At 66.6% G+C, this 50,672-nt stretch carries 43 protein-coding genes, 1 tRNA gene and 1 riboswitch; of the genes, 24 read left to right on the top strand and 20 right to left on the bottom strand.

Annotation, left to right across the window (positions count from 1 at the left end):
• Positions 1–144 precede the first annotated feature (144 nt).
• The 12 genes from ACR9ZJ_RS06975 to ACR9ZJ_RS06920 form a co-directional block, all read right to left on the bottom strand.
• The gene (locus ACR9ZJ_RS06975; RefSeq protein ID WP_481287302.1) at positions 145–1,272 is read right to left on the bottom strand and encodes a glycosyltransferase family 4 protein; all 1,128 of its coding nucleotides are present in this window, start codon (positions 1,270–1,272) and stop codon (positions 145–147) included.
• Positions 1,269–2,402: a glycosyltransferase family 4 protein gene (locus ACR9ZJ_RS06970; protein WP_481287301.1), complete on the bottom strand. Its 1,134-nt coding sequence runs from the start codon at positions 2,400–2,402 to the stop codon at positions 1,269–1,271. The genes ACR9ZJ_RS06975 and ACR9ZJ_RS06970 overlap by 4 nt, the downstream gene beginning before the upstream one ends.
• 14 nt (positions 2,403–2,416) lie before the next feature.
• Entirely contained in the window at positions 2,417–3,928 is a 1,512-nt protein-coding gene (locus ACR9ZJ_RS06965) for a B12-binding domain-containing radical SAM protein (protein WP_481281519.1), read from the bottom strand.
• Positions 3,929–3,946: 18 nt separating this feature from the next.
• Positions 3,947–4,645 (bottom strand): class I SAM-dependent methyltransferase, encoded by a 699-nt coding sequence (locus ACR9ZJ_RS06960; RefSeq protein ID WP_481287300.1) that lies wholly within the window; start codon positions 4,643–4,645, stop codon positions 3,947–3,949.
• A complete protein-coding gene (locus ACR9ZJ_RS06955) occupies positions 4,642–5,844 on the bottom strand; it encodes an amidohydrolase family protein (protein WP_481287299.1) in 1,203 nt (400 codons plus the stop codon). The genes ACR9ZJ_RS06960 and ACR9ZJ_RS06955 overlap by 4 nt, the downstream gene beginning before the upstream one ends.
• A gap of 2 nt (positions 5,845–5,846) precedes the next feature.
• Positions 5,847–6,677: a class I SAM-dependent methyltransferase gene (locus ACR9ZJ_RS06950; RefSeq protein ID WP_481287305.1), complete on the bottom strand. Its 831-nt coding sequence runs from the start codon at positions 6,675–6,677 to the stop codon at positions 5,847–5,849.
• A gap of 79 nt (positions 6,678–6,756) precedes the next feature.
• Positions 6,757–7,590: a Wzz/FepE/Etk N-terminal domain-containing protein gene (locus tag ACR9ZJ_RS06945; RefSeq protein ID WP_481287298.1), complete on the bottom strand. Its 834-nt coding sequence runs from the start codon at positions 7,588–7,590 to the stop codon at positions 6,757–6,759.
• Positions 7,563–8,732: a hypothetical protein gene (locus ACR9ZJ_RS06940; RefSeq protein ID WP_481287297.1), complete on the bottom strand. Its 1,170-nt coding sequence runs from the start codon at positions 8,730–8,732 to the stop codon at positions 7,563–7,565. Before ACR9ZJ_RS06940 ends, ACR9ZJ_RS06945 begins: the two co-directional genes overlap by 28 nt.
• Positions 8,729–9,676, bottom strand: coding sequence for a glycosyltransferase family 2 protein (locus ACR9ZJ_RS06935; RefSeq protein WP_481287296.1), 948 nt, complete (start codon positions 9,674–9,676; stop codon positions 8,729–8,731). Before ACR9ZJ_RS06935 ends, ACR9ZJ_RS06940 begins: the two co-directional genes overlap by 4 nt.
• Before the next feature lie 2 nt (positions 9,677–9,678).
• Positions 9,679–10,932, bottom strand: a complete 1,254-nt coding sequence (locus tag ACR9ZJ_RS06930; RefSeq protein ID WP_481287295.1) for an O-antigen translocase — start codon at positions 10,930–10,932, stop codon at positions 9,679–9,681.
• Positions 10,929–12,059, bottom strand: a complete 1,131-nt coding sequence (locus ACR9ZJ_RS06925; protein ID WP_481287294.1) for a DegT/DnrJ/EryC1/StrS family aminotransferase — start codon at positions 12,057–12,059, stop codon at positions 10,929–10,931. Before ACR9ZJ_RS06925 ends, ACR9ZJ_RS06930 begins: the two co-directional genes overlap by 4 nt.
• Positions 12,053–12,481 carry a sugar 3,4-ketoisomerase gene (locus tag ACR9ZJ_RS06920; RefSeq protein WP_481281527.1) on the bottom strand — a complete coding sequence of 143 codons (429 nt, stop codon included), beginning with the start codon at positions 12,479–12,481 and terminating at the stop codon, positions 12,053–12,055. The genes ACR9ZJ_RS06925 and ACR9ZJ_RS06920 overlap by 7 nt, the downstream gene beginning before the upstream one ends.
• Before the next feature lie 142 nt (positions 12,482–12,623).
• On the opposite strand from ACR9ZJ_RS06920, the gene ACR9ZJ_RS06915 reads away from it, so the two are divergent.
• The 12 genes from ACR9ZJ_RS06915 (at position 12,624) to fdhE (ending at position 24,975) form a co-directional block, all read left to right on the top strand.
• Positions 12,624–13,172 (top strand): cytochrome b, encoded by a 549-nt coding sequence (locus ACR9ZJ_RS06915; protein WP_481281528.1) that lies wholly within the window; start codon positions 12,624–12,626, stop codon positions 13,170–13,172.
• A 25-nt stretch (positions 13,173–13,197) separates the two neighbouring features.
• Positions 13,198–14,520 (top strand): cytochrome C, encoded by a 1,323-nt coding sequence (locus ACR9ZJ_RS06910; RefSeq protein WP_481281529.1) that lies wholly within the window; start codon positions 13,198–13,200, stop codon positions 14,518–14,520.
• Between the two features lie 23 nt (positions 14,521–14,543).
• Positions 14,544–14,942, top strand: coding sequence for a c-type cytochrome (locus tag ACR9ZJ_RS06905; RefSeq protein ID WP_481287304.1), 399 nt, complete (start codon positions 14,544–14,546; stop codon positions 14,940–14,942).
• A 15-nt stretch (positions 14,943–14,957) separates the two neighbouring features.
• Positions 14,958–15,695 (top strand): TorF family putative porin, encoded by a 738-nt coding sequence (locus ACR9ZJ_RS06900; RefSeq protein ID WP_481281530.1) that lies wholly within the window; start codon positions 14,958–14,960, stop codon positions 15,693–15,695.
• Positions 15,696–15,750: 55 nt separating this feature from the next.
• A complete protein-coding gene (locus ACR9ZJ_RS06895; RefSeq protein WP_481287293.1) occupies positions 15,751–16,350 on the top strand; it encodes an RNA polymerase sigma factor in 600 nt (199 codons plus the stop codon).
• Positions 16,347–17,000: an anti-sigma factor family protein gene (locus ACR9ZJ_RS06890; protein WP_481287292.1), complete on the top strand. Its 654-nt coding sequence runs from the start codon at positions 16,347–16,349 to the stop codon at positions 16,998–17,000. The genes ACR9ZJ_RS06895 and ACR9ZJ_RS06890 overlap by 4 nt, the downstream gene beginning before the upstream one ends.
• Positions 16,997–18,292: a S8 family serine peptidase gene (locus tag ACR9ZJ_RS06885; protein WP_481287291.1), complete on the top strand. Its 1,296-nt coding sequence runs from the start codon at positions 16,997–16,999 to the stop codon at positions 18,290–18,292. Before ACR9ZJ_RS06890 ends, ACR9ZJ_RS06885 begins: the two co-directional genes overlap by 4 nt.
• Positions 18,289–19,206, top strand: a complete 918-nt coding sequence (folE2, locus tag ACR9ZJ_RS06880; protein ID WP_481287290.1) for a GTP cyclohydrolase FolE2 — start codon at positions 18,289–18,291, stop codon at positions 19,204–19,206. The genes ACR9ZJ_RS06885 and folE2 overlap by 4 nt, the downstream gene beginning before the upstream one ends.
• A gap of 160 nt (positions 19,207–19,366) precedes the next feature.
• Positions 19,367–22,441 (top strand): formate dehydrogenase-N subunit alpha, encoded by a 3,075-nt coding sequence (gene fdnG / locus ACR9ZJ_RS06875; protein WP_481287303.1) that lies wholly within the window; start codon positions 19,367–19,369, stop codon positions 22,439–22,441.
• Between the two features lie 10 nt (positions 22,442–22,451).
• Positions 22,452–23,378 carry a formate dehydrogenase subunit beta gene (gene fdxH / locus ACR9ZJ_RS06870; RefSeq protein ID WP_371022663.1) on the top strand — a complete coding sequence of 309 codons (927 nt, stop codon included), beginning with the start codon at positions 22,452–22,454 and terminating at the stop codon, positions 23,376–23,378.
• Positions 23,375–24,034 (top strand): formate dehydrogenase subunit gamma, encoded by a 660-nt coding sequence (locus ACR9ZJ_RS06865; protein WP_481287289.1) that lies wholly within the window; start codon positions 23,375–23,377, stop codon positions 24,032–24,034. Before fdxH ends, ACR9ZJ_RS06865 begins: the two co-directional genes overlap by 4 nt.
• Positions 24,031–24,975: a formate dehydrogenase accessory protein FdhE gene (gene fdhE / locus ACR9ZJ_RS06860; protein WP_481287288.1), complete on the top strand. Its 945-nt coding sequence runs from the start codon at positions 24,031–24,033 to the stop codon at positions 24,973–24,975. The genes ACR9ZJ_RS06865 and fdhE overlap by 4 nt, the downstream gene beginning before the upstream one ends.
• A 21-nt stretch (positions 24,976–24,996) precedes the next feature.
• Here the strand turns inward: fdhE and ACR9ZJ_RS06855 are convergent, their stop codons facing one another.
• Genes ACR9ZJ_RS06855 through ACR9ZJ_RS06845 form a run of 3 tightly spaced genes read right to left on the bottom strand, consistent with a single transcriptional unit; the run spans position 24,997 to position 27,861 of the window.
• Entirely contained in the window at positions 24,997–25,464 is a 468-nt protein-coding gene (locus ACR9ZJ_RS06855; protein WP_481287287.1) for a hypothetical protein, read from the bottom strand.
• A 53-nt stretch (positions 25,465–25,517) separates the two neighbouring features.
• A complete protein-coding gene (locus ACR9ZJ_RS06850) occupies positions 25,518–27,191 on the bottom strand; it encodes a phospholipase effector Tle1 domain-containing protein (RefSeq protein WP_481287286.1) in 1,674 nt (557 codons plus the stop codon).
• Between the two features lie 19 nt (positions 27,192–27,210).
• Positions 27,211–27,861: a hypothetical protein gene (locus ACR9ZJ_RS06845; protein WP_481287285.1), complete on the bottom strand. Its 651-nt coding sequence runs from the start codon at positions 27,859–27,861 to the stop codon at positions 27,211–27,213.
• 396 nt (positions 27,862–28,257) lie between these two features.
• Here ACR9ZJ_RS06845 and ACR9ZJ_RS06840 point away from each other — a divergent pair, with 396 nt between their 5' ends.
• The 4 genes from ACR9ZJ_RS06840 to ACR9ZJ_RS06825 all read left to right on the top strand — a co-directional run bounded on the left by ACR9ZJ_RS06840 (position 28,258) and on the right by ACR9ZJ_RS06825 (position 33,002).
• Complete coding sequence (locus ACR9ZJ_RS06840) at positions 28,258–29,478, top strand: M35 family metallo-endopeptidase (RefSeq protein ID WP_481287284.1); 1,221 nt, start codon at positions 28,258–28,260, stop codon at positions 29,476–29,478.
• A gap of 79 nt (positions 29,479–29,557) precedes the next feature.
• Positions 29,558–30,964: an L-seryl-tRNA(Sec) selenium transferase gene (selA, locus tag ACR9ZJ_RS06835; protein ID WP_481287283.1), complete on the top strand. Its 1,407-nt coding sequence runs from the start codon at positions 29,558–29,560 to the stop codon at positions 30,962–30,964.
• Entirely contained in the window at positions 30,961–32,895 is a 1,935-nt protein-coding gene (gene selB / locus ACR9ZJ_RS06830; protein WP_481287282.1) for a selenocysteine-specific translation elongation factor, read from the top strand. Before selA ends, selB begins: the two co-directional genes overlap by 4 nt.
• 11 nt (positions 32,896–32,906) lie before the next feature.
• Positions 32,907–33,002, top strand: a tRNA-Sec gene (locus ACR9ZJ_RS06825).
• Between the two features lie 13 nt (positions 33,003–33,015).
• On the opposite strand, the gene selD is transcribed toward ACR9ZJ_RS06825, so the two are convergent.
• Positions 33,016–34,056: a selenide, water dikinase SelD gene (selD, locus tag ACR9ZJ_RS06820; RefSeq protein WP_481281543.1), complete on the bottom strand. Its 1,041-nt coding sequence runs from the start codon at positions 34,054–34,056 to the stop codon at positions 33,016–33,018.
• 185 nt (positions 34,057–34,241) lie between these two features.
• Between selD and ACR9ZJ_RS06815 the strand changes: the two genes are divergently transcribed.
• The 4 genes from ACR9ZJ_RS06815 to fdhD all read left to right on the top strand — a co-directional run bounded on the left by ACR9ZJ_RS06815 (position 34,242) and on the right by fdhD (position 39,603).
• The gene (locus ACR9ZJ_RS06815; protein ID WP_481287281.1) at positions 34,242–35,294 is read left to right on the top strand and encodes a permease; all 1,053 of its coding nucleotides are present in this window, start codon (positions 34,242–34,244) and stop codon (positions 35,292–35,294) included.
• Between the two features lie 23 nt (positions 35,295–35,317).
• Positions 35,318–36,304 (top strand): tRNA dihydrouridine synthase DusB, encoded by a 987-nt coding sequence (gene dusB, locus ACR9ZJ_RS06810; RefSeq protein ID WP_481287280.1) that lies wholly within the window; start codon positions 35,318–35,320, stop codon positions 36,302–36,304.
• A 70-nt stretch (positions 36,305–36,374) separates the two neighbouring features.
• On the top strand, positions 36,375–38,711 hold the full coding sequence (locus ACR9ZJ_RS06805) for an FdhF/YdeP family oxidoreductase (protein WP_481287279.1): 2,337 nt from the start codon (positions 36,375–36,377) through the stop codon (positions 38,709–38,711).
• Positions 38,701–39,603, top strand: coding sequence for a formate dehydrogenase accessory sulfurtransferase FdhD (gene fdhD, locus ACR9ZJ_RS06800; protein WP_481287278.1), 903 nt, complete (start codon positions 38,701–38,703; stop codon positions 39,601–39,603). The genes ACR9ZJ_RS06805 and fdhD overlap by 11 nt, the downstream gene beginning before the upstream one ends.
• Before the next feature lie 3 nt (positions 39,604–39,606).
• Here the strand turns inward: fdhD and ACR9ZJ_RS06795 are convergent, their stop codons facing one another.
• From ACR9ZJ_RS06795 to fusA, 4 genes are all read right to left on the bottom strand, one after another.
• On the bottom strand, positions 39,607–39,945 hold the full coding sequence (locus tag ACR9ZJ_RS06795; RefSeq protein WP_481287277.1) for a hypothetical protein: 339 nt from the start codon (positions 39,943–39,945) through the stop codon (positions 39,607–39,609).
• Positions 39,942–40,502 (bottom strand): molybdenum cofactor guanylyltransferase, encoded by a 561-nt coding sequence (mobA, locus tag ACR9ZJ_RS06790; RefSeq protein WP_481287276.1) that lies wholly within the window; start codon positions 40,500–40,502, stop codon positions 39,942–39,944. The genes ACR9ZJ_RS06795 and mobA overlap by 4 nt, the downstream gene beginning before the upstream one ends.
• Positions 40,472–41,662 carry a molybdopterin molybdotransferase MoeA gene (locus ACR9ZJ_RS06785; RefSeq protein WP_481287275.1) on the bottom strand — a complete coding sequence of 397 codons (1,191 nt, stop codon included), beginning with the start codon at positions 41,660–41,662 and terminating at the stop codon, positions 40,472–40,474. The genes mobA and ACR9ZJ_RS06785 overlap by 31 nt, the downstream gene beginning before the upstream one ends.
• Positions 41,663–41,735: 73 nt before the next feature.
• Complete coding sequence (gene fusA, locus ACR9ZJ_RS06780; protein ID WP_481287274.1) at positions 41,736–43,808, bottom strand: elongation factor G; 2,073 nt, start codon at positions 43,806–43,808, stop codon at positions 41,736–41,738.
• Positions 43,809–44,395: 587 nt separating this feature from the next.
• Here fusA and ACR9ZJ_RS06775 point away from each other — a divergent pair.
• The 4 genes from ACR9ZJ_RS06775 to ACR9ZJ_RS06760 all read left to right on the top strand — a co-directional run bounded on the left by ACR9ZJ_RS06775 (position 44,396) and on the right by ACR9ZJ_RS06760 (position 50,493).
• Positions 44,396–45,376, top strand: coding sequence for an aldo/keto reductase (locus ACR9ZJ_RS06775; RefSeq protein WP_481287273.1), 981 nt, complete (start codon positions 44,396–44,398; stop codon positions 45,374–45,376).
• A gap of 87 nt (positions 45,377–45,463) precedes the next feature.
• A riboswitch (cobalamin riboswitch) is annotated at positions 45,464–45,679 on the top strand.
• 194 nt (positions 45,680–45,873) lie between these two features.
• Complete coding sequence (gene metE, locus ACR9ZJ_RS06770) at positions 45,874–48,165, top strand: 5-methyltetrahydropteroyltriglutamate--homocysteine S-methyltransferase (protein WP_481287272.1); 2,292 nt, start codon at positions 45,874–45,876, stop codon at positions 48,163–48,165.
• A gap of 148 nt (positions 48,166–48,313) precedes the next feature.
• Entirely contained in the window at positions 48,314–49,534 is a 1,221-nt protein-coding gene (gene metK / locus ACR9ZJ_RS06765; protein ID WP_306850936.1) for a methionine adenosyltransferase, read from the top strand.
• A 440-nt stretch (positions 49,535–49,974) separates the two neighbouring features.
• Positions 49,975–50,493: a DUF4142 domain-containing protein gene (locus ACR9ZJ_RS06760; protein ID WP_481287271.1), complete on the top strand. Its 519-nt coding sequence runs from the start codon at positions 49,975–49,977 to the stop codon at positions 50,491–50,493.
• The last annotated feature ends 179 nt before the right edge of the window (positions 50,494–50,672 follow it).

The raw sequence follows: 50,672 nt of genomic DNA, 5'->3' as shown, positions 1-50,672 counted from the left end.
CGACTACCGTCGCGCCGAGGGTGGCGCCCGGCAGCTCCCCTCGCCGCACACGACCAACGCGAGGGCGAAGCCGAGCCCGCACCAGGCGAACCCCAGAAATACGCGAAGAACCTAAATAAAGCGCTGCCTTGCGCACGGCCTCGCTTAAAGGCCGCTGCCTGCCTTGGCGGGACTGATGGCCGTGACGACGCGGTACATGTTCTCGAAGACTCCCGCCGTGTGATCGGCATCTTCCGCCAGTGCGCGGCGCTGCGCTTCCCTGGCCAGGCGCATGCGCAAGGCTTCGTCGTCGAGCATGCGCGCCATCGCGTCGGCGAGCGCATCGGCGTCGCCCGGAGGGACCGCCAACGCCGCCATGTTCGCCCATTCGGCGATATGGCCGACGGCCGTACCCACCGTCGGTACGCCTGCCACGGCGGCCTCCAGCAGGACCAGGGGTCCGGCCTCGTGCAACGACGACATCACCAGCAGGTCGGACGCCGCCATCAGCGGTCGCAGTTCCGCCTGCGTGCGGAAGCCGAGGAAAGTGACGCGACGCTCGATGCCCAGGCAACATGCGAGTTCCTGCATCTCGCCGTCCAGTGTGTCCACACCGACGATGCGCATCTCGAAGTCCACGCCCGCGTTGGCCAGGATCGCCAGCGCGCGCAACAAGGTCGCCTGATCCTTCACCCGGTTGAGGCTGGCCACATGGATCAGTTTCGGCGGCGCGTCGTCACGCGACCGTGGCTCCAACGGCTTCCACGCGTCCGTGTCGACACCTAGCGGCACGCGTTTCGCCGGAATGCCCAACGCGTCCAGGGCATGGACGATCGGGGTACTTGCAGCGGTCACGACGTTCGCCATGCGCAGGACCACCGCCTCACGCAGCCGGCTCCGCCACTTGCGCCTTCCGCCATAGCGGATGGCATCCAGCGCGACCAATTCGCCACCCGCGATGTGCACGAGGGCTGGAAGACCGAGCGATTTCGCCGCCACGACGCCGATCAGGCCGCAGTGCCCAGAGAAGATCGACTGGACCACGTCGAAGGGCGCGCATCGATGTTCGGCACGGATCGCGGCGATGGCCCGCCATACCGTGCGGCCTTCGCCGATGTTGTGTATCGTCGCGCCGCGCAGCGGCCACGTCCCCGGCCTGGGCTCCTGGTGCAGCACGAATACATGCACGTCATGCGTTCTTGCGAGGCGTTCGATCAGGGCGAGGAACACGGGGATCACCCGCTGTTCGCCACCCCGGTCCACGCCACCGGGAAGCACCATCGCGATCTTCACGCGGCGTCCTCTCCACCGGCGACCTGGCGGTACGCCTCGGCCCACCGCCGGCCCAGGGCCTCGAACGACAGGGCCACCTCGAAATGATCGCGCACCGCCTCCCTCGACGTGTCCGATGCCGCTGTGTCCGAGGACGCCGCCACGAGCGCGTCGGCCAGTGCGGTGGCGTCGCCGCGAGGCCACAACCTGCCGATGCGCCCATCGCCGGTGATGGCGCGGAACGAAGGGATGTCCGTCACAACAGGACGAAGCCCGCAGGCCATCGCCTCCAGCAACGCGTAACCCGACCCTTCGGCGAGGCTCGCCGAAACGAAGATATCCGCCGAACGCATCAGCCACTCGATATCCGCATGCGGCACGGCCCCCAGAAGGTGGACCCGGCCGGCAAGGCGTGCATCGCCATCGATCCGCCGGCGCACGACGGGCAACAGGGGAGCCGTGCCGTACGCGCACCACAGTTGCAGGCCGGGCAATCGCTCGCTTGCCTTGGCGATACCGTCGAGCATCGTCAGCGGGTCCTTCCCCGCGGCCAGGTGGCCGACGGAAAGCACGCAGGGATCGCCATGGAGACCCGTGACCGCGCGCGCTTCGCGACGGTCGCCCGGCGTGAAGCGACTGCTGCTTTCGGGGATCGCCAGCAGGCGCGTATGCCTGCCGAACAGGCGCCGCCGCGTGAACGGCGTCGCCTGCTCGAGCGAGGTGAAGGCGATGCCCGCCGCCGCTCCGTACCATCGCCGCCACGGCATGTGGCGCCATCGCGAAGGCACGCCGTCCGCGTGATCCTGCAGGACCACCGGCAGCGTGGGGAGGCATCGTGCCAGTACCGCCGCATGCCGTGCGAAGGCCAGGCTGTGCACGTGCACGACGTCCGCCCCGAGCTCGCCGACCATGCGCGCCGCCGACCGGCCAAGGCCCCCCGCGCCATGCATGCCCCGGCTGTCCACGAAGCGATAGTCGATATCCGAGCGCGTCACGCGTCCGTCGAACGCCGCCATCTGCACGACCGACACCTGCGTGCCCCCGCTCGCGATCGCTTCGGCGATGTCGGCCAGTGACGGCCAACGCGCGAAGATCGCGTCGGCGTCGAGTTCCGCGGGCGCGGGCAGGAAGTTCACCAGGACGGCATGCATGCGGGTGCGCTCCCTCAGAGGCCGGACACCTGCGGCAGGCGCAGGCGCACCAGGCGATTGGCGAGATTCAGCTCCCACGGCTTGTCGTACTTGCGCCGGCGATAGCGCCAGGACGCCATGGCGCTGAGACCGCGCTTGGCCCAGGGTGGCGAGCGCAGGTCCTGCACGGTGGGGAAGCGGCAGCGCAGCACGGTGACGAAATCCTGGATGTGCCGGCGCAGGTCGTCCGTCAGCCAGGGGGCATCCGCGTGGCACGCGTAATCGACCCAACGCTTCTCCGTCCATTCCTCCGGTGTCGACGGAAAGATCACCGGCTCGCCATCGAGGTCGAGCAAGGGCGTGGAAGCGCGCTTGCCGCGATCCTTCTCGTGCTTGCTGCTCTCCGGCAGCGGCGTGTAGATGTAGACGATGATTTCCGATTGCGGGTTGATCTTCTTCAGTTCACGGATGAACTCGAACGTGTGCAAGGTCTCTTCCTCGGTGTTCTGCGGCGGCGCGACCATGAACGACAGTTCGGGAATCACGCCGTGGCGGCGGCACAGTTCCGCCACTTCGAGGGTCTGGTCGGGCCGCGTGCCCTTGCGGATTTCCTTCAGCATCGCGCCGCTGGGAGACTCCGCGCCGATGTAGGCCATGCGCAGGCGACTCTTGCGCACCAGCTTCCACGAGCTTTCCGAGAGATTGAGCAAGGCGTCCGAGCGCGCGTAACACCACCATGGCAGCTCCAGCTTCGCCATCACTTCCAGCAAGGGGACCATGTCCTCTTCGCGGTCGAAGAAGTTGTGGTCGAAGAACTGGATCGAATCGGCCCCCAGTTCATGCTTGAGATAACTCAGGTCGCGCTCCAGGCGGGCCACGGCCGGCAAGGCCGTCGTGCCGCCGAACATCGCCGCCACGCCGCAGAACGTGCAACGGAAGCGGCAACCGATGGCGGCCTGGTGCGCGGCGGTGCGCCGGCCGAGGAAGGTCGGCGCCAGGTAACGGCGGGGATCGCCCAGCTTGTCGTACGGCAAGACGATGCCGCTGTCGCCGAGGGAGAAGCGGCGACCGGGGTTGTGCACGATATCGCCGTCACGCTTCCAGGACAGTCCGCCGATACGCGAAACATCGCGGTCGGGCCGGCCGAGCGCGGCCATCAGTTCGGGCAGGCTTTCCTCGCCTTGCCCGCGGATGGCGTAATCCACGTACGGCGCGGAAAGCGCGGTATCCGTGTACAGGGTCGGAAAATAACCGCCCCATACGATGGGCATGTGCGGAAAGCGTTCGCGGATCGCCTTCGACACGGCGATCGACGGTTCCATCTGCGGGCCGCCCATGACGCTGATGCCCACGGCATCGAAGCGTTCCGCTTCGATCGCTTGCAAGGTCGCGGCGACGACGTCGCGATCGATGTTCCCATCCACCACGCGGCTCGTGCCGCCGCGGTCCAGCGCCGCGGCCAGATGAAGCAGCGACAGCGGAAAACGCGCGCTGCCGCGTGAGGTGATCGTCGGGTTGACCAGCAAGGTGTTCGGGGCGTGAGTCATGGAGGCGGTCGCATGGATTCAGGAAGGCCGGCGCAGCTGGAACACCAGTGCGACGGGCACGTCGAGGGCCACGCGGTCGAAGTGCGCGCCCTCGGGAATGTCCGCGGCATCGAGCATCGGTTCGAGCACGTGCTCGATGAGCAGGCCTAGACGCGCGCAGGTCGCGTGCCAGTGGCTGTAGAGGTGCGGGGTATGACGCGCCGCGTAGCGCTGCCCGTCGTGCTTGAAATCGCGCAGCCAACCCAGCGCATGGCCGGTGGGATGCACGTCGCTGCAGAGGATCAGGCCGCCGGGACGGGTCACGCGGCGCAGTTCCGCAAGCGACGGCTCGAGTCGCCGGAGGTGTCCGATCACCAGGCCGCAAAGCGTGATGTCGGCCTCCTCCGAAGGCAACGGCAAGGACTCCAGGTCGCCCTGCCCCAACTCGACACGGGTGCGTGCGGCGGTTCCGGCGAGCGCGGCGGAGGCACGCTCCAGCATCTCCGGCGACAGATCGACGCCGCGCACGCGGGCCGCACCACGCTCCACCGCGTGCCGCACGTAGCGGCCACTACCGCAACCGGCATCGACCACCGATCGTCCGCGCAAGTCTTCCGGCAACAGGCCGAGCATCGCGCGCTCCTCGGCCCGCATCACGGGGTTGTGCGCATGAGCGGGATAGCTGCCGGCCCATAGCGCGTACGCGGCCGACGGTTCGAGGATGGGCGTGGCGCTCATGCGGGAATCTCCGCGGGATGTCTCTCGTGCATCGCCGGTGGCGCGTGTTCCAGGCCCGGCTCAAGCGCGAGCAGCTCCGGATCGGCGAGTTCACGGGCAAGCAACTTCGCCTTCCCGTCCAGCATCACCGGTACCGTCTGCACGCCGGCGGCGGCGAACCAGCCGGCGAAGTCGGGATCGGCAAGGCGGGGCACGCCGTCGCGTACCACGGCGCGAAGATCGGCGCGTCGCCGGCCAACCAGGCCGCCCACCTCGTCCCCACCGCGATCCTCCACGATCACCATGTCGCCCACGAAACCGTGTTCGAACCGGCCGCGCCGGGAGAGGCGAAGCACGCGGGCGGCGGCTTCGGTCACCAGCTCAAGCAAGGCGCGCCGATCCAGCGTGGCGAGCAGGTCCTCCGTGTGCAGTTCCTCGAGCAGGTCGCGTGCGCCGCTGAGGCGGGAATCGCTGCCCAGGGCGAGCCGTCCCGCCGCGTGCAGCCGCCGTGGATCGAGCGTGCGGCCGAGCAGGCGGCGGTTGCTGCCCGGGCACCAGACCACGGAAGCGCCCACGGCGATCACCCGGTCGATGTCCTGTTCCCCCATGCCCACGCCATGCACGAGCACGCTGTTCGCGGCCAGGCATCCTAGCTGGTCGAGCCGCGCAAGCTCGGCGGCGGCCACCGCGTCCGTGCCCTCGGCGAGGTGGATCATCCACGGATGCGCAAACGGCGTCGCGGCGAAGCTGGCTTGCACGGGCGGCCCGTAGGCGGGGCCGTCCAGGGTGTAGCTCCAACCATGGTCGCGCAGCAGCGCCACCGGAAAATCCACGGCATCCAGCGCGGGATGCCACGGATCGTGGTGTGCGACGCAGGTGACGCCCGCGAGCAGGTTCTTGAGCGCACCGTGGCGCATCCGCCGTTCCTTGGGAATCGCGAGGGCGGCAACCACGGACGGCTCCGCGAAGTGCTCCTGGAATGCCGCGATCCACGCGTAGCTGTTCGGAAACGGCGCGCCCGTGCGCAGGGGCGGCACGCTGTTCACCTGCAAGTGGTCGTGGGCGTTGATCAGTCCCGGAAAGACCAGGTGATCGCGCAGGTCCACGGGGAAGGCATCCTTGCCGGCGCGTGCGCCGATGCGGCCGCCGACGAGGTGCAACGGCGAACGCACGGCACCGGCGGCGGTCACCAGGGCGGCCCCGGAAAGCGTGGCGTCCATCCTCAGCGCCGGTGCATCACGATCAGGAAGTGATCGCCCATGTCGCGCAGCAACGGCAGCCCGCCGAAACGGTCGTCGATGCGCCCGAGCCGCTCGTACCAGGCCGGGCGGCGGCGATAGCGCTCGACCATGTAGGGCGGCGGCAGGAACAGGCTCAGGGCGCGATAGCCGCCCAGCACGAAATGCTCCTGGAACGCTGCGTAGAACTCACGCGGCATGTAGTAGTACGTCCAGATCGTGTGGCCGTTCATGCCCACCGATTGCGCGCCGCGAGCAAGACGTACACCCGCCCGGCCGAAGCGGCGGCGCACGGCATAGTGGCCCGCTTCCCACGGGCAGATACGGCCCATCACGGAGAAGACCAGGGAGCCGCCGGGGCGCACCAGCCGAGCGCACTCATCCGCCACCACGCGCAGGTCGGGCGCGCAGTTCAGCGGGCCGAAGTTCGAGTAGACGCCATCGAAGCGGCCGCCCAGCAGGTGCAATTGCTGCACGCCGAGATGCACGGCGCTCACCTTAGATTCCAGCGCCGCCGCCTTGGCCCGGGCACGCGTGCGCTCCACCATCTCGGGAGACCAGTCGCTGGCCACCACCTCGTAACCATGCCGGGCGAACTCGATGGCATCCAGTCCGGTCCCGCAACCGAGGTCGAGCAGTCGCGAACCCTCCGGCATCGTGCGGGCGATCGTCGCCCACATCGTGCCGCGCATGCGCTGGATCAGTTCGTTGTTGCCGCGCGGTCCGTCGTAATCCGCCGCCACGCTGTCGAACGCCTTCTGCGTGTCGAGCAGTTGCGCCTCGTCGAGCCCTCGCGGGGGCGGCATTCGCTCCATCCGTGCCTGGCCAGTCATGTCGATCTCCGAACCCGTGGTGTATGCCCTGTGTGTGCCGCCCGGACGTGCTTTGGTTGACTCAGGCGAGGTGCGCCGTCGCCGCGCCGCGACGGCGCAACGCATGCCGCGCGACGGCCGCCAGCGAGGCGAGGAAGGCCGCCGCCAGCAGGCCCATGCCCAAGGTCAACGGGGCGTTGGGGAAGACCCGGTCCTCGGGCACGTCGATCGGCCAGGCCATCGACGTGCCCGAGGTGTAGTTGTCCGCCAGCCGCGTCACCAGGTCGTTGCGAACCTGTTCGAGCGTGCGGACTTCGCCGTTCGCGCCGGCGAGCAGCACGCCCGCCATTCGTGCGTCGTCGCCCTTGCCGGCGGCGGCCGCGCGGGACAGCCTTTGCTGTTCGGCGCGGGCGTCCTTCAGGCTGGCTTCGACCTCGCCCAGGCGTTTGCGCGCCAGCTCCAGCGGTCGCGCCTCGATGCGCTGGTGGATCGCCTGCAGCACCGTCACCGTCGCCGACGCCAGTGCGGCGGCATCCTGTTCCGAATAGGCGCGCAGACGGAACTTGATCAGGCTCGCGTACGGCAACGGCTCCAGTTTCAGGCTGCGCCGGTAGAGCTTCGCCTCGGGTGCTTCGACGGGAACGCCGACGCTCTTCAGCACGTCGTTCTGGAAGCCGAGCGTGTCGAGCCGTTCGAGCACGCGCTGGAACGGTTCGACCTTCGGGTCCTGGCCGGTGGGCGCGACACCCAGCTGGCCCAGTTGTATCCATGCCGTCGCTTCCCATTGGCTGCGCGATGCATGCAGGTAGGCGAACGTGACCATGAGGACGAAGGCGGCCGTGCCGGCGAACCAGCGCCATTCGCGGACGACGAGGCGCCACATGTCGATCAGGTAGATTTCGTCGGCTCGTTCCATGCGGGGGACTCGGAGAAGTGGAGGGTGGATGGCGTCCGGCTGGGCAGCAGCGCGGCCAGCAACTGCAACAGCAGGCAGATGCCAAGGAAGGCGGCATTCATCCAGATGAATATCTGGGGTGCGAAGGGCGACATCACCGAGACGTAGGCGATGCGCAGGAACATCAGGAGTCCGAAGAGCGGCACGTTCGGGCGCAACCGGCGCACGCACCAGATCAACAGGCCGTAGGCCGCCGCGATCGAGAGCAGCGCGCCCGGCGCGCCCCAGGCAAGCAGGAAAGGAAGGTACTCGGTGCCCACGTTGATGTTCATCGCGTCGAACGGGATGTCGGTGTCCATGCTCGACAAGGGACCGCTGCCCGGTACCAGCTGGTGCACGAGGAAGTCCGGGTTGACATAGTGCTTGGCCAGCATCGCGCCGAAGTTGTAGGGGCCGGCGCTGATATAGAGAAGCAGCCACTTCACGCCCTGCGGAGCCATGCGGTAGAGGCTGCTGAAAGGCAGCGTCACGTTGTCCAGCGAGCCCGAGCGCAAGGCGCCCAGCACCGAAAAGACGATGCATCCCAGCAGGCCCAGCATGGCGATCGCCTTCCAGGGCAAGGGCCGGGCCGCATCACGGCGGAAGACCGCGATGAAGGCGATCGAGAACAGGCCCGCGAAGATGCGGTTCCGGTCGATCACGAGCACCGGGAACACCAGGCCCACCGTCACGAGCGCGTAGCGCAACCCGGCATGCCGCGTGCACAACAAGCCGATGACGGGCAAGGTCCAGCACATGTCCGAGATATGGCGCAGGTGCTCGCGCCCGGGTTCCATCGTCGCGTACGACGAGGGATCGTCGATCAGCGGGATGGGGAAGAGCGCGAGGTCGAGGCCACAGAACAGCACCACCACCGCCGCGAACGCCAGCGCCGCGAAGGCCTCGCGGGTACCGGCATATCGCCGTGCGCGGAAACGTTCGGGTGCCGGCAGCCGGATGCCCGTGGCGGCGTCGAGCAGGAGGATGGCTGCCGCCGCGAGCACGAGCAACAGAATGCCAGGGCCGTATCCGGCGGGCAGGTCGTAGGTCAACGGCGTGATGCCGCAGGCAAGCAGGAGCGGCAGGCACAGATACGCCGACGGCAGGCGCAGCAGGCCTTTCATGTCTCGCCCACCCGCTGGCGATGCGGTACGGGCCGGATCCGCGACAGCACCAGCAGCGACAGATACGCCGTCATCTGCATCGCCACGAGCCAGGATCGTCCCTGCAGGAAGGCGATCTTCGCGCCGATCCGGAACGCCTCGGCACGCAGCAGGGTGCGGTCCGGCTCGTCGAACATGCACAGCCGGCGCAAGGCCACCTGGCGCGCCTCGGTGAGATTGACGATGCGCGTGGCGGTATGGCGCGTCTTGCTGAAGTTCGCGCCATGCAGCCGGTAAGCGCAGACCTTTACATCGACGAAGCCGATGGCATCCCTCGCCGCGAGGCGAAGGAACAGGTCCCAGTCGTCGATGCGCAGGCCTTCCGTCCAGCGGGCCACGGTCTCCAGCGCGCTCTTTCGCAGCATCGTGACCGGTCCACCGATCGCCCAGTGGCTGATCACCGCTCGCCGGATGCCGTCGTCGGAGCCATACAGCCGCTTGTTCGCGTGATGGAGATCGGACATGCCGCTGTCGAGGATCTTCGCGCCATGACGATCGACGACGATGCAGTCCCCTATCGCGGCACCCTTGTGAGGGTGTTCGACGAGATAACGGACGAGGACATCGGAACCACCGGGAAGCAGGTAGTCGTCGCTGGCGCCGATGCGAAGGAATTCGCCCCGCGCGCGTGCCGCCAACTCGTTCAGCGTCGCCGCGATGCCCTTGTTCTCGCGACTCACGTATTCGATCGCGATGGCCTCGCCGTGGGTCGCGATCCATGCCTCGATCCGCTCCGCCGTCCCGTCCGTCGATCCATCGTCGATGATGACGATCTCCTTGGCCGGATACGGATCGTCGAGCACGCTGTCCAGGCAACGCTGCACGAAGTCCTCGTGGTTGAACGCGGGTATCAGTACCGACACCAGCGGCAGCGCCGGCACGAGTTCCGGTTTGCTCACCGGCATGGTCAGAGCCCTCCCAGGTAGCGCCGCACCACCACGACGTTGAAGACGAGGTAGAGGGCGTAGTTGGCCGCGAAGGCGTACATCGCGCCGATCACGCCGAAGGTCGTGGTGAAGGCGCAGACCAGCAGGAAGTAAGTCACGCCGAAGACGATCTCGGAAACGATGAAGAGGCGGGTCATCGACTTCGCCAGCATCAGGTAGGCCAGGACGAAAGACGCGATCTTGAACACATCGCCCACCAGCTGCGGGCCGTAGAGGTCGTTCGCCCCGGCCGTGAAGTCGGCGCTGAAAAGGACGCGCGTGACGGGCTCGCGCATCAGGTACACCACGGCCGCGATCGCCACCACCACGGGCAGGAGGAAACGGTAGGCCTGGCGGAATTCCGCGACGAGCGCGGACTTCTCCGTCGTGGAGGCCAGCCTCGGCAAGTAGTGGACCGTGATCGCGGTGACCAGGAACAGCAGGTACGCATCCGAAACGCGACTCACCGCCTGCCAGTAGCCGACCTGCTCCCAGCCGAAGCGCGCGGCGAGATGATCGCGGACCGCGATGTTGGCCAGGGGCGGTACCAGTGCCGAGGTGAGGGTTATCGTGGAGAAGGCGGCGAGGCGTCCGGCCATCTCCCGGTCGAAGCGCATGCGCAGCATGCCGCGACGGAAGTAGGGACTCTTCCAGCACGCGGGGAACGCCACGAGCAACCACAGGGACTGCCCCAGCACGAGGGCGAGCAAGGCACCGTAGAGATGCAGCCAGCGAGACAGCCACAGCGCGGCGAGCATCGCCAGGATCGAGCCTGCCACCTGGATGACGGCGAGCCGGCGCACGTCCATGAAGCCGTTGACCACGGCGAGCATGTAATTGACGACGGCGATGCCCAGCTGCGCCACGGCGAGCACGCGAACGAGGCTCGCGTAGCCGGCATCGCCCATGAGCCACGCGGCGATCTGCCGACTGAACAGCAAGGTGGCGGCACCCATGACGCAGGACGCGAGCAAGGCATACCAGAGCGCCGCGGCGAGAAGCCGGGACAACCGGGCCGCATCCTCGCGATACTCGGCCACGTATTTCACCACCCCGGAGCTGATGCCCCCGCCCGCGAACACGGCCAGGACGGACATGAGGCTCATGAACTGGCCCAGCCTGCCAATACCTTCCGGACCGGCCGACGAGGCGACGAGCTTGACCACCACCAGCGCGGCGAGCAAGCGTGCGCCGGTGCCCAGGGCCGCGTAGAAACCCGAGCGGAAGAAACTCATGGATCGTCCGCGTAGGACATGCAGGCCTCGACCACCTGCTCGACCTGCTCGTCGCGCAGGACGGCGGCGACCGGCAGGCTCAATACTTCGGCGTGGATACGCTCGGTGAGCGGTAATCGAAGGCCCCGCAGCGAGGCGTAGGCGGGTTGCCGGTGCGGTGGAACCGGATAATGCACCTGCGCCTGGACACCATGGCGGGCGAGGTGTTCGCGCAAGGCCTCGCGGCGTGCGCTACGGACCACGAACAGGTGCCATGCGTGCATGCCGTGCGCGCCGGCGGCGGGCAGGCGGATCGCCGGATGACGTATCCCCGCGAGATAGGCCTCGGCCACCGCGCGACGGCGCGCGTTGTCCGCGTCGAGGTGGCGCAGCTTCACGCGCAGCATCGCCGCCTGCATGTCGTCCAGCCGCGAGTTGGCGCCTTGGCTGTCGTGCCGGTATTTCTCCGGCGAACCGTAATTGCGCAAGGCGCGGACACGGATCGCCAGGTCCTCGTCGTCGGTGACCACGGCTCCGCCGTCGCCGAGCGCGCCCAGGTTCTTTCCGGGATAGAAGCTGAAAGCGGCCGCGTCGCCCAGCGAACCCGCCCTGCGGCCATGGAAGGAGGCGCCGTGGGCCTGCGCGGCGTCCTCGATCAGCAGCAGGCCGTGGCGCCGGGCGATCTCCGCAAGGGCGGGCATGTCGGCAAGGCGCCCGTACAGATGCACCGCCATGATGGCCCGCGTGCGCGGGCCGATCGCCGCCTCGACGCGCGAGGGATCGAGGTTGAACGAGGTATCGTCCGGCTCGACGGGCACGGGAACCAGCCGGTTGGTCGTGACGGCGAGGAAACTGGCGATGAAGGTGTTGGCGGGTACGATGACTTCGTCGCCTTCGGCGAGCGCGCCGCGTTCCATATACGCGCGCAGGATCAACGACAACGCATCGAGGCCATTGCCGACACCGACCATGTGCGCCACGCCGCAGTAGTGGGCGAACTCGCGCTCGAAGGCCCGCAGTTCCTCGCCCAGCACGTACCATCCGGAATCGATGACCTTGGCGGCCGCCGCCTTCAGTTCATCGGCATAGGGCGCATTGACCGCGCCGATATCGAGGAAGGGCACGGCTGGCGAAACGACGCTCACCATGCCGCCACCCCTTCCAACCGTGTCCCGCCACGCACCTCGCGCAGGAAATCGTCGTAGTCGGTGATGTAGTCGTCCGGGTCGTAGTGCTGGTCGGCCAGGACCATCAGCACGCAGTCGTCGCTGAAATCGTAGAGGTCACGCCAGACCATGGCGCCCAGCAGCAGCCCCTTGGTGGGATCGTCGAGCACGACTTCCACCGGGCCGTCGCCGTCGTCGAGAAGGAAGGTGACCCGGCCGCGCACGGCCACCGCCAGCTGGTTCAACCGCCGGTGCGCATGACGCCCGCGATGCACGTCGGGCGTGGTGGCGAACAGGTAATACACGCGGCGGATCGGAAAGGGCACGTTCCGCTCCTGCTCCAGCGCGACGAGCATACCCCGGCTGTCGCCGTGCGAAGTCAGGGAAATCGGTTGGATGTCCATGCGATGGCCCGGCTGTGACAGTGGCTGCGAGAGTCGGGATTGAGTGCCGCCGCCTTCGTCGAAGGTTGCGTCCGCCGCCGGCACAACCTTCCGCCCGCGTCCCGGCACTCAAGCGGAACACGAGGATGGATGGGGCACGACAGTGGACAACGACGACGCGGCACCGACGCGGCCACGAAAACTGGTGGCACTGCACTGGTTGACGGTGCTGTGCGTGTCGCTGGCCGCCACCTTCATCCTGGCCCGCGACGAACTCGACGGACGGGCCCTGCGCCAATGGCTGCTGGAAGGGCACCGCCACGCCGGCCTGCTGGTGCTGCTGCTTTTCGCCGTCCGGGTGGCCTTGCGTATCCGCTACGGCAAGCTGTCACCCGGCGGCGAGCATTCGAGGCTCGTCCGCGTGCTCGCCGGGCTCACCCACATCGCGCTCTACGCCTTGTTGCTCGCCCTGCCCCTGCTCGGCTGGGCCATGTCGAGCGCCGCCGGCACGCCCGTGCATTTCTTCGGCCTCACCCTGCCCGCGCTCGTCGGCGAGGACGAGGACCTGGCGGACACGCTGCAGTCCTTGCACGTGGATGCCGCATGGGCGTTGCTCGCCCTGGTCACCCTGCACCTCGCCGCGGCGCTGTGGCACCACTTCGTGCTGCGCGACCACACCCTCCGAATGATGCTCCGGCGTCGCCGCCCCTGATCGACAAAGGAAGAAGGAACCCGCCATGTTGCCGATATCGAACCGACGACACGCCATCCGGGCCATGCTCGCCTCGCTGCTGCTGTTCCTGGCCAGCACGGCGGCCCACGCGATCCCCGCCTATGCGCGGCAGACGGGCGCTGCCTGCGCGGACTGCCACGCGGGGTCCTACGGGCCCGCGCTCACGCCGTATGGCATGCGCTTCAAGCTCAACGGTTATACCGACACCGATGGCAAGGGCCACAAGATTCCGCTATCCATGCAATTGATCGAATCGCATTCCGCACCGGCCCGCGGCGATAGCAGTACCCAGCTCAGCGAAGGCGACCTGTACCTGGCGGGAAGGCTTACCGACCAGGTCGGCGGTTACGTGAAGATCGAAGCCGATCACACCGGCCACAACACCTACAACACCCGGCTGAGCAACATCGACCTTCGCTTCGTCGCCAAGGAACTCAAAGTCCATGGCAAGGAAGCGTTGTTCGGCGTGAGCGTGAACAACAGCCCGGGCTTCACCGATCCCGTCGGCACGCTGCCGGCGTTCTCGACCCTGGGTCCCGCCGGCGTCACCGGTACCCTGCTCAATCCATCCAGCCCCAACTCGCTGGCCAACCGCGTGATCGGCGCCAGCGTGTACGGCCTCTACGATTCGAACTGGTACGGTGAAGTCGGCACCTACCGCTCGTTGCCCACTTCGCAGCAGGACCATCTCGGCTACAACGTGGCCGGCGATCCCGGGCGGCTCAGCGATACGGGTTACGTCCGCCTCGCGTACATGAAAGACATGAAACGGCAGTTCTTCTCCGCCGGCGTGGTCGGCCTGACGACGAAGCGCCAGCTGCCGCGCTCCGGACCGAGCGACGACCTCACCGACCTCGGCTACGACCTCAGCTACCAATACCTGGGCAACCGCGAGCACATCGTCCAGGTGGCTTACGTGAACATCCTCGAACGGCGCGACTATGGCAGCGCACCGGTCATCGGCGGCGTGCAGGCGCGCGACCACGGCAACGTGCACGACCAGACCGCGAGCGTCACCTACACGTTCAGGCAAAGCTACGGCCTCTCCATCAGCCACATGAAGAGCACCGGCTCCAGCGACGTCGCGCGCTACGGGCCTTCGGGCAGTCCCGACACCACCAGCAACCTGCTCACGGTGTTCTGGACGCCCTTCGGCAGGGACGACTCCTACACCTCGATCGCCAACCTGAAACTGGCGGCCAACTGGTTCCGCTTCACCCGGTTCAACGGTCGGGGCGACGACATCTTCTTCGCTCCGCCTGGGGCGCGACCAACCAATGCCGGCGACCTGAACGCGTTCTTCGTGACGGCGAGCCTCGCCTTCTAACCCACCACAGGAGCGACAGCGTGTTGAACCCGATCGTGCGACAAAGCCTGCGCCTCGCCGCCATGGCCCTGCTGGCCAGCGGCTGGGCCATGGCATCCCCTCTTGTCCGCGCTGGCGACGCCAAGGCCGGTGCCGACGTCTTCAAGTCCGAGTGCGCCGAATGCCACGCGGTCAAGGAAGGGCGGAACAAGAAAGGACCCAGCTTGTTCGGTATCGTCGGTCGCAAGGCCGGAACTGTGACCGACTACGACTATTCCGATGCGTTGAAGCAAAGCCCGTGGACATGGACGCCCCAACAGTTGCATACGTATCTCTCGCAACCGGCGAAAGTCGCCAACCCGGGCACCAAGATGAAATACGACGGCCTCACCGACGCCACGCAACTGGACGACCTCATCTCCTATCTCGACACCCTCCACTGAGGCGAAACCCAGCCGATGCTGGAGCACCGTTCCTCGTACGCCCGGCCCCGGTATCGCACCGGGGCGATCTGGATGCTCGTCGCGGCGGGAGCGGTGGCGCCCGTGCAGGCGCAGTCGCAGGCATGGAGCGGCGTGGTGGCGCTCGGCTCGCAACTGGTCGATCGCGGCGTGGCCGTCACGCCACCCGGCCCCATCCTCCAAGGCGCGGGCACCTGGTCCCTCCCGGACGGCTGGTCCGTCGGCGCTTCGGCGAGCGCGCAACTACGGACGCCCCGGCGTATCGTGGAAACCCTCGCCCAGGTGGCACGCTCATGGTCGCTTTCCAGCGACTGGCAGATGCAGTCGAACCTTCTCTACTACCACTATCCACGCCACGGCCAGGCACGAACCTACGACCGCACGGAGCTGGGGGTCGGCTGGATCTATCGCGACGTCCTCACCCTTGGCCTGTCGGCGACGCACCTGAACGACTACGGCGGGCAACGCCCCCGTGGCGCGGCCGACCTGGGCCTGCGCTGGCCGGTGTCCCGCCAGCTCTCCATCACGGCCAGTGCCGGGGTGGCCCAGGAACTGGTACCGCCCCGGGGCCGTGACTACGACCGGTCGAACCATTACTACTACGGCCACCTGGGCCTGACCTGGACCGAGGGTCCATGGCGGGTGGACCTCGCCCACATCATGAGCAACCGCGACAAGTTCGACTTCCAGCCGGATGTCTCGCCCTGGGTTGCGACGGCCTCGTGGGCCTTCTGAAAGGTAGACGGCGCAACCTTTCCGGCCCACCCCGGTACTCATGAGTCCTATCCGAATGCCTTCCGAGCCCATGAGCGAAGCCGAACTCGACGCCGACGCCGCCGACCGCGTGCTGCTACAGCGCATGTCGGCCGGCGATCGCGCCGCGCTGGCGGTCATGTACCGCGGATACCACGGGCGGCTCGTCCGCTTCCTTTCCCGTCTGACCCGGCGCACGGACGTCGTCGAGGAGGCGATCAACGACTGTTTCTGGATCGCCTGGCAGAAGGCGGCCACGTTCCAGGGCGATTCCCGCGTGTCCACCTGGATCATGGGCATCGCCTATCGCTGCGGCCTGAAGGCGCTGCGCCAGCACGGCAGCGAGCCGGTCGACGAGGACAGCGTGCCGGAAGACCGCACGCCCTCGCACGATCCCGGCGAGGATCGCGAGATGCGCGACTGGCTGGGCAAGGGCCTGGACCGCCTCTCCGCCGACCAGCGCGTCGTGGTCGAGTTGGTCTATGGCATCGGCCACACGCTCGACGACGTGGCGGCGATCATGCAATGCCCGGTGGGCACCGTGAAGGCACGGCTTTTCCATGCCCGCGTAAAACTGCGCAACGTGCTCCCGGGGCTTGCCGGCGAGCGAACCATCAACAGGGAGATCGTGCCATGACTTTCCAGAAGGATATCGGCAGGGATTGCCCGCGCGCCTGGGAAGCGATGCCCTGGGTACTCCAGGGCGACGCGTCGCCCGTGCAGGGCGCCTGGCTGAACATGCACCTGGCCGAGTGCCAGGCCTGCCGCGAGGAATTCGCGCAACAGGAACGGCTGCGCGCCGCGTTGGCGCTGTCGCCCGAACTGGATATCGACGCCGAAGCGGGACTCGCCCGCCTGCTGGCGCGCATCGACGAGGCTGACCCGCAGCAGGCCGCTCCGTCGCGCCGCGCGGCATCGTCCCACTGGTTGACCCGCGCGCTGGTCGCCGCGGTACTGGTCCAGGCCGTCGGGATCGGCGTGCTGGGGATCAAGCTCGGCGGCAACGGCGCCAGCCATGCCGCCGCGCCGGTGTATCGCACGCTGAGCCAGGAAGCCGCGCCCGCCGCGCCGGGTTCCCTCCACGTGGTCCCCGTGGCGACACTGAAGGTGGCCGAATGGAACGCGCTGCTGCATCGGTACCACTTGCGCGTGGTCGGCGGCCCGAACGACGTGGGTGCGTACACGCTGGTATCCACCGACGGCGACACGCCGACGCCGCAGACCCTGCAAGGCCTGCGTGCCGATCCGGGCATCCGTTTCGCGGAACCCGTCACCGATACCCCATGAAGCAAGCCTCCCTCGTCCTGGCGTTGCTGTTATCCACCCTCGCCGCCTGCGCACCCGTGCGACCGGACCGGCCGCAGGCATCCGGCGCGGATGCCGCATCGGCATCGGCCGGTGGCGTCGCTTCGATGGACAGCGAACGCGACATCGTGCTGGTCGTGGCCAATCCGTTGGAACCGGCCTCGACGCACGCCGGTTCCAACCTGCTCGGCTACGCGCCCTCGGCGAGCTACGGCGCCGGGCAGCGCGCCGTTTCGGTGCTGTCCGACATCAAGCGCGCCTACGGCATGCGCGAGGTAGCCGGCTGGCCGATCAAGGCGCTGGGTGCGTACTGCGTGGTACTGAAACCACCGGCGGGGGCCGACCGCGATGCCCTGGTCGCGCAGCTGGCCCATGACGGCCGCGTGCAGCTGGCGCAGGCATTGCAGGACTATTCCGTCTATTCGGACGCCCCGCCGGAGGGGAAGAAATACAACGATCCCTACACCGACCTGCAGCGCGGCTTCGTGGAAACGCATGCCGCCGTGGCGCATACCACGACACAGGGCCAGGGCGTGCACGTGGCGATCGTCGATACCGGCGTCGACATGTCGCATCCCGACCTGCAAGGCCACATCCACGACAGCGGCGATGCCGTCGATAACGACACTTCCGCGTTCAACCACGACCGCCATGGCACCGAGGTGGCGGGCGTGATCGCCGCGGTGGGCGACAACCGCCAGGGCATGGTGGGCATCGCGCCGAAATCGCGGCTCAGCATCTACAAGGCCTGCTGGTATCCGCCCGGCCAGCACGCGGCGCGCTGCAACTCCTTCACGCTGGCCAAGGCGCTCGCCGCCGTCAACGATACCGACGCACGCATCGTCAACCTCAGCCTGGGCGGCCCCGCCGATCCCCTGCTCGGCAAGTTGCTGGCGCAGCTGGTGGGCCAGGGTCGCATCGTGATCGCGGCGCTACCGCCGGGCGGCACCACGGGAGGCTTCCCCGACAACGCGCCCGGCGTGATCGTGGTGCGATCCAGCGCCACCACGCCCCCGCCGCCCGGCGTCGTCAGCGCCCCGGGCAACGATATCCTCACCACCCAGCCGGGCGGTGGATACGACTTCACCTCGGGTTCGTCGATGGCCACGGCACACGTCAGCGGGATCGTCGCGCTGCTGCTGTCCCTCGCGCCGCGGCTCGACGCGCGTACCACCCGGGACATCCTCCTGCGCACGAGCACCGTCACCAACGGCATGCTCGAGGTGAATGCCGCCTCGGCGGTCGCCGCGTTACGAACGAGCGAAACCCCATGAAAATCCTTTCGGACACGACGGGCGCGATGCCCGATGTCGCCACGCAGACCGCTCCGCGTTTCGGCGCTCCACTCGAATGGGTGGGCATGGACGGGATCGACGCCCCCGTCAGGTTCGACGCCGGTGACGGCATGCCGCAGGTCGCGGCGGCGAAGATCGGCGCCTTCGTCAACCTGGTGCGGCCGGACGCGCGCGGCATCCACATGTCGCGGCTCTACCTCATGGTGGACGAGCACCTCGGCTCGCGAACGCTCGACGCGGGGACGCTCGACACCATGCTGCAGGCCTTCCTCGATTCCCATGCGGGGCTGGCGGACCGCGCCCGCGTGGACATCCGCTTCCAGCACCTCGTGCGCCGGCGTGCGTTGCGCAGCGACAACAGCGGCTGGCGCGCGTATCCCGTGACGATCGAGGCCACGCGGGACGCGCGGGGATTCCATCTCGACCTGGCGACGGAAGTGACCTATTCGTCCACCTGCCCCGCGTCCGCCGCCCTGGCGCGGCAACTGATCCAGGAGCGGTTCGCCACCGACTTCGCGGCCGATGCTCCGCTGGATCGCACCGCCGTGCTGGCATGGCTGGGCAGCGAGCAGGGCATCGTCGCCACCCCCCATGCGCAGCGCAGCGTGGCACGCCTGCAAGTGCGCTACGCCGCGGGCGTCACGCCGAACCTCATCGGCCTGCTCGACGCGGTCGAAGGGGCGCTCGGCACGCCCGTGCAGACCGCGGTCAAGCGCGAGGACGAGCAGGCTTTCGCACTGGCCAACGGCGGCAACCTCATGTTCTGCGAGGATGCGGCGCGACGGATACAGCGGGTGCTCGACGGCGACGCGGGCCTGGCCGGCTTCCAGGTCCGGCTGGAACACCAGGAGAGCTTGCATGCGCATGACGCCGTGGCTTTCACGAGTACCTAACGCGAGGGTGGAAACGTGCAAAAACGTCATCGACCCGACGGGAAACTTCATGTACCTTCCTGAATGAGCGGCCGGTCCCGTCATTCCATGACGATCCCGGGGCCGCGTCCCCGCCTGGACAAGGCGGTATGTCTAGCCAAGTTCCTAGGGAGCTCAAGCGATGGCACTCACCCGCCGCGAGTTCATCAAGTTCACGGGCCTGGGCCTGGCAGCGTCCAGCATGGGCATGCTCGGCTTCGGGGGATCGGGCGTGGCGCAAGCCGCCGCCGTCCGTCCCTTCAAGCTCACCCACGCGACTGAAACACGCAATACCTGTACGTATTGCTCGGTCGCCTGCGGAATCCTCATCTACAGCATGGGCGACCGGGCGAAGAACGCCCTCTCGAACATCATCCATATCGAAGGCGATCCGGACCATCCGGTGAACCGCGGCACCCTGTGCCCGAAGGGCTCGGCCCTGCTCGATATCGTGCATGCGCCCACCCGCCTGAAGACGCCGCGCTATCGCGAACCGGGAGGCACCGAGTTCAAGGACGTCTCCTGGGACTTCGCCCTGGACCGCATCGCCCGGTTGATGAAGGAAGACCGCGACAAGCACTTCATCGCCACGAACGCGGCCGGCACCACGGTCAACCGCTGGACCAGCACCGGCATGCTGGCGGCGTCGGCTTCGTCCAGCGAAACCGCCTTCCTGACCTGGAAGGTCGCCCGTTCCCTCGGCATGGTGGTGTTCGACAACCAGGCGCGCGTCTGACACGGACCGACGGTGGCCAGTCTGGCCCCATCATTCGGTCGCGGTGCGATGACCAACACCTGGCAGGACATCAGGAACGCCAACGTCGTCCTGGTGATGGGTGGCAATGCCGCCGAAGCGCATCCCTGCGGGTTCAAGTGGGTGATCGAGGCGAAGATCGAGAACGGCGCCAAGCTCGTCGTGGTCGATCCGCGCTTCACCCGCACGGCCTCCGTGGCCGATTACTACGCCCCCATCCGGCCGGGCACGGACATCGCGTTCCTGAGTGGCGTGATGCGCTACCTGCTGGAAAAAGATGCCATCCAGCACGAGTACGTGCGCGCGTACACCAACGCCGGCCTGATCGTGAAGGAAGGCTTCGACTTCCAGGATGGCCTGTTCAGCGGCTACAACAGCGAAACCCATAGCTACGACAAGTCGAGCTGGGACTACGAGCTGGACGAGCAGGGTTTCGCCAGGACGGACGACAGCTGGCAGGACCCGCGTTGCGTGATCAACCTGCTCAAGCGGCACGTGGCCCGCTACACGCCGGAGATGGTCTCGCGCATCACGGGTACGCCGCAGGACAAGTTCCTGCACATCTGCGAGTTGTTCGCGAGCACCGCCGCGCCGGACAAGGCCATGACCAGCCTGTTCGCACTGGGCTGGACGCAGCACACGGTCGGCGCGCAGAACATCCGCGCGATGGCGATGATCCAGCTGTTGCTGGGCAACATCGGCGTGGCCGGCGGCGGCATGAACGCGCTGCGTGGGCATTCCAACATCCAGGGATTGACCGACGTCGGCCTGCTGTCCAACCAGATGCCCGGCTACCTGACCCTGCCCAACGACAAGGAAACCAGTTTCGACGAATACATGTCGACGAAGCTGTTCAAACCCTTGCGCCCCGGCCAGACCAGCTACTGGCAGAACTACCGCAAGTTCGTGGTCAGCCTGCAGAAGTCCTTGTATGGCGACGCCGCCACGCAGGAAAACAACTGGGCCTACGACTGGCTGCCCAAGCTCGACGTGCCCCTGTACGACATCATAAAGGCCTTCGAGATGATGAACGCCGGGCAGATGAACGGCTATATCTGCCAGGGCTTCAATCCGCTGCAGGCCTTCCCCGATCGCGGCAAGATCCGCCGCGGCCTCAGCAAGCTGAAGTTCCTCGTCACCATGGACCCGCTGGACACGGAGACGTCGCGTTTCTGGCAGGACTTCGGTCCGCAGAACCCGGCCAGGCCCGCGGAGATCCAGACCGAGGTATTCCAGTTGCCGACCACCTGCTTCGCCGAGGAAAACGGCTCGCTGGTCAATTCGGCGCGCTGGCTGCAGTGGCACTGGAAGGCGGCCGAGGCACCGGGCGAAGCCATGTCCGATATCTGGATCATGAGCGGCATCTTCCATCGCCTGCGCGAGCTGTACCGGAAGGAAGGCGGCGCCTTCCCCGATCCGATCCTCAATGTCACCTGGAAGTACACCGATCCGGTCGCGCCGGACCCGGAGGAACTGGCCAAGGACATGAACGGCCGTGCGCTGGTCGACATCACCGACCCGGCCACGGGCGTGACGACCAAGGCGGGCACGTTGCTGGACGCCTTCGCCCAGCTGCGCGACGACGGCACCACCGCGGCGGGCTGCTGGATCTTCACCGGTTCGTTCACCGAGAAGGGCAACCAGATGGCCCGCCGCGACGCGACCGATCCACGCGAGCAAGGCATCGCGCCGAACTGGGCGTGGGCGTGGCCGGCCAACCGCCGCATCCTCTACAACCGCGCCAGCGCGAACCTCGAAGGCAAGGCCTGGAACCCGAAGAAGCCGGTGATCGAATGGAACGGCACGCGCTGGGTCGGCATCGACGTGCCCGACTACGGCCCGACCGTGAAGCCCTCCGACGGTGTCGGTCCCTTCATCATGAACGCCGAAGGCATGGGCCGCCTGTTCGCCCGCAACCTGATGGCGGAAGGCCCGTTCCCCGAGCATTACGAACCGATGGAATCGCCGGTGGAGAACGCGCTGCATCCGAAGGTCAATGCCAACCCGGTGGCCCGCGTCTTCGCCGACGACCGCTCCGCCTTCGGAAACGCCAAGGACTTCCCGTACGTGGCGACCACGTACCGCCTCACCGAGCATTTCCATTTCTGGACCAAGCATGCGCTGATAAACGCGATCCTCCAGCCGGAGGAATTCGTCGAGATCGGCGAGGTCCTGGCGAAGGAGAAGGGCATCGAGCAAGGCGGCTGGGTGAAGGTGTCGTCCAAGCGTGGCGAAGTGGTGTGCAAGGCCTATGTGACCAAGCGGATCAAGCCGCTCATGGTGGATGGCAAGCCGGCCCACGTGATCGGCGTGCCGCTGCACTGGGGCTTCACCGGCCAGGCCCGGAAGGGCTATGGGGCGAACACCCTGACGCCCTCCGTCGGCGATGCCAATACGCAGACGCCGGAGTTCAAGGCGTTCCTGGTGAACGTCGAAAAGACCAGCGCACCGGTCGCAGCCTGAGGCCAACGACATGTCAGACCTGCAATCCCAAGACTATGTCCGGCGCTCGGCCTCGACGATGACGCCCCCCGTGGCGCGCAGCCACGAGGACCAGGTCGCCAAGCTCATCGACGTCAGCCGCTGCATCGGCTGCAAGGCCTGCCAGTCGGCCTGCATGGAGTGGAACGACCTGCGTCCGGAGATCGGCCACTTCGAAGGCTCCTACGAAAACCCCATGGACCTGGGGCCGAGCGTATGGACCCTGATGAAGTTCGCCGAGTACGAGAACGAACAGGGCAACCTCGAATGGCTGATCCGCAAGGACGGCTGCATGCATTGCGAGGACCCGGGCTGCCTGAAGGCATGCCCGGCGCCCGGCGCGATCGTGCAGTACGCCAACGGCATCGTCGACTTCATCAGCGACAAGTGCATCGGCTGCGGCTACTGCGTGAAAGGCTGCCCGTTCGACGTTCCGCGGATCAGCAAGAAGGACCACAAGTCGTACAAGTGCACGCTGTGTTCCGACCGCGTGTCGGTCGGACTCGAGCCCGCCTGCGTCAAGGCCTGCCCCACCGGCGCCATCATGTTCGGTTCCAAGAGCGACATGACCCACTGGGCCGGTGAACGCATCGAGGACCTGAAATCGCGTGGCTTCGAGAATGCCGGCCTGTACGATCCCAAGGAGGTCGGCGGCACGCACGTGATGTACGTGCTGCACCATGCGGACAAGCCGTCGCTTTATTCCGGCCTGCCCGACAAGCCGCGCATCAGCCCCGTGGTCGAGGCGTGGAAGGGCATCATCAAGCCGTTGGCCGTCGCGGGCATCGCCTTCGCCGCCATCGCCGGTTTCTTCCACTGGATCACCGTGGGCCCGAACGAAGTCACGGAAGAGGACGAGGAAGAGGCCGCGCGTGCCCTGCGTGGCGAACGCGAACCGGACCCGGAGGAGAAGTCATGACCCGCCCGAAGTACGCGATCACCCGCTACACCACGGCCAACCGGATCAACCACTGGATCAACGCCGGACTCTTCATCCTCCTCGTCCTGTCGGGGCTGTCGATGTTCCATCCGATACTGTTCTTCCTGTCGGGCCTGTTCGGCGGCGGGCAATGGGCACGGGCGGCGCATCCCTGGTTCGGCGTCCTGCTCGTCGTCAGCTGGATCGGCATGATCGTCCAGTTCTGGCGGACCAACCTGCCGAACAAGGACGATATCGCCTGGTCGAAGGCGATCGTCCAGGTCGCCACCAACGACGATGAACACGTGCCACCCATCGGCCGCAACAATAGCGGCCAGAAGGCCGTGTTCTGGGCAATGACGCTGCTGATCCCGGTGCTGTTCTTCACCGGGTTGCTGATCTGGGAAGTCTATTTCGGCGAGGCCACCTCGATCGAGGTGCAACGCGTGGCCGTGCTCATCCATAGCCTGGCGGCCATCGCGGCCATCCTCGTCTGGGTGGCCCATGTCTATGCGGCCATCTGGATCCGCAACTCGGTGCGCAGCATGACCCAGGGCTACGTGACCCCGGGTTGGGCCTGGCATCACCATCGCAAGTGGTTCTGGGACCTGGCCTCGGGCCAGCGCGGCAAGACCACGCCCAGGAAAGATACGTGAAGCAAGCCGAGGCACCACCGAACGCCAAATGGAGCGGTCCTTCCCACGCCGGCGTGAAGGCTCCCGATCCGATCGTGCTCGCCGATCCGTCGCGACGCTTCGCGGCGACCGCGAAGCGGCTGGACGAACTGGCATCCGGTCATCCGATGGAAGCATGGCTGCGTTTCATGGCGGGACTGGCACATGCGCAGCATGCCGTCGCGACGACGCTCGGCCCCGCCACCACGCTCGGGGCCGATACCGTGGCGCAGGCGACGGAGGCGCGATTGCCACCGCTGGCGGCGGACGGCCATCGTCGTGACGATTCATGGCGCGGCGGATTGATGCTGCTGCTCGATCGCATCGACGTCGCGGGTCTGCCGCCCCCCGCACTCGATGCCATGGAAGCATTGCGATGCGGCGACGACGCCACCCTGGACCGGCTGGCCGACAACTTCCTGCGCGGCCGCTTGCCCACCGCCGACGCGGGCGCCGCCGTCTTCGTCGCGGCGGCCTTGCAGGTGTATTTCACCTGTTCCGCCGCGCGCTTGAACGTCGACGAACTTCGCCTTCTCGAAGAACGCGGCCTCTGCCCGTGCTGCGGTTCACCGCCGGTGGCTGGCGTGATCACGGCGAGCGGCACTACGCCCGGCTCGCGCTACCTGTACTGCTCGATGTGCTCCACCGCATGGAACCACGTGCGCGCCGTATGCATCACCTGCGGCGGCACGCGCCGCCTTTCGCTCCAGTCCATCGAGGGCGATGCCGGCCTGGTCAAGGCCGAGACCTGCGCCGACTGCCACACTTATTCCAAGCTGTTCTTCCAGGTGCACGACATGCGGTCCGACCCGTTCGCGGACGACCTCGCATCGCTGGGGCTGGACCTGTTGATCGCCGAGGCCGGCTTCGCGCGGCATGCGCCGAACCCGTTGTTGTTGGCCGGCGAGGACGGGAATCAATAATTCCGACCGATGCCGGGGCGTTCATCGCTTTTTACTGGCTACGCTTCCTCCGTCGACGACGACGTACTCGGCATTTCCGCTCTTCCATGTCGATGTCCGCCTGTCGATGCGAACGCAGGGCCGACCGCCGCAGGAGACGATGTCCACGTGGCGCAGCGCCTCCTGCACATCCGCGCGAACCTCGGCGGCGCCGGCTCGCATCTCGGCAGCTTTCAATCGGGTGTTGGCCCGGTTCAACAGGAGCAGGAAGCCGGTGAAAAGCAGGATGCCCAGGCCGGCCAACGCCGCAACCATCTGCCACGCCCGGGCGATCCTTGGCCGCAGTGCCGCCTCGATACGCCGTTGCTGCCCTTCGTGCATGTTCAGGATGTCTTGCATGAAGCGCGCCTCCTCCCGTTCCCGGGTGGCCCGGATCGCAGCCTGCGTGTCTTCCGATTGCTTGTGCAGCTTGCTGCTCCACTCCTCCAGACGACCCGATACCACCAGCATGGCCTTGAGCGCGTCCGTCGTATGTTCGTAATTCAATGTTCCTCTCCCTGAAATCAGCGCGACATGCCGATGCTTTGCTGTTGATCGCGTTGCAACGCCTGGACCTGATTCATCTGTTCCTGTCGTTGCGCATCCTCGGCAAGGCCTTGCAGGCTCTGCTCCAACGGCTGTGCCATCGCCTGCAACTTGTCCACGATGACGAAGCTGTCGAGGACGGTGTTGCTCGGATGCTTCCATATGGCGGCGAGCCCTTCCCCACCACGGACGGGATACAGTTCATCGATGGCGGGCATGCGCCGATGCTGCGCCTCGTGGGAGATGCTGCCTGCCATTTGTTCCATTTCGGTTCGGTTCCAGTACCCCGCCTCGTCCGGCCCAAGTCGTTCCAGATGGCGTAACGCCTGTTCGAACAACGGATTGTCGCGGCCTGGAATTCGCTGGAGCTTCTCCAGTTCCCATTGTTCGGCTTCGTCGACGCGTTGCCGGCCAAAGTCGGATTTAGCCATTGCGGAAGCTGCCGCGCTCATGCCTTGCTCGTCGCCCGCGCTGAGGGCGGCGAGATAGTCGTCGAGAATGAGGTCCGAAGGCGATTTCCGTCCCGGCAAGGCCGGTATCGGCTCGGCGACTGCCGGTGTCACCTCGTGCCATGGGAACTGCCGGGCCAGCGACACATCGATGGGATCGGCATCGTGGCAGAGGTCGACGATCTTGCAGTTCGCCAGTTCATCCCGAAAATCGCGCTGGCCGTCATCGTCCATGCGCAGGCCGAAAGCGGCCGTCGCCCCTCTGGCCTGAAAGATCGTGTATTGGGACGGGTCGTCGGGCACCGGGCGATGTTCGAACAGCGGTCGATCGGTCAGGGCATTGAGATAGTCGGCCATGCCGTTGAAGGCCATGGACTCGAGGCCAGCCTCACGATTGCCACCGCCGACGTTGGAATGCCCACCCGGCACCGGCACGCTGAGGAAGCGCCCATCGTCGGACCAGTCCGGATCGAGGATGGTCTGGTGTGGAAACAGTTCGCGTCGTTCATCGCGGGCGATCTGCGAGAAACCCGACAGTACCGATTTCGGCAGGCGCGCGTCGTAGTTGCGCGGCATGTTGGTCGCCACGGGGTCGAACAGGCCGACGGCTTGGGCGACTTGGCCGGGGGGAACCAGGGTGCGGGGTGCTTTCACCGTGAGGTTGCCGTCGGTGTCGCGGCCGAAACGCATATGTTCAGGATCTGCGATTCCGTACCGGTCCACCAGGCGGGCGAGCCCAGGGACCAGGACGGCGCCTCGGCTATAGCCAACTCCGATCAGGCGAATTTTCGCCTGCGGGTCTTCTTCCCGCCACTGATATGCCTGTTCCGCCAAGGCGTGATACATCTCCTTGATACGGTCATCCCAGGTATAAGCCAAGGCACCATCGGCCAGTCGTGCCACCGGATTCTTCTGGGTCCCTATGCCAGGGACATAGTGTGTCCCGATGTTGTTGGCTAGGTCCCTTTCCAGCAAATTTGCATGCTTGGAAAGGACACCGACATTGGTCGGCAACTGTGCAGGGTCGTCAACGTCCTGCCCGGTGCCGTCGAACAGTGCGATGAACAGGTATTCATGCGGATCCTGGCGACGCTGCATCATGGGGACCTGCTGGTGCGCCAGCTGCTGGCGCATCCGTTCGTACAGTTCCATATCCTGCGAAGTAGCGGGACGCGATGCGCCACCGGAAACAAGTTGCCCCATGGGCCGACACTCCCTGTGTTCAGTAGTTATAGGTCTTGACCAGGATCAGGTCGTAACGAACGTCGCTATACGGGTTACCTGGAATCTGCAAGCGCTTGGTCGGAATGCGAGCGCGCATGTAGATTCGGATATTGCGATCGTTGACCTCCAGCAGGATGGAGGGATTCGTTCGCAGCCTGCCATCCGGTACGTCGCTAATTTCCTCGCGTGGAACGTTGTGCAGCATCAACTCGTCCCGGAAAATCGCTGCGACATCGATATCGGTCTTATGCTCCAACCCATCCCTGGAGCGCCAAGTCACTTCGGCCGGTGGCGGAAAGTTGTCGAACGACATGCCTCCGTTCCAGTTGTCGAGATAGCCGGTGCCATAGGTCGACGACGGAACCGACGGACGTTCGTCACCGCTCTCCATGCCGCCGTACCAGATGCTGCAGTACAGCGTGTCATAGCAGCGAGCGCCGAAATTGTGCCGTTTGAACTTCAACGGCCACTTCACGGGCCGGTAGTTCATCTCCGCGCGAATCGCCGCTTCGTCCCGCTCCGTCTCCGTCATGGCAATCTCCTTTTGCAACGGCGGTGCGGCCGTGGGCTGGGCACAGGCCGCCAGGCCCAGGCTTAACCACGCGCTCAGTCGAGTCCATTTCATCGCCGCTCCTTGCATGTCACCCATGTACGTCCTTCGCCTGCCCGCAGAACCATTCGTGTCGCCGACATGCATTCGCGAGGCGCAGAGTCTATCGGTCACCCAACGAATTTTCAAATAAGTATTTGAATCTATTCATATTTAGTGAGAACATTCTCACTCCGATTTTTTCCTCCCGAACCGATCATCGTCCGTGCGCCCGGCCGTGCGAGCACGGGAGCGGCCCGTTCGACGTGAGGTCCGGGCAGGCACGTGGTTGATCCATCTGGCGATGTGACACAGGTCACAGAGAGAAGAAGACATCTACTTTCTCAGAATTCTTCCATGTGTTTGCTTTATTCCTCGGCGTAGCTTCAGCGGTCGCCCGAAAGGCGATTGGTGCGTATCGACGCGCCAGGGAATGATCAGATATAGGGATAGACCATGAAGTGGAAACGTATGTTGGTTTTGCTCGGCTGGAGCGTGGGAGCACTAACGACAAGTCCTGTTAGTTTTGCCGAACAGCGCCTGACAGCGAAGCTGGAGACCCCTTATGCCTCGGATAGCAAACGCTCGGCCATCGTGAAACTGACCTTGCACAACATCGGGGACGAACCGGTCGCCATCATGAAATGGGACACTCCATTCGTCATGTCCGGTGGACGCCTTCCAAAATCCCAATACGAAGTAAAGAATAGCGCGGGCGAGGTATCCCTATACATCGGTCGCTCCGTCAACATCGGACGACTTCTCTCCAGCTACTTCATCATCCTGCAAAGTGGGGAGAGCCTTGAAAAGGAAGTAGACCTCACCTACGAATACGACTACGGAGCGGGCGGCGCCTTCTCGGTGAAGTTCACCTTATCGTTGGATCGCACACCCGATCGGTATGTTGTGACCGACAAGGAATTCCAAGACTTCAAGAGAAATACGCTCAAATACGTCGAATCCAACGAAACGACCATCTATATACCGGGGCCGGTCAAGCCAATTTCGCTTTACGATGGCGACGACTGCGACGAACCGAAAAAAGAAGTCATATTCAGCGCCTGGAGTAAAGCATTCGATCCCATATGGGACGCGGGAACGTTCATGAGTGAACGATTCAAGCATGTGAAAACGGAAGACGGAACATGGAAGTACGTATTTGTGCCCCATCCAAAATACATGCGCTGGGTGGGCGAACATGACTCATCCGGACCCAACTTGTATGAGGCAGGGTGGGGAGAGAGTGATAACGGCCATCCTTATGAGACTGTCGATCAGATCTTCGTGCGGAAAGTTGGTGGCCCCGGCGCGCGCCTGATACCAAAATGCGGCTGCCCCGGTTACTCACCTGAAACACCTGCTTGGGCAGAGACATCGACCACCTATCTCATTCATTTCTGCGATAAGTTTTTTGCCCTTCCCGAGGCGGGGCATCGAGCTTCCCGAGTAGGAACGGTCGTGCACGAGCTATCGCATTTCAATGATGGCTATCCTGGTACAGCCGACTATGTGTACGGCTGGGATGAGGTGCAGCGATTGGCCTCCGAGGATCGAACCAAGGCCGTTCGCAATGCCGATAATATTGAGTATCTCGTTACGGACACCACTCCATACGAAGAATCCACTAACGTAAATCATTCCCTTCCGCTCCGGGAGAACCTGCAGCAGCCCGATTAGATGCGGCAATCGCCATAACCTTGGGGCAGGCGGGTGGTTTTTCTTGACCCCGCACGGGCGGCACCTCAGCATACGAGGCATGTCCGGGCCCGACGCAACTTCGCTGCGCAACCTGCCTGCGGTAGCCACCGTGCTGGCGACCGCGGAAGTGGCCTCGTTGTTGGAGCGCCATGGACGCGCCGCCACCACCGAGGCCATCCGCCAGGTCATCGACGATGCACGGGATGCCCTTCGCCTGTCTGCCACGGAGGCACCCAGCGCGACTGACATCGCGCAGCGGGCGCGCGGGCTGCTCGAAGCGAAGATGCCGGGCCTGCGCCCGCTGTTCAATCTCACCGGCACTGTGCTGCACACCAACCTCGGCCGCGCGGTACTCGCCGAAGCCGCGATCGAGGCGACGGTGGAAGCGATGCGCCACGCGGTGGCGCTGGAATACGACCTCGCCAGCGGCGCACGTGGCGAGCGCGATAACCACCTGCGCTCCCTGCTCTGCGAATTGACCGGTGCGGAAGATGCCACCGTGGTCAACAACAACGCCGCGGCCGTCTTGCTCTGCCTGAACACGTTCGCCCTCGGCCGCGAGGCAGTGGTATCGCGCGGCGAGCTGATCGAGATCGGCGGCGCCTTTCGCATGCCCGACATCATGGCGCGCGCCGGCGCGAAGATGATCGAGGTAGGCACCACCAACCGCACCCACCCGGGGGACTACCGCGACGCGCTCAACGAGCGCAGCGGGCTCGTACTGAAGGTGCACACCTCGAACTATCGCATCCAGGGCTTCACGGCCGAGGTGGGGGCACGCGAATTGGCGGCGATCGCCGACGACGCGGGCGTGCCGCTGCTCAACGACCTGGGCTCGGGCAGCCTCGTCGACCTCTCCCGCCATGGTCTCGCCAGGGAACCGACGGTGCGCGAAGCGGTGGCCGAGGGTGCGCGGCTGGTCACGTTCTCCGGCGACAAGCTGCTGGGCGGGCCGCAGGCGGGCTTCATCGTCGGCGACCGCGACCTGATCGCCAGGATCAACCGCAATCCGCTGAAGCGCGCCTTGCGCGTGGACAAGATCCGGCTTGCCGCCATCGAGGCCACGCTGAACCTGTATCGCGATCCCGACCGTCTCGCCGAACGGCTGCCGACCCTGCGCTTCCTGTCCCGCTCCCATGCGGACATCGAGGCACAGGCTCACCGCTTGCGAGCGGCGGTGGCGGAACGGATCGGCGACGGCTTCGTCGTCGATGTCGGGGATTGCCATAGCCAGATAGGTTCCGGCGCGTTGCCGCTGGATACGCTCGCCAGTGCCGCGCTGTCGATCCGCCCGCTCGGCAGCCAGCGCACCCTGGAAAACCTGGCGGCCGCGCTCCGCGCGTTGCCTCGCCCCATCGTGGGCCGCGTCGGCGATGGCGCGCTGCACCTGGACCTGCGCTGTCTTGCCGACGCCGACGAGGCCACCTTCCTGGCGACCCTGGCCCAACTCGCGCGCACTCCATGATCATCGGCACGGCCGGCCATATCGACCACGGCAAGACGTCCCTGGTAAGGGCGCTGACCGGCGTCGACGGCGATCGCCTGAAGGAAGAAAAGGCACGCGGCATCACCATCGACCTGGGCTTCGCCTACCTGCCGCTGGACGATGGCTTCACCCTCGGTTTCGTCGACGTGCCGGGCCATGAACGCTTCGTGCACACCATGGCCGCGGGCGCGAGCGGCATCGACATCGCCCTGCTGGTGGTGGCCGCCGATGACGGCGTCATGCCGCAGACGATGGAACACCTGGCGATCCTCGACCTGCTGCGTGTCGGGCGCGGACTGGTCGCGCTGACCAAGGCCGACCTGGTGCCGCCGGAACGGCTGGCGGAGGTGACCGCGCAGATCCGCGAGGCGACCGCGGGCACGATGCTCGAAGAGGCGGACATCCTGCCGGTGTCCTCGACGACGGGCATGGGCGTCGATGCGCTGCGCGACCGGCTCGCCATGGAGGCGCGTGCGCTCGGTGAACGCCGTGCGGACGGACGCTTCCGGCTCGCGGTGGACCGGGTGTTCACCCTGCCCGGCATCGGCGTGGTGGTGACCGGTACCGTGTTGTCCGGCACCGTGCAGGTAAAGGACCAGGTCATGCTCAGCCCCTCGGGACGGGTCGCGCGCGTGCGCTCCTTGCACGCGCAGAACCGCCAGGTGGAGCGAGGCCGCGCAGGCGACCGCTGCGCCCTGAACCTCGCTGGCGATGGTATCGCCAAGGACGCGATCCAGCGCGGCGACATGGTCGTCGATCCTTTCCTGCACGCGCCGACCGATCGCATCGACGCGAGCCTGCACATCCTGGCCGGCGAGCCCAAGCCCGTCGGTGCATGGTTCCCGGCGCGGTTGCATCACGGCGCGGCCGAAGTCGGCGTGCGCGTCGTGCCACTGGAAGGCGAGCAGTTGCTTCCGGGACAGACGGCCGACGTGCAGCTGGTGTTGAGCCAGCCGATCGCCGCGGTGGCGCTCGACCGCTTCGTGCTGCGCGATGTATCCGCGCGGCGGACCATCGGCGGCGGCCGTTTCCTCGACCTCCGTGCGCCGTCGCGACAGCGCCGGACGCCCGAGCGACAGGCACAACGAGCCGCGCTGGCGATCGACGATCCACGGACGGCGCTCGCGGCGCTGCTCGATGCGCCGCCGTTCGCGCGGGACGTGCTCGCGTTCTCGCGCGATCGCGCCCTGGCGGCGGCCGTGCTGGACGACACGGTCACCGCGCTCTCGCCATTCGTGCTCGACACGGGTGACGAGCGCGTGGCGATCGACCGGGCGCACTGGCAAGGCTTCGCCAACACCCTGGTCGAACGCCTGGAGACCTTCCACGCGGCCAATCCGGATGTGCAGGGCATGGGCCGGGAAAAACTGCGGCTGGCCTTGCGCCCGCGGCTGTCGCCCGCCGCGTTCGCATTGGCCCTGCAACACGAGGATGTCGCCCGCCACGTGGTTCGCGACGGCGCGTTCGTGCGCCTGGCCTCGCACACGCTGCAGTTGAGTCCGGAACGCGTGGCCGCGTGGCGGGCGGTCGAACCCTTGCTCGGCGGCGACGTCCGCTTCCGGCCTCCGCGAGTGCGGGACATCGCCACGGTGATCGGGCGCCCGGAGGCGGAGGTCCGCCAGCTGATGAAGTCCGCGGCGCGCGTCGGCCTCGTGGACGAAGTGGCGCACGATCACTTCTTCCTGCGCGCGACCGTGCATGAGATGCTGCTGATCGCCGCCGACGTCGCGTCGCACGCGGCGGACGGCCGCTTCACCGCGGCGCAGTTTCGCGACCGGCTGGACAACGGGCGAAAGGTGGCGATCCAGATCCTCGAGTTCTTCGACCGCCAGGGTGTTACGCTAAATCACGGCACGCTGCGCCGGATACAGGCGCGTTACCTCGACCTGTTCGGATCGGTCCCGGCGTGATCGCGATCCATGGAAGAGCATCGTTCCCGGTGGGACGTCCGGACTTCAAATCCGGGTGAGGCAGCCAGACTGCCTCGGGTGGGTTCGACTCCCATGCTCTTCCGCCATCCTGGCGACTTTTCAGACCACCTCCACACCCGGCACGCCTGCCATCGCCGTGCCGACGATACGCGCGCGGGGATAGCCCGCCGCCTCGATCCTCGCCAGGATCGCCTGGGCCCGCTCCGCCTTGCATGCCACCAGCAATCCGCCGGACGTCTGCGGGTCGGTCAGCAAGGCACGGCGCCACTCCGGCAGGCCGGAGGGAAGGACGACGCCATCGCCGTAGCTGTTCCAGTTCCGCTTCGACGCTCCGGTGATGAAGCCGGCCTGGGCCAGTGCCTCGGCCTGGTCCAGGAGAGGAACACGATCGTCGTCGATCCGGACCCGCAAGCCACTGCCACGCGCCAGCTCCAGCGCGTGCCCCAGCAGCCCGAAGCCGGTGACGTCGGTGATCGCATGCACGTCGCCGTCCTGCGCCAGCTCATGGCCGACGCGGTTGAGCAACGTGGTGGACGCCAGCATTTCCGCGTACGCGTCTTCCGGCAAAGCCTGCTTCTTGAACGCCGCCGAGTAGATGCCGACGCCGATGCCCTTGGTCAGGATCAGCACGTCGCCCGCTTGCGCGCCCGTGTTGCGGCGCACGTTGGCGGGCGTGCACAAGCCGATCGCCGCGAGCCCGTAGATCGGCTCGGCCGAGTCGATCGAATGGCCGCCCGCGACAGGGATACCCGCTTCCGCGCAGATGGATTCGCCGCCCGCGAGGATGGCGCGCACGGTGTCGACGTCCAACTTGTCCAACGGCATGCCGAGGATAGCCAGCGCCATGATCGGCTTGCCGCCCATCGCGTACACGTCGGAGAGCGCATTGGCCGCGGCGATGCGGCCGAAATCGTAGGGATCGTCGACCACCGGCATGAAGAAATCGGTGGTGGCGATCACGCAGGTGCGTTCGTCCACCTGCCACACCGCGGCGTCGTCGCTGGATTCGGTGCCGACCAGCAGTTGCGCGAACGGCATCGCCGATGGCTTGTCGGCCAGCAATTGTCGAAGCACGGATGGCGCGAGCTTGCAGCCGCAGCCGCCACCGTGGGCGAGTTCGGTCAATCGGACGGAGGTCATGGCGGATCCTGCGAAAGTCCCGTGGGTGCGACCGCGAAGTCACGTAGAGCATAGCGAAGCCACCGGAGCTTGAAGTATCTTCCAGCGAAAGTCTTGCCCCTCCGCAGCGCATCGGGCCTGCGGCTCCCGGCCGGCAACGTCGTGCCCTGTAGGGCCGTCATGTCACATCCTGTTCGGAGGGGTCTATGACCGTCGCTTTGCAGAAAGCGCGCACCGTGCGCTGGTCGGTATTGTTGTTTCTGGCTGTCGCCGGCCTGTTCTACGTGAAGTGGTACCCGTACTACGGGCGCGCATTCGTGGCCGCGGATCAGCATTCCATCGGCCATTCGATCCTCATGGGCGACCAGGCCAGCGCGCCGGCACCTTCCTGGAACGCGGCGATCGACTACGCACTGGCCTACGGCAAGGCCATCTGGAAGGCGATGGTGCTGGGCCTGTTGCTGGGGTCCGGTGTCCAGGCGCTGCTGCCGGTGAACTGGGTGCGGCGCACCTTGGGCGACCGTGGTTTCGGCAGTACCCTCGCCGGCGGCTTGCTGGGCGTACCCGGCATGATGTGCACCTGCTGCGCGGCGCCGGTGGTGGTGGGCCTGCGCAAGCACCAGGCCTCGCCGGGCGCCTCGATCGCGTTCTGGCTGGGTAACACGATGCTGAACCCGGCGACCCTGGTCTTCACCGGCTTCGTCCTCGGCTGGCACTGGACCGCGCTGCGCATGGTGCTGGGCGTGCCGATGGTCTTCGGGCTCGGCTACCTCGCCAACCGCCTGTCCGGCCTGGAACCGTCCACGGCCGCCGTCGCGCCGATCGCCGAAACCGAGCCTGGGTCCTTGGCGGAGGTCGGCAAACGCTGGGTGCGGATTTTCACCACGATGACGCTGCGGCTCATCCCGGAATACCTCGTGATCGTCTTGTTGCTGGGCGCGGCGCGCGCGTGGATGTTCCCGCATATCGGTCCGGACATCGGCGAGCACTGGTACTGGATCGCCGCGTTCGCCGTGGCGGGGATGCTCTTCGTGATTCCCACCGCCGGCGAGGTACCCATCGTGCAGGCGATGCTCGCGCTGGGCATGGGCGGCGGCCCGGCCGCGGCCCTGCTGATGACCCTGCCCCCGGTGAGCCTGCCCTCGCTGGCGATGCTGGGCCGGTCACTTCCGGTGCGTTTGCTGGTGGTGGTCGCCGTAGCGGTGGTCGGCTTCGGCATCCTCGCCGGGGCGCTGGCGGCCATGCTCGGGATGCATTGAGCGAATCGTGTAAAATCAATGCCATGCGCATCGGTCCCTACACCATCGCACCGGCCGTGGTGCTCGCGCCCATGGCCGGCGTCACCGATAAACCCTTCCGTCTCCTGTGCAAGCGCCTGGGGGCCGGCCTGGCCGTGTCCGAAATGACCACGGCCGATCCGCGCCTGTGGAACACGACCAAGTCGCTGCGCCGGATGGACCACGAGGGCGAACCGGAGCCGGTGAGCGTGCAGATCGCCGGCTACGACCCCGGCATGCTGGCCGAGGCGGCGAAGTACAACGCGGATAACGGCGCGCAGATCGTCGACATCAACATGGGTTGCCCGGCGAAGAAGGTCTGCAACGTCTGGTCCGGTTCCGCCCTGCTCCAGGACGAACCGCTGGTCGCGCGCATCGTGCGGGCGGTGGTGAAGGCGGTGGATGTGCCGGTCACGCTGAAGATTCGCACCGGCTGGGACCGCGAACACCGCAACGCGCTGAGCATCGCCCGCATCGCCGAGGACGCCGGCATCGCCGCGCTGGCCGTGCACGGCCGCACGCGCGCGGACAAGTACGAAGGCGACGCCGAGTACGCCACCATCGCCGCCGTGAAAGCGAGCGTCTCGATCCCCGTCCTCGCCAACGGCGACATCGTCGATCCGGCGAAAGCGCGCGAGGTGCTGCGTGTCACCGGCGCGGATGCCGTAATGGTAGGACGTGGCGCGCAAGGACGCCCGTGGATCTTCCGCGAGATCGCGCATCATCTCGACACCGGCGGGTTCCTGCCGGAGCCGACGCCCGGCGAAGTCCGCGACATCCTCGTCGGCCACCTCGAACACCTGTACGCGTTCTACGGCGAGCGGATGGGCGTACGCATCGCGCGCAAGCACCTGGGTTGGTACGCCAAGGACCGCCCCGAGAACGCGGCTTTCCGCCACGTCGTCAACCAGGCCGAAGACGCCATCACCCAGCTGCGCCTGACCCGCGAGTACTTCGACGCCCTGGAAGCCGGCGTGTCGCTCGCCGCCTAGGCCAACCTCCCCGTTCGCCCCGTACCTTGGTTTTATTGCTCCTTTTGGTGCGGCGTAGAATGATGCGGACATGAGTGAAAACACTATCCCCGGTATCGACGACTATGATGGCCCCGCGGGCGGTTGGGGCGCGCTCGGCGCCGTCGCCCGTGCGCTCAGCGGGCAGATGGCCATCGCCCGCGAGTCCATCGCCCTGCACAAGGTGAACCAGCCGCAAGGCTTCGACTGTCCGGGTTGCGCCTGGCCCGACCCCAAGGAGACTTCCTCCTTCGAGTTCTGCGAAAACGGCGCGAAGGCGGTGTCCTGGGAGGCCACGGCCAAGCGCGTGCGGCCCGAGTTCTTCGCCAGGAATACGGTGGCCGACCTGTGGAAACTGTCCGACTACACGCTTGAAGGCCTGGGGCGGATCACCCATCCCATGGCGTACGACCGCGCCAGCGACACTTATCGTCCGATCGCGTGGGAAGAAGCGTTCCAGCGCATCGGCGCGGCGCTGCGTGCGTTGCCGGACCCGAACATGGCCGAGTTCTATACCTCGGGCCGCGCCTCCAACGAAGCCGCTTTCCTGTACCAGCTGTTCGTCCGTGAGTTCGGTACGAACAATTTCCCCGATTGTTCGAACATGTGCCACGAGGCCACCAGCGTAGGCCTGCCGCAGTCGATCGGGGTCGGCAAGGGCACGGTGGTGCTCGAGGATTTCGAACACTGCGATGCGATCTTCTGCATCGGCCATAACCCCGGCACGAACCACCCGCGCATGCTGTCGACCTTGCGCGAAGCCTCGCTGCGCGGCGTGCCCATCGTGGTGCTCAATCCCCTGCCCGAGCGAGGCCTGGAACGGTTCACGTCACCGCAGCATCCGGTGGAAATGCTCACCGGCAAGTCCACGCGCATTGCTTCCACCTATTACAAGCTGAAGATCGGCGGCGATGTCGCCGTGCTGAAGGGCATGATGAAGGCCGTGCTCACGGCCGACGAACGCGCTGTCGCAGCTGGCATGCCTCGCATCATCGACCATGCATTCATCGAGGCCCACACGAGCGGTTTCGATGCTCTCGTGGAGGATGTCGCGAACACCTCCTGGGAAGCGATCGAGCGTGCCTCGGGGCTCACCCGCGCTCAGGTCGAAGACGCGGCGGACATATACGCCAAGGCCAAGAACGTCATCGTCTGCTACGGCATGGGCATCACCCAGCACGTGCACGGCACCGAGAACGTGCAGCAGATCGCCAACCTGTTGCTCCTGCGCGGCAACATCGGCCGCCGCGGCGCGGGCATCTGCCCGCTGCGTGGCCATAGCAACGTGCAGGGCGACCGCACGGTGGGCATCACCGAGAAGCCGACCGATGCGCTGAACGACGGCATCCGCGCCACCTACGGCTTCGAACCACCCACGGCGCATGGCCACGACGCCGTCGCCGCCGTCATCGCGATCCGCGAAGGCCGCTCGAAAGCCCTCGTCGCCCTCGGTGGCAACCTCGCCGTGGCGATGCCGGACACGACGGAGACCTTCGAGGCGATGGCGAAGCTGGACCTCGCCGTGCATATCGCCACGAAGCTCAACCGATCGCACCTCATCCTGGCGAAGGAATCGTTCATCCTGCCTTGCCTGGGCAGGACGGAACTGGACGTGCAGGCCACCGGCCCGCAGTCGGTCACCGTGGAAGACTCGATGTCGATGGTGCATGCGTCCGCCGGCACGTTGACCCCGGCTTCGGAACACCTGCGTTCCGAACCGTGGATCATCGGCGGCATCGCCAAGGCCACCCTGCCTGCCACGCGCGTGGACTGGGACCGGCTCGTGGGTGACTACAACCTCATCCGCGACGACATCGAGAAGGTCTTTCCGATCTTCCGCGACTTCAACAAGCGCGTGAACGTACCGGGCGGATTCCGCCTGCCGGTGGCGGCGAGCGAGCGTGAATGGACCACGTCCGACGGGCGCGCCCGTTTCCTCGTCGCGCGCGGCCTCGATGAAGATCCGCCGCTGGCAACGGATGGCCTCATGCTGACCACCATCCGTTCGCACGACCAGTACAACACCACGATCTACGGCCTCAACGACCGTTACCGTGGCGTCACCGGACGGCGCGATGTCGTCTTCATGCATGCCAACGATCTTGCCGCACGCGGGCTCAAGCACGGCGATCGCATCGACATCTTCGCCACCGGCGCCAACATCGCCGACGGCAAGGAGCGCGCGGTACGCGGTTTCGTCGCCCTCGCCTACGACATCGCAGAGGGCTCGGTCGCGATGTACTACCCCGAAGGCAATGCGCTCATCGCGCTGGAAAGCCACGACCGCCGCTCCGGAACGCCGGCGTACAAGTCGGTGCCGGTGAAAATCGAAGCCTCGACCGTACGTACCGCCGCCCCGGCCCGACCGAAAGCGGAACATGCCGCCTGAGCGCCGCCCACCCGCCGGATGCGCCACGCGGCCGGTGACGCGGGTCGATCGGGGCCGCCGCGTCGACGACGACGACCGGCTCGCGGAAGAGGTCCCGGTGGCGATGCATTTCGATGGCTCGCCATTCGCGGTGATGATGGCGACGCCGGACGATCTGGAGGATTTCGCGCGGGGTTTCGCGTTGACGGAGGGCAAGGTGGAGACGGTGCTGGAGATCGTCGATATCGAGGTGCGCGAGGTGTTGGAAGGCATCACGGTGGATGTACGCACGGCCTCCGGAGAATCGCCGACAAGGTCGGCTCCCACCAGACCCCGCGACCTGGTGGGAGCCGATCCTATCGGCGATTCCTGCATCCTGGTGGGAACCGACCCTGTCGACGATTCGGCCCAGATGGCCCGGCAGCTGCCCGGCCGCAGCGGCTGCGGCATCTGTGGCAGCCGTGAACTCGAGGATGTCGTACGCCATCCCGCACCCGTGGCGGCGGGTCCGGTGGTCGGCGCCGACGCCATCGAGCGCGCCCTCGAATCGCTGCGCGGCATGCAACCCATCAACGCCTTCACCGGCTCCGTGCACGCCGCCGCCTGGGCCACGCCGGATGGCACGATCGTGAAAGTGCGCGAGGACGTCGGCCGGCACAACGCGCTCGACAAACTGATCGGCGCGATGCTCGTCGACGGCAGCGATCCGCGCGACGGCTTCCTCGTGATCACCAGCCGTGCCAGCTACGAAATGGTGACCAAGGCCGCCGTCGCCGGCATGACCCTCGTGGTGGCCATCTCCGCGCCCACGGCGCTCGCCGTGCACCTGGCCGAGGATTGTGGCGTGACCCTGCTCGGCTTCGCCCGCCCGGGTCGATTCAACATCTACAGCCGGCCGGAACGCATCGCCTGAGGTTCAACCCTTGCGTCGGCGCAAACTGTCCTTCACGTCCACATCGAAGCGCACCGTGGTAGCCACCGTGTCGTAGCCGGGGATGTCGAAGACCAGGCCGTCCTTGCTCGGCAGGCGCGACAGCAGGTCGCGCAGCGCCACGCGCGGGACGCCCATGCGCCACTCGTGGGCGTTGCCGGAAAGCGTGCATGCGGCCCCATCGGTGGCGTCGATCGAATAGCGCATGGTGAATGCCTTGCCGAACGCCGTCGAGCCCAACAGGGCGATGTCGTCGAGCAACTCGCCCAGCTCGTCCTCGTCGATGCGGACGCGGACGGTGTCGTCTTCCAGCTGCACTCTCATGCGTTGACCTCGCGCCATTCCTGGGGGGTGTTGCAGTTCAACAGGTACCGTGTATCGATGCCGTCGAGCGGCAGTCTCGCCGTACCGAGCCGCTCCTGCAAGGCGAAGACCGAGCGTTCGCGTCCGCTGAGCGCCATGACACCTGCAAGCGCCTCGCGTGTGGCCGCGTTCATCGTCAGGCGCATCGGCAGCGGGTGGCCCTGCCAACTGGCCGCCGCCGGCGAGGATGCGGCAAGCAATGGCCGGAGCACGTCCTCGTGCAACCACGGCATGTCCACGGGAATCACCAGCCACTCGCCATCCGGGAGTTCGTCGGCCGCGCTCGCGATGCCACCGACGGGGCCGGCCTCTGGCCAGCGATCGGGGATTCCTCCCACGCGCGCGCCGCTGATCGCCAGCCGTTCCGCGCCCGCGGCACGCAATACCGAGAGGCCACGTTCGAGCAAGGTGTGGCCTTCGAGACGCATGAGCGCCTTGTCTTCGCCCATGCGGGACGAACGGCCCCCGGCGAGGACGAGTCCGACGATCACGTGGCGTCCGCCGGATCGATCGGCCACGCCTCGGCATCGTCGCCGGTGCCGGCGGTCAGCCAGGTGTTCGCCTGTGCATAGGGAAGGATGCGATACGCCGCCTGCGCATCCGCGAGGTGCGCGACCTGCCTTCCTTGCGCATCGTTCCCGACACGCCCCAACGCGAAATGCCGCATGCCTTCGCGCCCGACGAATGGCGTCGCCAGCGTCACGCGCGTGGGGCGCTCGGCAGCGAGACCCGCCATGGCGCGCAACACGGGCGCGACGAAGAAGCGATATCCCACCGCCACCGCGATGGGATTGCCGGGCAAGGCGAGTACCAGCGGCCCGCCGTCGAAACGTGCGGCGAGCAACGGCTTGCCCGGCCGGATCGCGACCTTGTGAAAGAGTTCGCGCGCACCGAGCGAAGCCAGTGCGGACGGCACGAAATCGAAGCGCCCCGCGGACACGGCGCCCGTGGTGACGATAAGGTCCGCTCCGGCGTCCCGTGCGTCGCGTACGGCGACATGGAACGCATCGCCCATGTCGGGCACCCGCGCACGCCCCACCGGCTCGACGCCCCAGGAAGCGAGGCTGGCGGCAAGAAACGGTCCATTGGAATCGTGGATGCCTCCCGGCGGCAAGGGACCGGTGGGGTTGAGTTCGCTACCGGTCGCGATGACCGCCACGCGCGGCTGGCGCACGACGTCGACGCGATCGATACCCAATGCGGCGAGCAACATGATCGCCGCGGCGTCGATGCGCCGTCCGCGTTCGAGGGCAAGCGCTCCTTCGCCGATGTCCGCACCGGCATGGCGCACATTCTGCCCGCGGCGCTCGTCGGCAAGGAAACGGACCTCCCCACCCCGCCTTTCGCAGCGTTCCACGGGGACGACGGTGTCGAAGCCCTTCGGCATGCGCGCGCCGGTGGCGATCTCGCAGGCTTCGGCTTCCGGATACGTGTCGATCGTGTCGCCGGCCGCATGCATCGCTGCCACGGCGCGAACGGTTCCGGCGGGGATGGTCTCGCCTCCGGCACGAAGGGCATAGCCATCCATCGCCGCGTTGTCGAACGAGGGAAGCGCCAGCGGGCTGGCCAGGTCGGTGGCGAGGAATCGCCGCCGGGCGGCATCGAGGGCGACCTGCTCCACCTCGAGCGTCCGGACTTCGGCAAGCAGGAGCGCCAGCGCTTCGGGATAGGAAATCATGGGTGAAGCGTAACCCGCCCACGCGCCACCGTGTAGAAGCAAAGGGCGGCCATATGGCCGCCCTTGCCTCACGTCACGCCGAACGGCGTGACTGTTCCTGCGTCGCCGCCGGCCGGTAAGCGTGGAACGCCACCGTGGCCGAGGCGCGGCCCTGGCTCAGCGAACGCAAGGCGGTGCTGTAGCCGTCGAGTTGCGCGAGGGGCACGTCGGCGTCGATCTCCGTGCGTTCCTGGCGGTCGACGAGGTTGACGATCTGCCCGCCACGGCGTTGCAGGTCGCCCAGCACATCGCCCACCGCCGAACCCGGCGCACTCACCGACACGCGCATCACCGGCTCCAGCAGCACCGTGCCCGTGGCTTCCAGCGCCGATTTCACCGCGATCTGCGCCGCGCGATGGAAGGCGGCCTCGTTCGAGTCCACGGCATGGGCCTGCCCGTCCAGCACGGCGACCGCCGCGCCGACCACGGGATAGCCACGCGGCCCTTCCACCAGTGCCGAGGCGACACCTTTCTCCACCGCCGCCTGGAACTGCCTGGGAATGACGCCGCCCGTGGTGCGGTCCTCGAAGCGGTTGGTCTCCTCGCCGGTCGGCGTGACCGACAGCACCACGCGCGCGAACTGTCCGCTGCCACCGGTCTGCTTGGCGAGCTTGCCCTCCACGGCGCCGGACGCGGCCGCCGGGGTTTCCTGGTAAGCCACGCGCGGCGAACCCGTGCGCACCTGCACACCCCACTCGCGACGCAGGCGCTCCACCATCACTTCCAGGTGAAGTTCGCCCATGCCCCAGACCAGGGTCTCGCCGGTGTCGGGATCGGTGCCAACGCGGAACGACGGGTCCTCCTGCGCGAGGCGGGCGAGACCGTTGCCCAGCTTGAGCAGGTCGGCCGAGCGCTCGGGCGACAGCCGCCACGACAGCACGGCCGGTTGCGCCTGGATGGTCTCCAGCCGCACGCGGCGGTGCGTGTCGGACAAGGTCTCGCCCGTGGCCACGTCTTTCCAGCCCGCGATGGCGACGATGTCTCCCGCCTCGGCGGCATCCACGGCTTCCGTGTCTTCCGCGCGCACCACCGCGAGCCGGCCGATACGCTGCACGCGATCGGTACCGCTACGCCACACGGCATCGCCGACGTTCAACCGGCCCGAATACACGCGGATGAAGGCCAGCGGCCCATGCGCCTGGTTGACCACCTTGAAGACGAGCGCCGCCAACGGCGCGTCCGCATCGGGCGCGACCATCGTGTCGCCTTCGTCGGTGTGGCCAACCACGGCTGGACGATCCAGTGGCGATGGCAGGTACGCGACGAGCGCATCCAGCAGCGGTTCGATACCGACGTTGCGGAACGCCGAGCCCGGAAGTACCGGCGAGCCGGCACCCGCGAGCGTGCCGCGCCGAAGCGCCGCCGTGAGCGCCGCCGCATCGACCGGCTGTTCGGCGAGCCAGAGTTCGGCCAGCGTATCGTCACGATCGGCCACGGCGGCCACGAGTTCGGCACGCGCGTCCGCATGCGTCGCGCGCTCGCCGTCCGTCCATGGCTGGACCGTAGGCGTGCCCACCTCGTCGAAACGCCAGGTGCGTTCCGCCACGAGGTCGACGAGGCCCGTCATGTGTTCGCCTTCGACGATCGGGCGCGCCACCACCCACGGGTTCGCACCGAGCTTGTCGCGCATCTGCCCGACCACCGCGTCGAAGTCCGCACCCGGGCGGTCCATCTTGTTGACGAACGCCATCAACGGCACGCCATGCCGGCGCGCCTGGTGCCAGACGGTTTCGGATTGCGGCTGCACGCCGGCCACGCCGGAGAACACGGTGACCGCGCCGTCGAGCACGCGCAGCGAACGCTCGACCTCGATCGCGAAGTCGATGTGTCCCGGCGTGTCGATCAGGGTCAGGCGATGCGGCTGGCCGCCTTCCGGCGTCCAGTTCGCGCGCACGGCGGCGGCGCCGATCGTGATGCCACGCTCGCGTTCGAGTTCCATATGGTCGGTGGTGGTGGCGCCGTCGTGCACTTCACCGGTGCGATGGATCGTGCCGGTCTTGTAGAGCAGGCGTTCGGTGAGCGTGGTCTTGCCCGCGTCGACGTGCGCGATGATGCCGAGGTTGCGCCAACGGCCGACGGGGATCTGGGTTTCGCGGGTGGTACTCATAGCTAACGGTTCCTGATGGGGTCGCCAGGGGCTCGGATGTCGTCTCGAGCGAGGCACTCCCCGATCCGTTTACCGCCGCCCCTGGCTGAGCGGGACGGTCAGGATCGGGGGTCGCGGCAGTTCTTCATGGCACGCTGCTCCAACGGTGGGTTCGCAAGGGAAAATCGGGACAAAAAAAAGCACCCTTGCGGGTGCTTTCGGTGTTCCTGGCAGCCGGTGCGCCGTCTTACGACGAAGCTCCGCCAGGCACGGAACGCGCGCACCCGCGACGCGCCCATGGGGCGATCGGTGGGACGTGCATCAAATCGTGCTTGCAGCGGAACATGGCTTGGCTCTCGTGACAGGACGCGAATGCTACGCCCGGGCCGGTTGACCGGCAAGGCGCGCCGTCTTCGCGTTGGACTCCAAGTTAGGGACGCCCGGGCCGGTTTCAAGGGGAGGCGGCATACCCGCCTTCGCTACCGTGGCGACCACGTTTCACATGACGCGATTGTCATGATCGACGGGGCGCCCGGCATCTACAGTATGTGGCTATACAAATGTCCCGTCCGGACACCGCCCCGTCCACACATGTCTTGGAGCCCCGCATGCGCTACGTCAAACTCGGCCGTACCGGCCTGGACATCTCTCCCCTGGTCCTCGGCTGCATGACCTACGGGGTGCCCGATCGCGGCAACCACGCCTGGACGCTCGACGAGGAACAGAGCCGCCCCTTCATCCGCAAGGCGCTCGACCTCGGGATCAATTTCTTCGATACCGCGAATGCGTATTCCGACGGCACCTCCGAGGAAATCGTCGGGCGTGCGCTGAAGGATTTCGCGAGGCGCGACGAAGTCGTGATCGCGACGAAGACGTACTTCCACTGGCGCAAGGGTCCCAACGGTGGCGGTCTTTCGCGCAAGGCGATCTTCCACTCCGTCGACGACAGCCTTCAGCGCCTCGGCACCGATTACATCGACCTTCTGCAGATCCACCGCGCGGATCACGCCACGCCGGTCGAAGAGACGCTCGAAGCGTTGCACGACCTGGTGAAGGCGGGAAAGGTGCGCTACCTCGGCGCGTCGTCGATGTACGCGTGGCAGTTCGCGAAGATGGTCTACACCTCGCGCCTCCACGGCTGGACCGAGTTCGTGAGCATGCAGGACCACTACAACCTGCTGCAGCGGGAGGAAGAGCGCGAGATGATTCCGTTCTGCATCGACCAGGACATCGCGGTCATCCCATGGAGCCCACTGGCGCGCGGCCGCCTCACGCGCGACTGGGACGAAACCAGTACCCGCCAGGAGAGCGACGTCTTCGGTAGCACGCTCTACAACGCGACCGCCGATTCGGACAAGGCGATCGTCGCGGCGGTGAAGAAGGTCGCCGAGGGGCGCGGCGTACCGCGTGCACAGGTGGCCTTGTCCTGGGTGGCCCATCGCGAAGGCATCACCGCGCCGATCGTGGGAGCATCGAAGCCACATCATCTCGACGATGCCGTGGCGGCGATCGATCTCGTGCTGCGCCCGGAAGAGACGGCGATGCTGGAAGCCGCCTACGGTCCCCATCCGATCGAAGGCTTTGAATAGACGTCCGCGGCCGCCGCGTGGCGGCCTCGGGGGCGCTTCTGAATAGAAGTGCCCTCCTTCGCATTGACTTTGGACGTCCAGAGGGCTAATTTCCCGCTTGTTAGCGGTCTTTATCTCTCTATTCGAATAGGAAGATAAAGCTAAGAGGGAAGCCGGTGGGAATCCGGCGCTGCCCCGCAGCGGTATGTGGAGACGAACCCGTCACAGGCACTGGATCGATGAGGATCCGGGAAGCGATGGGGGAGGAGGCGCCTCGGCGCCACATCCACGAGCCCGAAGACCTGCCGCCAGCCGGAGCGACGCGCCGTCATGGGTGCGCCGCTCCGTCCGGCCTGGGCCGTCGCCTCCTCCCGGGGCATGGCCCGGTTCGCCCGCGGGGGCGAAGGTCGACGGCAAACCCTCATGACCCAGGCATCGCCCAAGGGGTTTACTCCGGCGACGTCCGTGTCATGCGACGAGCCGCCCTTCCCTCCTCTTTCTTGCAAAGAGGAACACTCATGCCACACGTCACCTACCCCGGTTTTCCCCGTATCGGCCGCCGCCGTGAGTTGAAGCGCGCGCTCGAAGCCCATTGGAAGGGAAACATCGGCTCCGAGGAACTGCTCGATATCGCCCGTGAATTGCGCTCGCGGCACTGGGCGCTCGCCCGGGACGCGGGTGCCGACAGCGTTTCGGTGAACGATTTTTCGCTCTACGACCACGTGCTCGATGCCGCGGTCATGGTGGACGCCATTCCGGAACGCTACCGACCGCTTTACGACATCGATCCGCTGGCCGGCTACTTCGCCATGGCACGCGGCAGGCAGGACGATCGCTTCGACCTGCCCGCGCTGGAAATGACCAAGTGGTTCGACACCAACTACCACTACATCGTCCCCGAGGTATCGGCGGGCCAGACGTTCGCCGCCCGGCCCGGCAAGGTCGTGGACGAATATCGCGAAGCGGTCGCGGCGGGACACGTCGCACGCCCGGTGCTGCTCGGCCCGATCACCTTCCTGTGCCTCGCCAAGGCGGTCGATGGCAGCGACCCGCTGGCACTACTCGATGCGCTCCTTCCCGCCTGGGTCGGCGTGCTCGACGCCCTTGCCGACGCAGGCGCCGGGTGGGTGCAGGTGGACGAGCCCGTGCTGGCGCTCGATCTCGACGATGCGACGCGCGAAGCCTTTCGCCATGCCTATGCGTGGGTCGCCACGCGGTCACGGGTACGGGTGCTGGTCGCGACCTACTTCGGTTCACTCGACGGCAATCTCGAACTCGCCATGTCGCTGCCCGTCGCCGGCCTGCACGTCGACCTCGCACGTGCGCCGGAGCAACTCGACGCGGTGCTCGACGCGCTGCCGGCCGACCGCGTCCTCTCGGCGGGTGTTCTCGATGGACGCAACATCTGGCTGAGCGACCCCTCGATCATCCTTCCTCGCGTGCAGGCGCTACGCGATCGCCTTGGCAACGGGCGCTTGTGGCTGTCGACGTCGTGCTCCTTGCTGCACGTGCCGCTGGATGCCGGCGAGGAAAAGCGCCTGCCCGGAAATCTCGCGACGTGGTTGTCGTTCGCGCGGCAGAAAATCGCCGAGCTGCGCCACTACGCCGACGCCGTCCAGGGCGATGCAGTCGCCCGGGAAGCGCTCGCGCGCCAGCGCATACTGATCGCCGGGCGACAGGCCGCGCCGGGGGTCGTGCGTGACGAGGTACGCAAACGCGTTCGCCAGCTCACGGCGCAGTTCGGCCGGCGCCGCTCGGCGTACCCGTTCCGCGCCGCCATACAGCGTGAGCGGTTCGGCTTGCCCGACCTGCCGACGACGACCATCGGCTCGTTCCCGCAGACGGCGACCCTTCGTGTCGCCCGCGCCGCGCACCGCGCAGGCAAGCTGGACGACGAGTCATATACCGTCATCCTGCGCGATGAAGTGCGCCGTGCCGTGGCGTTCCAGGAAGAGGCCGGTATCGACGTGCTCGTCCATGGCGAGCCCGAACGCAACGACATGGTCGAGTATTTCGGTGAACAGCTCGACGGCTACGCCTTTACGTCGTTCGGCTGGGTGCAGAGCTACGGCTCGCGCTGCGTGAAACCACCGATCGTCTATGGCGACGTGGCACGGCCCGCGCCCATGACCGTGGCCTGGTCCGCGTTCGCGCAATCGCTGACGAAAAAACCGATGAAGGGCATGCTCACCGGTCCGGTGACGATGCTGCAATGGTCGTTCGTGCGCGACGATCTGCCCCGCGCGGACGTCTGCCGGCAGATCGCGCTCGCCTTGCGCGACGAGGTGCACGATCTCGAAAGAGCGGGCATCGGCATCGTGCAGATCGACGAACCCGCCTTGCGCGAAGGCCTGCCGCTGCGTCGTGCCGAGTGGAATGGCTATCTCGCGTGGGCGGTGGAGGCGTTCCGCATCACCGCCGGCGGCGTCAGTGACGCGACCCAGGTGCACACCCACATGTGCTACTCGGAGTTCAACGACATCATCGAGGCGGTCGCGGCCATGGATGCCGACGTGATTTCCATCGAAACCAGCCGCTCGCGAATGGCGTTGCTCGATGCCTTCACACGGTTCCAGTACCCGAACGGCATCGGCCCCGGTGTCTACGACATCCACTCCCCTCGGGTTCCCGCCGAGGGCGAAATGGCCGGTCTGCTTGCCCGCGCGTTGCAGGTATTGCGTCCCGACCAGCTCTGGGTGAACCCCGATTGCGGCCTGAAGACCCGTGACTGGCCCGAGGTCGCCGCGGCGCTGAAGACCATGGTCGCGGTGGCGAAGGCGGCGCGCCAGCGGTTGGGGGCGGCGGCCTGACCCACCGTGGGCCGGTGGGCGCGCCCTGCTGAACATCCATGCAATCGTCACTCCCGGGCGCTACCCTTCCCCCTGCAAACCGGCCCGGAGGCGTGTATCATGGCGCGCCCTTTATCTCTTTATCCGTAAAGAAGGATATATCCCCGCGATGAGCAACTACCTCTTCACCTCCGAGTCGGTCTCCGAAGGCCATCCGGACAAGATCGCCGACCAGATCTCCGACGCCGTTCTGGACGCCATCCTGGCCCAGGACCCGCGCGCTCGCGTGGCCTGCGAGACGCTGGTGAAGACCGGCGTCGCCATCGTCGCGGGCGAGATCACCACCAGCGCGTGGATCGACCTCGAGGCGCTGACCCGCAAGGTCATCCTCGACATCGGCTACGACAGCTCCGAAGTCGGGTTCGACGGCGAGACCTGCGGCGTGCTGAACCTGATCGGCAAGCAGTCCCCGGACATCAACCAGGGCGTCGACCGCAAGAAGCCGGAAGAACAGGGCGCGGGCGACCAGGGCCTGATGTTCGGCTACGCCACGAACGAGACCAGCGAATACATGCCGGCGGCGATCCACTACGCGCATCGCCTCGTCGAGCAGCAGACCAAGGTCCGCAAGAAGAAGAACTCGCCGCTGCCGTGGCTGCGCCCGGATGCCAAGAGCCAGGTCACCCTGCGCTACGAGAACGGCGAGGCCGTCGCCATCGACGCTGTCGTGCTGTCGACCCAGCACGATCCGGACGTGAAGCAGAAGGACCTGATCGAAGGCGTGCGCGAGTTGATCCTGAAGCCGGTGCTGCCGGCGAAGCTCCTGCACAAGGGCACCAAGTTCCACATCAACCCGACCGGCAAGTTCGTCATCGGTGGCCCGGTGGGCGACTGCGGCCTGACCGGGCGCAAGATCATCGTCGACACCTACGGCGGCTGGGCCCGTCACGGCGGTGGCGCGTTCTCGGGCAAGGACCCGTCCAAGGTCGACCGTTCGGCCGCCTATGCGGCTCGCTATGTCGCCAAGAACATCGTCGCCGCCGGCCTCGCCGACCGTTGCGAGATCCAGGTCAGCTACGCCATCGGCGTGGCCGAGCCCACCTCGATCTCGGTGACCACCTTCGGCACCGGCAAGATCCCCGACGAGAAGATCGAGAAGCTGATCCGCAAGCACTTCGACCTGCGTCCGTACGGCATCATCAAGATGCTCGACCTGGTCCACCCGATGTACCAGCCGACCGCGTCGAACGGCCACTTCGGCCGCAAGCCCTACGAGATCACCGACAAGAACGGCAACACGTTCACGGCGTTCTCCTGGGAGAAGACCGACAAGGCCGACGTCCTGCGCGATGCCGCCGGACTCGGCGCGACGGTCGCCCGCCGCAAGTAAGCGGCGCTTCCGGCAAGGCATGAGAACGGGCGCCCACGGCGCCCGTTTTCTTTTGCGAAGCGCGCCTCTGGTGAAAGCCTCCTTTCGTAAAAGCCTCCTTTGGTGGAAGCCCCCTTTGGTAGGCCCCCCCTTTGGTGGAAACCCGCCCCTTGGGAAGAACCAGCCTTTTGTGGGAGCCGACCTTGTCGGCGATGGGTGCTTGCCAAAACCTGCCCGCTGCCGCGGGATCGCCGGCAAAGCCGGCTCCCACAAAACCCTGGCCCACGAAAGCCCTGGCTCCGTAAGACCTGGCTCCGTAAGACCTGGCCCCATAAGGCTGGGCCATAAGGCTCCGGGTAACCCTTCGCTCGCTGGCCGGCAGGCTTCCGTTTCCGCATCGGTCACGGTCATTTCATGGCCGGGATGCGACACCTTGGATGTCCCCAGCGGAGAAGCCACCCATGACCCATCGTCCTGTCCATGCCCTCGCCACCGCCTTCCTCGCCGTGGCGCTGTCCTGTGCCGTTCAAGCCCAGGAAAAAGATACCCTCGGCGGTACCGCCACCGATGCCGGCTTCTTCAAGAACGCGACCGCGTCCGGCATGGCCGAAGTCCAGGCGAGCGAACTCGCCCTGAAGCAAGCGTCATCGGCGAAGGTCAAGGCGTTCGCGCAGCGCATGGTCGACGACCATACGAAAGCGCAGGACGAACTCAAGTCACTGAAGATGGGCGACAAGGGCTATGCGATCGCTCATGACCCACTGCCCGACAGCGAAAAGCGCATCGACGCGCTATCGCGCTTGCACGGCGCCGACTTCGATCGCGAATACGCGAAGCTGATGGTCGCCGACCACGAGAAGGCCGTCGCGATCTTCGAGGTGGAAATCGAGAAGGGCTCGAACGACCAACTGAAGGCTTTCGCGAAGAAGACGTTGCCGACACTGAAGGATCATTTGAAGCGGGCGAAGGCGCTTCCCTGATCGTCCCGCCACCATCCTGTGGAAGCCTCTTAAGCGGCCATGCTTTCGCGAGCACCCATCGCCGGCAAAGCCGGCTCCCACAACGAGCGACAGGCACGCCTCGCCGTCCTGTGTGGGAGCCGCTTAAGCGACGATGCTTTCGCGGGCCCGATCGCCGACAGGGTCGGCTCCCACCAGTC

Source organism: Luteibacter sp. KNZ12-1A (genome assembly GCF_056755675.1).
This window is presented reverse-complemented; position numbering and strand designations above follow the sequence as displayed.

Coding starts and splice junctions, on each gene's coding strand:
- ACR9ZJ_RS06900 (WP_481281530.1), top strand. CDS start 14,958: ATGCTGGAGCACCGTTCCTCGTACGCCCGGCCCCGGTATCGCACCGGG.
- ACR9ZJ_RS06795 (WP_481287277.1), bottom strand. CDS start 39,945: ATGAGAGTGCAGCTGGAAGACGACACCGTCCGCGTCCGCATCGACGAG.
- ACR9ZJ_RS06910 (WP_481281529.1), top strand. CDS start 13,198: ATGTTGCCGATATCGAACCGACGACACGCCATCCGGGCCATGCTCGCC.
- ACR9ZJ_RS06935 (WP_481287296.1), bottom strand. CDS start 9,676: ATGCCGGTGAGCAAACCGGAACTCGTGCCGGCGCTGCCGCTGGTGTCG.
- dusB (WP_481287280.1), top strand. CDS start 35,318: ATGCGCATCGGTCCCTACACCATCGCACCGGCCGTGGTGCTCGCGCCC.
- fdhD (WP_481287278.1), top strand. CDS start 38,701: ATGCCGCCTGAGCGCCGCCCACCCGCCGGATGCGCCACGCGGCCGGTG.
- ACR9ZJ_RS06965 (WP_481281519.1), bottom strand. CDS start 3,928: ATGACTCACGCCCCGAACACCTTGCTGGTCAACCCGACGATCACCTCA.
- ACR9ZJ_RS06855 (WP_481287287.1), bottom strand. CDS start 25,464: ATGCTGGTGGTATCGGGTCGTCTGGAGGAGTGGAGCAGCAAGCTGCAC.
- ACR9ZJ_RS06885 (WP_481287291.1), top strand. CDS start 16,997: ATGAAGCAAGCCTCCCTCGTCCTGGCGTTGCTGTTATCCACCCTCGCC.
- ACR9ZJ_RS06945 (WP_481287298.1), bottom strand. CDS start 7,590: ATGGAACGAGCCGACGAAATCTACCTGATCGACATGTGGCGCCTCGTC.
- ACR9ZJ_RS06775 (WP_481287273.1), top strand. CDS start 44,396: ATGCGCTACGTCAAACTCGGCCGTACCGGCCTGGACATCTCTCCCCTG.
- ACR9ZJ_RS06950 (WP_481287305.1), bottom strand. CDS start 6,677: ATGGAGCGAATGCCGCCCCCGCGAGGGCTCGACGAGGCGCAACTGCTC.
- ACR9ZJ_RS06850 (WP_481287286.1), bottom strand. CDS start 27,191: ATGGGGCAACTTGTTTCCGGTGGCGCATCGCGTCCCGCTACTTCGCAG.
- ACR9ZJ_RS06785 (WP_481287275.1), bottom strand. CDS start 41,662: ATGATTTCCTATCCCGAAGCGCTGGCGCTCCTGCTTGCCGAAGTCCGG.
- ACR9ZJ_RS06960 (WP_481287300.1), bottom strand. CDS start 4,645: ATGAGCGCCACGCCCATCCTCGAACCGTCGGCCGCGTACGCGCTATGG.
- ACR9ZJ_RS06940 (WP_481287297.1), bottom strand. CDS start 8,732: ATGAAAGGCCTGCTGCGCCTGCCGTCGGCGTATCTGTGCCTGCCGCTC.
- selD (WP_481281543.1), bottom strand. CDS start 34,056: ATGACCTCCGTCCGATTGACCGAACTCGCCCACGGTGGCGGCTGCGGC.
- ACR9ZJ_RS06895 (WP_481287293.1), top strand. CDS start 15,751: ATGCCTTCCGAGCCCATGAGCGAAGCCGAACTCGACGCCGACGCCGCC.
- ACR9ZJ_RS06920 (WP_481281527.1), bottom strand. CDS start 12,481: ATGGACATCCAACCGATTTCCCTGACTTCGCACGGCGACAGCCGGGGT.
- ACR9ZJ_RS06930 (WP_481287295.1), bottom strand. CDS start 10,932: ATGAGTTTCTTCCGCTCGGGTTTCTACGCGGCCCTGGGCACCGGCGCA.
- ACR9ZJ_RS06865 (WP_481287289.1), top strand. CDS start 23,375: ATGACCCGCCCGAAGTACGCGATCACCCGCTACACCACGGCCAACCGG.
- ACR9ZJ_RS06815 (WP_481287281.1), top strand. CDS start 34,242: ATGACCGTCGCTTTGCAGAAAGCGCGCACCGTGCGCTGGTCGGTATTG.
- selA (WP_481287283.1), top strand. CDS start 29,558: ATGTCCGGGCCCGACGCAACTTCGCTGCGCAACCTGCCTGCGGTAGCC.
- ACR9ZJ_RS06955 (WP_481287299.1), bottom strand. CDS start 5,844: ATGGACGCCACGCTTTCCGGGGCCGCCCTGGTGACCGCCGCCGGTGCC.
- ACR9ZJ_RS06970 (WP_481287301.1), bottom strand. CDS start 2,402: ATGCATGCCGTCCTGGTGAACTTCCTGCCCGCGCCCGCGGAACTCGAC.
- folE2 (WP_481287290.1), top strand. CDS start 18,289: ATGAAAATCCTTTCGGACACGACGGGCGCGATGCCCGATGTCGCCACG.
- fdxH (WP_371022663.1), top strand. CDS start 22,452: ATGTCAGACCTGCAATCCCAAGACTATGTCCGGCGCTCGGCCTCGACG.
- ACR9ZJ_RS06890 (WP_481287292.1), top strand. CDS start 16,347: ATGACTTTCCAGAAGGATATCGGCAGGGATTGCCCGCGCGCCTGGGAA.
- selB (WP_481287282.1), top strand. CDS start 30,961: ATGATCATCGGCACGGCCGGCCATATCGACCACGGCAAGACGTCCCTG.
- ACR9ZJ_RS06805 (WP_481287279.1), top strand. CDS start 36,375: ATGAGTGAAAACACTATCCCCGGTATCGACGACTATGATGGCCCCGCG.
- ACR9ZJ_RS06925 (WP_481287294.1), bottom strand. CDS start 12,059: ATGGTGAGCGTCGTTTCGCCAGCCGTGCCCTTCCTCGATATCGGCGCG.
- ACR9ZJ_RS06760 (WP_481287271.1), top strand. CDS start 49,975: ATGACCCATCGTCCTGTCCATGCCCTCGCCACCGCCTTCCTCGCCGTG.
- metE (WP_481287272.1), top strand. CDS start 45,874: ATGCCACACGTCACCTACCCCGGTTTTCCCCGTATCGGCCGCCGCCGT.
- fusA (WP_481287274.1), bottom strand. CDS start 43,808: ATGAGTACCACCCGCGAAACCCAGATCCCCGTCGGCCGTTGGCGCAAC.
- ACR9ZJ_RS06845 (WP_481287285.1), bottom strand. CDS start 27,861: ATGGGTGACATGCAAGGAGCGGCGATGAAATGGACTCGACTGAGCGCG.
- metK (WP_306850936.1), top strand. CDS start 48,314: ATGAGCAACTACCTCTTCACCTCCGAGTCGGTCTCCGAAGGCCATCCG.
- ACR9ZJ_RS06840 (WP_481287284.1), top strand. CDS start 28,258: ATGAAGTGGAAACGTATGTTGGTTTTGCTCGGCTGGAGCGTGGGAGCA.